Annotated in this window: 49 protein-coding genes, 1 other RNA gene, 2 pseudogenes and 1 other annotated feature (2 of these 53 cut by a window edge); of the genes and pseudogenes, 43 read left to right on the top strand and 9 right to left on the bottom strand. The window is 41.3% G+C overall.

Annotation, left to right across the window (positions count from 1 at the left end; all coding sequences use genetic code 11):
• The 10 genes and pseudogenes from ACFX4L_RS06890 to yajC form a co-directional block, all read left to right on the top strand.
• Nucleotides 1-639, top strand: a pseudogene (locus ACFX4L_RS06890) (hypothetical protein); its annotated part reaches 248 nt to the left of the window's first position; the annotation flags it as partial.
• Nucleotides 629-1576, top strand: a complete 948-nt coding sequence (locus ACFX4L_RS06885) for a phosphotransferase (protein WP_289319962.1) — start codon at nucleotides 629-631, stop codon at nucleotides 1574-1576. The pseudogene ACFX4L_RS06890 and the gene ACFX4L_RS06885, both read left to right, overlap by 11 nt.
• Before the next feature lie 101 nt (nucleotides 1577-1677).
• Nucleotides 1678-2283: a YhcN/YlaJ family sporulation lipoprotein gene (locus tag ACFX4L_RS06880; protein ID WP_377404394.1), complete on the top strand. Its 606-nt coding sequence runs from the start codon at nucleotides 1678-1680 to the stop codon at nucleotides 2281-2283.
• A gap of 110 nt (nucleotides 2284-2393) precedes the next feature.
• The gene (locus tag ACFX4L_RS06875) at nucleotides 2394-2894 is read left to right on the top strand and encodes an intercompartmental signaling factor BofC (RefSeq protein ID WP_061464232.1); all 501 of its coding nucleotides are present in this window, start codon (nucleotides 2394-2396) and stop codon (nucleotides 2892-2894) included.
• 173 nt (nucleotides 2895-3067) lie between these two features.
• Nucleotides 3068-3682 carry a Holliday junction branch migration protein RuvA gene (ruvA, locus tag ACFX4L_RS06870; RefSeq protein WP_061464231.1) on the top strand — a complete coding sequence of 205 codons (615 nt, stop codon included), beginning with the start codon at nucleotides 3068-3070 and terminating at the stop codon, nucleotides 3680-3682.
• A gap of 11 nt (nucleotides 3683-3693) precedes the next feature.
• Nucleotides 3694-4692, top strand: a complete 999-nt coding sequence (gene ruvB / locus ACFX4L_RS06865) for a Holliday junction branch migration DNA helicase RuvB (protein ID WP_089361645.1) — start codon at nucleotides 3694-3696, stop codon at nucleotides 4690-4692.
• Nucleotides 4689-4895 (top strand): DUF2905 domain-containing protein, encoded by a 207-nt coding sequence (locus ACFX4L_RS06860; protein ID WP_034308809.1) that lies wholly within the window; start codon nucleotides 4689-4691, stop codon nucleotides 4893-4895. The genes ruvB and ACFX4L_RS06860 overlap by 4 nt, the downstream gene beginning before the upstream one ends.
• A 38-nt stretch (nucleotides 4896-4933) precedes the next feature.
• The gene (gene queA, locus ACFX4L_RS06855) at nucleotides 4934-5962 is read left to right on the top strand and encodes a tRNA preQ1(34) S-adenosylmethionine ribosyltransferase-isomerase QueA (protein ID WP_377381117.1); all 1029 of its coding nucleotides are present in this window, start codon (nucleotides 4934-4936) and stop codon (nucleotides 5960-5962) included.
• 35 nt (nucleotides 5963-5997) lie between these two features.
• Nucleotides 5998-7137: a tRNA guanosine(34) transglycosylase Tgt gene (tgt, locus tag ACFX4L_RS06850; RefSeq protein WP_061464228.1), complete on the top strand. Its 1140-nt coding sequence runs from the start codon at nucleotides 5998-6000 to the stop codon at nucleotides 7135-7137.
• A 41-nt stretch (nucleotides 7138-7178) separates the two neighbouring features.
• The gene (gene yajC, locus ACFX4L_RS06845) at nucleotides 7179-7460 is read left to right on the top strand and encodes a preprotein translocase subunit YajC (RefSeq protein ID WP_289319964.1); all 282 of its coding nucleotides are present in this window, start codon (nucleotides 7179-7181) and stop codon (nucleotides 7458-7460) included.
• Between the two features lie 47 nt (nucleotides 7461-7507).
• On the opposite strand, the gene ACFX4L_RS06840 is transcribed toward yajC, so the two are convergent.
• On the bottom strand, nucleotides 7508-7879 hold the full coding sequence (locus ACFX4L_RS06840; protein ID WP_185147791.1) for a TIGR04086 family membrane protein: 372 nt from the start codon (nucleotides 7877-7879) through the stop codon (nucleotides 7508-7510).
• Nucleotides 7880-8076: 197 nt separating this feature from the next.
• Between ACFX4L_RS06840 and ACFX4L_RS06835 the strand changes: the two genes are divergently transcribed.
• The gene (locus tag ACFX4L_RS06835; protein ID WP_411730394.1) at nucleotides 8077-8736 is read left to right on the top strand and encodes a DUF421 domain-containing protein; all 660 of its coding nucleotides are present in this window, start codon (nucleotides 8077-8079) and stop codon (nucleotides 8734-8736) included.
• Between the two features lie 28 nt (nucleotides 8737-8764).
• Here ACFX4L_RS06835 and spoVB read toward each other — a convergent pair whose 3' ends face one another.
• Entirely contained in the window at nucleotides 8765-10327 is a 1563-nt protein-coding gene (gene spoVB, locus ACFX4L_RS06830; RefSeq protein WP_377381110.1) for a stage V sporulation protein B, read from the bottom strand.
• Between the two features lie 167 nt (nucleotides 10328-10494).
• On the opposite strand from spoVB, the gene ACFX4L_RS06825 reads away from it, so the two are divergent.
• The 6 genes from ACFX4L_RS06825 to dtd all read left to right on the top strand — a co-directional run bounded on the left by ACFX4L_RS06825 (nucleotide 10495) and on the right by dtd (nucleotide 19257).
• Nucleotides 10495-10800 (top strand): post-transcriptional regulator, encoded by a 306-nt coding sequence (locus ACFX4L_RS06825; RefSeq protein ID WP_061464223.1) that lies wholly within the window; start codon nucleotides 10495-10497, stop codon nucleotides 10798-10800.
• A 197-nt stretch (nucleotides 10801-10997) separates the two neighbouring features.
• Entirely contained in the window at nucleotides 10998-13259 is a 2262-nt protein-coding gene (secDF, locus tag ACFX4L_RS06820; RefSeq protein ID WP_377404391.1) for a protein translocase subunit SecDF, read from the top strand.
• 144 nt (nucleotides 13260-13403) lie between these two features.
• Nucleotides 13404-15779 (top strand): single-stranded-DNA-specific exonuclease RecJ, encoded by a 2376-nt coding sequence (gene recJ, locus ACFX4L_RS06815; RefSeq protein ID WP_377404388.1) that lies wholly within the window; start codon nucleotides 13404-13406, stop codon nucleotides 15777-15779.
• On the top strand, nucleotides 15770-16282 hold the full coding sequence (locus tag ACFX4L_RS06810; RefSeq protein ID WP_061464220.1) for an adenine phosphoribosyltransferase: 513 nt from the start codon (nucleotides 15770-15772) through the stop codon (nucleotides 16280-16282). Before recJ ends, ACFX4L_RS06810 begins: the two co-directional genes overlap by 10 nt.
• A gap of 317 nt (nucleotides 16283-16599) precedes the next feature.
• Nucleotides 16600-18798, top strand: a complete 2199-nt coding sequence (locus ACFX4L_RS06805) for a RelA/SpoT family protein (protein ID WP_061464219.1) — start codon at nucleotides 16600-16602, stop codon at nucleotides 18796-18798.
• Between the two features lie 15 nt (nucleotides 18799-18813).
• Complete coding sequence (dtd, locus tag ACFX4L_RS06800) at nucleotides 18814-19257, top strand: D-aminoacyl-tRNA deacylase (RefSeq protein ID WP_284470117.1); 444 nt, start codon at nucleotides 18814-18816, stop codon at nucleotides 19255-19257.
• 82 nt (nucleotides 19258-19339) lie between these two features.
• On the opposite strand, the gene ACFX4L_RS06795 is transcribed toward dtd, so the two are convergent.
• On the bottom strand, nucleotides 19340-21112 hold the full coding sequence (locus ACFX4L_RS06795; protein WP_377404385.1) for an N-acetylmuramoyl-L-alanine amidase family protein: 1773 nt from the start codon (nucleotides 21110-21112) through the stop codon (nucleotides 19340-19342).
• 128 nt (nucleotides 21113-21240) lie between these two features.
• Between ACFX4L_RS06795 and ACFX4L_RS06790 the strand changes: the two genes are divergently transcribed.
• The 21 genes from ACFX4L_RS06790 to ACFX4L_RS06690 all read left to right on the top strand — a co-directional run bounded on the left by ACFX4L_RS06790 (nucleotide 21241) and on the right by ACFX4L_RS06690 (nucleotide 42357).
• Nucleotides 21241-21414, top strand: coding sequence for a hypothetical protein (locus tag ACFX4L_RS06790; RefSeq protein WP_167555992.1), 174 nt, complete (start codon nucleotides 21241-21243; stop codon nucleotides 21412-21414).
• 79 nt (nucleotides 21415-21493) lie between these two features.
• Nucleotides 21494-21734, top strand: a binding site (T-box leader).
• A gap of 96 nt (nucleotides 21735-21830) precedes the next feature.
• Nucleotides 21831-23102: a histidine--tRNA ligase gene (gene hisS, locus ACFX4L_RS06785; protein WP_377404382.1), complete on the top strand. Its 1272-nt coding sequence runs from the start codon at nucleotides 21831-21833 to the stop codon at nucleotides 23100-23102.
• Between the two features lie 12 nt (nucleotides 23103-23114).
• On the top strand, nucleotides 23115-24884 hold the full coding sequence (gene aspS / locus ACFX4L_RS06780) for an aspartate--tRNA ligase (protein WP_284470120.1): 1770 nt from the start codon (nucleotides 23115-23117) through the stop codon (nucleotides 24882-24884).
• 86 nt (nucleotides 24885-24970) lie between these two features.
• Nucleotides 24971-25156, top strand: a non-coding RNA gene (gene ssrS, locus ACFX4L_RS06775) — 6S RNA.
• A gap of 57 nt (nucleotides 25157-25213) precedes the next feature.
• Complete coding sequence (locus ACFX4L_RS06770) at nucleotides 25214-25411, top strand: hypothetical protein (RefSeq protein WP_377404378.1); 198 nt, start codon at nucleotides 25214-25216, stop codon at nucleotides 25409-25411.
• A 99-nt stretch (nucleotides 25412-25510) separates the two neighbouring features.
• Nucleotides 25511-25699, top strand: coding sequence for a hypothetical protein (locus ACFX4L_RS06765; protein WP_377404375.1), 189 nt, complete (start codon nucleotides 25511-25513; stop codon nucleotides 25697-25699).
• A 77-nt stretch (nucleotides 25700-25776) separates the two neighbouring features.
• Nucleotides 25777-25944 carry a hypothetical protein gene (locus tag ACFX4L_RS06760; RefSeq protein ID WP_377404372.1) on the top strand — a complete coding sequence of 56 codons (168 nt, stop codon included), beginning with the start codon at nucleotides 25777-25779 and terminating at the stop codon, nucleotides 25942-25944.
• 192 nt (nucleotides 25945-26136) lie between these two features.
• On the top strand, nucleotides 26137-27108 hold the full coding sequence (locus ACFX4L_RS06755; RefSeq protein ID WP_317776851.1) for an NERD domain-containing protein: 972 nt from the start codon (nucleotides 26137-26139) through the stop codon (nucleotides 27106-27108).
• Nucleotides 27109-27472: 364 nt separating this feature from the next.
• Complete coding sequence (locus ACFX4L_RS06750; protein ID WP_309145491.1) at nucleotides 27473-28621, top strand: M20 family metallopeptidase; 1149 nt, start codon at nucleotides 27473-27475, stop codon at nucleotides 28619-28621.
• 111 nt (nucleotides 28622-28732) lie between these two features.
• Nucleotides 28733-29494 carry a tRNA threonylcarbamoyladenosine dehydratase gene (locus ACFX4L_RS06745; RefSeq protein ID WP_125160028.1) on the top strand — a complete coding sequence of 254 codons (762 nt, stop codon included), beginning with the start codon at nucleotides 28733-28735 and terminating at the stop codon, nucleotides 29492-29494.
• A gap of 187 nt (nucleotides 29495-29681) precedes the next feature.
• Nucleotides 29682-30869 carry an ABC transporter substrate-binding protein gene (locus ACFX4L_RS06740; protein WP_377381085.1) on the top strand — a complete coding sequence of 396 codons (1188 nt, stop codon included), beginning with the start codon at nucleotides 29682-29684 and terminating at the stop codon, nucleotides 30867-30869.
• Nucleotides 30870-30944: 75 nt separating this feature from the next.
• Nucleotides 30945-31823 (top strand): branched-chain amino acid ABC transporter permease, encoded by an 879-nt coding sequence (locus tag ACFX4L_RS06735; protein WP_125160026.1) that lies wholly within the window; start codon nucleotides 30945-30947, stop codon nucleotides 31821-31823.
• A 13-nt stretch (nucleotides 31824-31836) separates the two neighbouring features.
• Complete coding sequence (locus tag ACFX4L_RS06730) at nucleotides 31837-32808, top strand: branched-chain amino acid ABC transporter permease (RefSeq protein ID WP_377404369.1); 972 nt, start codon at nucleotides 31837-31839, stop codon at nucleotides 32806-32808.
• Nucleotides 32783-33562: an ABC transporter ATP-binding protein gene (locus ACFX4L_RS06725; RefSeq protein WP_089361629.1), complete on the top strand. Its 780-nt coding sequence runs from the start codon at nucleotides 32783-32785 to the stop codon at nucleotides 33560-33562. The genes ACFX4L_RS06730 and ACFX4L_RS06725 overlap by 26 nt, the downstream gene beginning before the upstream one ends.
• The gene (locus tag ACFX4L_RS06720) at nucleotides 33562-34269 is read left to right on the top strand and encodes an ABC transporter ATP-binding protein (RefSeq protein WP_377404366.1); all 708 of its coding nucleotides are present in this window, start codon (nucleotides 33562-33564) and stop codon (nucleotides 34267-34269) included. Before ACFX4L_RS06725 ends, ACFX4L_RS06720 begins: the two co-directional genes overlap by 1 nt.
• A gap of 556 nt (nucleotides 34270-34825) precedes the next feature.
• A complete protein-coding gene (locus ACFX4L_RS06715; RefSeq protein WP_377381078.1) occupies nucleotides 34826-36004 on the top strand; it encodes an ABC transporter substrate-binding protein in 1179 nt (392 codons plus the stop codon).
• A 166-nt stretch (nucleotides 36005-36170) separates the two neighbouring features.
• Nucleotides 36171-37049, top strand: coding sequence for a branched-chain amino acid ABC transporter permease (locus tag ACFX4L_RS06710; RefSeq protein ID WP_061464210.1), 879 nt, complete (start codon nucleotides 36171-36173; stop codon nucleotides 37047-37049).
• A 13-nt stretch (nucleotides 37050-37062) separates the two neighbouring features.
• Nucleotides 37063-38025 (top strand): branched-chain amino acid ABC transporter permease, encoded by a 963-nt coding sequence (locus ACFX4L_RS06705; protein WP_125162139.1) that lies wholly within the window; start codon nucleotides 37063-37065, stop codon nucleotides 38023-38025.
• Entirely contained in the window at nucleotides 38000-38779 is a 780-nt protein-coding gene (locus tag ACFX4L_RS06700; protein WP_125162140.1) for an ABC transporter ATP-binding protein, read from the top strand. The genes ACFX4L_RS06705 and ACFX4L_RS06700 overlap by 26 nt, the downstream gene beginning before the upstream one ends.
• Complete coding sequence (locus ACFX4L_RS06695; RefSeq protein ID WP_061464207.1) at nucleotides 38779-39486, top strand: ABC transporter ATP-binding protein; 708 nt, start codon at nucleotides 38779-38781, stop codon at nucleotides 39484-39486. Before ACFX4L_RS06700 ends, ACFX4L_RS06695 begins: the two co-directional genes overlap by 1 nt.
• Before the next feature lie 987 nt (nucleotides 39487-40473).
• Nucleotides 40474-42357 carry a S8 family serine peptidase gene (locus ACFX4L_RS06690; RefSeq protein ID WP_377404363.1) on the top strand — a complete coding sequence of 628 codons (1884 nt, stop codon included), beginning with the start codon at nucleotides 40474-40476 and terminating at the stop codon, nucleotides 42355-42357.
• A 152-nt stretch (nucleotides 42358-42509) separates the two neighbouring features.
• Here the strand turns inward: ACFX4L_RS06690 and ACFX4L_RS06685 are convergent, their stop codons facing one another.
• Nucleotides 42510-42701: a hypothetical protein gene (locus tag ACFX4L_RS06685; protein WP_061464205.1), complete on the bottom strand. Its 192-nt coding sequence runs from the start codon at nucleotides 42699-42701 to the stop codon at nucleotides 42510-42512.
• Nucleotides 42702-43203: 502 nt separating this feature from the next.
• Nucleotides 43204-44379 (bottom strand): MFS transporter, encoded by a 1176-nt coding sequence (locus ACFX4L_RS06680; RefSeq protein WP_377404360.1) that lies wholly within the window; start codon nucleotides 44377-44379, stop codon nucleotides 43204-43206.
• A gap of 678 nt (nucleotides 44380-45057) precedes the next feature.
• Between ACFX4L_RS06680 and ACFX4L_RS06675 the strand changes: the two genes are divergently transcribed.
• On the top strand, nucleotides 45058-45288 hold the full coding sequence (locus tag ACFX4L_RS06675; RefSeq protein WP_377404357.1) for a hypothetical protein: 231 nt from the start codon (nucleotides 45058-45060) through the stop codon (nucleotides 45286-45288).
• Nucleotides 45289-45650: 362 nt separating this feature from the next.
• On the opposite strand, the pseudogene ACFX4L_RS06670 reads toward ACFX4L_RS06675, so the two are convergent.
• Nucleotides 45651-46125: pseudogene (locus tag ACFX4L_RS06670) on the bottom strand (IS110 family transposase); the annotation flags it as partial.
• 354 nt (nucleotides 46126-46479) lie between these two features.
• Between ACFX4L_RS06670 and ACFX4L_RS06665 the strand changes: the two are divergent.
• Nucleotides 46480-46905, top strand: coding sequence for a VanZ family protein (locus ACFX4L_RS06665; RefSeq protein ID WP_377404354.1), 426 nt, complete (start codon nucleotides 46480-46482; stop codon nucleotides 46903-46905).
• 791 nt (nucleotides 46906-47696) lie between these two features.
• On the opposite strand, the gene ACFX4L_RS06660 is transcribed toward ACFX4L_RS06665, so the two are convergent.
• Nucleotides 47697-48533 (bottom strand): phosphodiester glycosidase family protein, encoded by an 837-nt coding sequence (locus ACFX4L_RS06660; RefSeq protein ID WP_377404351.1) that lies wholly within the window; start codon nucleotides 48531-48533, stop codon nucleotides 47697-47699.
• Nucleotides 48534-49096: 563 nt separating this feature from the next.
• Here ACFX4L_RS06660 and ACFX4L_RS06655 point away from each other — a divergent pair.
• Nucleotides 49097-50830: a CDP-glycerol glycerophosphotransferase family protein gene (locus ACFX4L_RS06655; protein ID WP_377404348.1), complete on the top strand. Its 1734-nt coding sequence runs from the start codon at nucleotides 49097-49099 to the stop codon at nucleotides 50828-50830.
• Between the two features lie 1769 nt (nucleotides 50831-52599).
• Here the strand turns inward: ACFX4L_RS06655 and ACFX4L_RS06650 are convergent.
• The gene (locus ACFX4L_RS06650; RefSeq protein ID WP_377404345.1) at nucleotides 52600-54450 is read right to left on the bottom strand and encodes a glycosyl hydrolase family 28-related protein; all 1851 of its coding nucleotides are present in this window, start codon (nucleotides 54448-54450) and stop codon (nucleotides 52600-52602) included.
• Nucleotides 54451-55676: 1226 nt separating this feature from the next.
• Complete coding sequence (locus tag ACFX4L_RS06645) at nucleotides 55677-55988, bottom strand: helix-turn-helix domain-containing protein (RefSeq protein WP_377404342.1); 312 nt, start codon at nucleotides 55986-55988, stop codon at nucleotides 55677-55679.
• 465 nt (nucleotides 55989-56453) lie between these two features.
• On the opposite strand from ACFX4L_RS06645, the gene ACFX4L_RS06640 reads away from it, so the two are divergent.
• Together ACFX4L_RS06640 and ACFX4L_RS06635 are read left to right on the top strand one after the other, a co-directional pair.
• Nucleotides 56454-57134, top strand: coding sequence for a YveK family protein (locus tag ACFX4L_RS06640; RefSeq protein WP_377404339.1), 681 nt, complete (start codon nucleotides 56454-56456; stop codon nucleotides 57132-57134).
• Between the two features lie 36 nt (nucleotides 57135-57170).
• Nucleotides 57171-57671 carry the 5' portion of a CpsD/CapB family tyrosine-protein kinase gene (locus ACFX4L_RS06635; RefSeq protein WP_377404336.1) on the top strand. Its footprint extends 177 nt past the window's final position, so the window shows 501 of its 678 coding nt (coding positions 1-501); it begins with the start codon at nucleotides 57171-57173; its stop codon lies beyond the right edge, outside the window.

The raw sequence follows: 57671 nt of genomic DNA, 5'->3' as shown, positions 1-57671 counted from the left end.
ATGATGGGAGGCCATCCAGGAGGTCAACCAGGAATGATGGGAGGCCATCCAGGAGGCCATTCAGGAATGATGGGAGGCTTCCAAGGAGGTCAACCAGGAATGATGGGAGGCCATCCAGGAGGCCAACCAGGAATGATGGGAGGCCATCCAGGAGGTCAACCAGGAATGATGGGAGGCCATCCAGGAGGCCAACCAGGAATGATGGGAGGCCATCCAGGAGGCCAACCAGGAATGATGGGAGGCCATCCAGGAGGTCAATCAGGAATGATGGGAGGCTTCCAAGGAGGCCAACCAGGAATGATGGGAGGCTTTCAAGGAGGTCAACCAGGAATGATGGGAGGCCATCCAGGAGGTCAACCAGGAATGATGGGAGGCCAACCAGGAGGCCAACCAGGAATGATGGGAGGCCAGCCGGGAAGCCAACCAGGGATGATGGGAGGTCAAGGTGGAGGTCAGCCAGGAAGTCAGCTAGAGATGATGATGCCGGGTCAATTTGGTGGTCAGCCGGGCATGATGCGGGGGCAGCCTGAAGCTATGTTGCCTGGACAAATGGGAGGACAGCCTGGCCAATTCGGTGGCGTTCGTGCTCCTGAAACATTTGGGATACCAACATATGTAGATGAAAGCGATGACTACTAATTATCAAGGAGACAGTGTTTTTAACACTCGTCTCCTCTCTTATATAAATCGTAAGCCAAAGAAAGTCCACCATCTTCAAAGCAGTGTCTATTTAATAACTTTTGAAAAGGGTCATCCAATAATCCTTAAAGGATTCAGCAGTTTTGAAAAATGGGATCGGCAAAGAGAATTGACTTCTTTATTAAAACAAAAGGGTTTCCATCAAACGTATTATATTCATCAGAATTTAATGCCCTTTCAATTCAAAGGGAAATGGTATGGCAGTATGGACTATTTTCCGCCGAGTAAGAAAAAATTCCGATTTTCCAATCATAAGGACCGTTTAGAGGGAATTCAGTTACTGGAAAGCTTCCATGATGTTTCTGAACATCTCTCCATTAACGCGCCTGTTTTTGATCAATCAAAAAAATGGAAAGAGCGTTTATCACTATTTAAAAATAACTTTTCTTATGTTCGCCAATATGTTTCCGAAGATATTATTAAAGAATGGATTAGATGGGGGGAGTGGGCATTAGAGGGTTTTGATAAAAACCAGTCTTTATGGAGTAAGGAAAAGAAAGTCATCATTCATGGTGATTGTGCCCACCATAATTTCTTGCGGAGAGAAGACGGCACTTTAACCTTAATCGATTTTGATCTAATGGCAAGTGCTCCAAGATGCATTGATTATTTACAGTATGCAAATCGAATTTCACCTCATTTGGAAGATGCGGCCACCAAGTTGTGGGAAGTGCCGCAATTGCAAAGCTATCAGTCTGACCTGGCCTTTTTATATGCTTTAACTTATCCTACGGATATTTTCCGTGAATGGAATCGTCTTAATAAAAGTTCTTCTCAGCTTCATTCGGTCTGGAAAATGACTGTGGAAGGTTTTTCGGAGCGGATTAAGATGAATGAAAAATTGGAGAAGAAGATTTCTTCCCTAAAGAGGAAATAAAACGCGCTTTTGGCCGTAACTTACAGAGTACATTCATCGTTAGACACCCATGCTAATTATGAGCGGAATATAGCTCATTCTATTGCAATGGGAGGGTTATTTTGCAGATAATAAAATGGACACTGCCACTTTATACGGTATTAGCCGCTGTCAGCTTGGTTGGATGTGCTAATAATGATACAGCGAAAAACGAAAATATAACGAATGAAACAGGGTACCATACAACTGAAAAAGATGTATTGGTACGAAACATCAATTATCGGAATATGGGGCAAGGCCTTTACGATAAAGATGATGCATACAGTACGCGGGATCGTAATTACCATGGCCATGAAAGTAAACCGCTTAGGGCCCGATCATCTTATTATAATTCTTATGAAGGCACGTTAGCCGACAAAGCTAATGGAATCGCCAATGGAGTGGACCCTGTTATCGATGCCAGAACAATCATCATGAAAGACGAAATGCTGGTTGCCTTGCTGCTTAATGACTACAGCCAAGCAAAAAATGTCAAAGAAAAAGTCAAGAATGAAATCGGACCGCTTTCAAATGGCCGGAACCTATACGTCACAACCGATCAAGGTGTCTATTATAGGTCGATGACACTTGATAACAATCTTCGTGATGGCGATACGAGGGAAATGGTCATTCTGGATGCCAATGACATGTTCGAGAATCTTAACATTCATCAAGATCACTTAAAATAATTACAGGGCTGACCCCGATTCCATGGTCAGCCCTTTTAGATTTTTTCTGGTTAAGAATCCTTATTTGGGTCAAACTACTTAAAAAGTAAACGCCTTAAGAGGTGAGAATATTGATTAATCAACTAAGGATCCAATTTTTCATGATACTTTTCATACTGCCATTTTGTTTAACCGTTTATGCCGAAGGACCTGTGCAGAAGGAAAATGAACCAATTGAAAGGAAAGTCATCCTTCAGCGTATGTATCTGGATGGCGAGTTAAGTGAGGAGAAATTGACAGAAACAATTTGGTCGATGGAAGACTTTTGGTCAAAATATCAAGGGTGGAAAGTAGTCGATCAAAATGAAGAACATATTGTCCTTAAGAAAATTGAAAATGACATATCTCCGCTTTTAAAAGCGAATGGTTACCTTGGGATGAGGGAAGATGGTACCTTATCCATTTTTATCGGAAGGCCTGAGCACGCCAAGATCATTCATACTTTTTACCAAATAGACGTTGGTAAACTTGAAGTATACAAGCAGGAGGAACTGCAAAAAGGGATACCGATCATGAATAAAGACCAATATAAACAGCTCATTAAAGAATATGAGCCATATTCGGTAAACTAGGATGGGATGACACCCATCCTCTTTGTTTTTCTCCAGCCGTAAACCCCAAATGCGATAAAACGGGATATCGTCCATTGGAAAAGTCTTTGCCGACTACTAAATAACTTTTAATGAACAACCCTTCTTTTTTATGATAAAATGAGAGGTACAGCAAAATCAGGGAGAGAATTAATTTGTATGATTATATAAAAGGCAAGGTCGATTATATTGGACCTGAATACATAGTTGTGGAAAATGGGGGAATCGGATATCAAGTGATGACGCCGAATCCTTTTATTTTTTCCGCCCAATACCAGAAAGAAATCCAAGTTTTTTTATATCATTATGTGCGCGAGGATATGGCTGCATTTTACGGATTTCAGACTCGGCAAGAAAAGGCATTATTCACAAAATTATTGAATGTTACCGGAATCGGACCGAAGGGTGCTCTAGCCATATTGGCATCAGGACAAGTTGATCAGGTGGTGCAGGCGATCGAAAGTGAAGATGAATCGTTTTTGGTGAAATTCCCGGGAGTCGGAAAGAAAACGGCACGGCAAATGATTCTGGATTTAAAAGGGAAACTTGAGAACATTATTCCGGATGCGTTTCCAAGCTTGTTTAACGAAGGCGTAACGGCTGCACTCAGTCCCAATGGTTATACGGAAGCGTTGGATGAGGCCATTCTTGCTTTGAAGGCTCTTGGTTATTCTGAAAAGGAAATCCAAAAGGTTGCTAAGAAGTTGCAGACGGAAGATATGACGACTGAGCAATACATTAAGAAAGCATTGCAAATGATGTTAAGATAAGGAGTGGCGCAATGGAGGAGAGAATATTCAATCAGGAAGCCGATCTGAACGAACTATCCTTTGAACAAAGCCTGCGGCCGCAAAACTTAAAGCAATATATTGGACAGGATAAAGTGAAAGCGAATTTGAGCGTATACATCGAAGCGGCAAGGATGAGGGAAGAAACGCTTGATCATGTACTTTTATATGGACCGCCCGGACTTGGGAAGACGACGCTAGCTGTCATCATCGCCAATGAAATGGGTGTCAATATCCGCACGACTTCCGGTCCCGCCATTGAGCGGCCGGGAGATCTGGCGGCCATTTTGAGTGCACTTGAGCCCGGTGATGTGTTATTCATTGATGAGATTCACCGTCTTCCTCGTGTTGTCGAAGAAGTGCTATACCCGGCTATGGAGGACTTCTGTCTGGATATTGTAGTCGGTAAGGGGCCGGAAGCCCGTTCGATCAGAATCGACCTGCCTCCGTTCACCCTCGTAGGGGCCACGACACGTGCAGGGTCACTATCTGCACCGCTCAGGGACCGTTTTGGCGTTTTAAGCCGTCTTGAATATTATACGGAAAACCATTTGGCTGATATCATCATCCGTACAGCAAGAATCATGGATACGGAAATGAATGATCAGGCAGCTGCAGAGCTTGCAAGAAGGTCAAGGGGCACCCCGAGAATTGCTAATCGGCTTTTACGGAGGGTCAGGGATTTCGCCCAGGTACGCGGTGATGGTACGATAACTGCCGAACTTGCCGATTATGCGCTTGAATTAATGCAGGTCGACCGTTTAGGACTCGATCATATTGACCATAAATTACTTAAAGGGATCATTGAAAAATTCCGTGGTGGGCCCGTGGGTCTGGAAACGATTGCCGCAACGATTGGCGAAGAGGCACATACGATCGAAGACGTCTATGAACCATATCTGTTACAAGTCGGTTTTCTTCAGCGGACTCCAAGAGGCCGGATGGCAACACAGCTGGTTTATGAGCATTTCGGAATGGAGATGCCTGAATGATGAATATACCAAAAATGGTAATGATACTGGGTGTGATTATATTCGTGATTGGTTTTGCGATGAAATATATCCATCTCGGCAGGCTGCCGGGAGATATTTTTCTGAAAAAGGGGAATACGACTTTTTACTTTCCTATCGTTACATCAATCATCGTCAGTGTGGTGTTGTCCGCCATTTTTTATTTGATCGGCCGTTTTAAATAATAATTACAGCTTGATAGACAGGTTAGGAAGTGGAACAGATGAAATTGGAAATGTTTGATTTTCATTTACCGGAGGAATTGATTGCACAAGTTCCTTTGGAGGATAGGGAAGCAAGTAGATTGATGGTGTTGGACAAAGAAACCGGTAAGCTCCAGCATGATGTATTCAGCCATATCACGGAATATATCAAACCGGGAGATTGCCTGGTGTTGAATGATACGAAGGTGCTGCCGGCCCGACTATACGGCAGTAAAGAAGAAACGGGTGCAAAGGTTGAAGTATTGCTGCTTAAGCAAGAGCATGATGATGTATGGGAAACGCTCGTGAAGCCAGCCAAACGGATTAAAGTAGGCTCGACAATCATTTTTGGCGATGGTAAACTAAGTGCCGTCTGTACAGGTGTACTTGAGCATGGCGGCCGAATCCTTGAGTTTAAATATGAAGGCATATTTTATGAAATACTAGAGAAGCTTGGCGAAATGCCTTTACCTCCATATATCAAGGAACAGCTCGACGATCAGGACCGTTATCAAACGGTATATGCGCGTGAACGGGGATCTGCAGCGGCACCTACGGCAGGCCTGCACTTTACCGAGGATTTGCTCGGGAAACTTAAAGGGATGGGTGTCCACATCGCTTTCATCACGCTACATGTTGGGCTTGGTACGTTCCGCCCTGTCAGTGTGGATGATATTGACAGCCACGAAATGCATTCAGAGTTTTATCAAATGACTGAAGGCACAGCCAGATTACTGAATGATGTGAAAGAAAAAGGCGGGAAAATCATCACGGTTGGCACTACGTCAACAAGGACATTAGAAACGATTGCGTCCCGTAATGATGGGGTTTTCAAGGAAGAGAATGGCTGGACGAGCATCTTCATTTATCCTGGTTATGAGTTCAAAGGGATCGATGCGATGATAACGAACTTCCATTTACCGAAATCTACTTTAATCATGCTTATTTCTGCACTTGCAGGCAGGGAGCATATCCTTCATGCCTATGAAACGGCCGTTGAAGAAAAATACAGGTTCTTTAGTTTTGGAGATGCAATGTTAATTAAGTAATAAAGAGTGAGAAGCTCTTGAAGGGAGTTATTGCGTTGACTGCAATACGATATGAGTTAATCAAAACATGTAAACAGACAGGGGCACGGCTAGGCCGGGTTCATACGCCGCATGGTTCTTTTGAAACGCCGGCATTCATGCCGGTTGGAACGATGGCTACTGTTAAAACGATGTCTCCAGAAGATTTGAAACAAATGGGGGCAGGCATCATCCTGAGCAATACGTACCACTTATGGCTCCGCCCGGGGCATGAAATCATCAAGGAAGCTGGCGGATTGCATAAGTTCATGAACTGGGATCGGGCGATTTTGACGGATTCAGGCGGCTTTCAAGTCTTCAGTTTGAGCGAATTCCGCAAAATTGAAGAAGAGGGCGTACATTTCAGGAACCATCTGAATGGTGATAAATTATTTTTATCCCCAGAAAAAGCGATGGAAATACAAAACGCGCTAGGCTCCGATATTATGATGGCATTCGATGAATGTCCGCCATTTCCGGCAACCGAAGAGTATATGAAGAAATCGGTTGAACGGACATCACGCTGGGCGGAACGCTGTTTGAATGCCCATGAGCGCCCAAATGACCAAGGGCTGTTCGGGATCGTTCAAGGCGGGGAGTTTGAAAACCTTCGTAAACAAAGTGCAAAAGACCTTGTCTCCCTTGATTTTCCGGGTTATGCTATTGGAGGACTATCCGTAGGGGAACCGAAGGATATCATGAACCGCGTTCTTGAGTTTACAAGTCCGCTGCTTCCAACTAACAAACCGCGTTACCTGATGGGGGTAGGTTCGCCGGACTCATTGATCGATGGTGCAATCCGCGGTGTCGATATGTTTGACTGTGTACTGCCGACGCGAATTGCGCGTAATGGTACGCTGATGACTAGCAATGGGCGGCTGGTTGTGAAAAATGCGAAATATGCACGCGATTTTGGTCCAATCGATGAAAATTGCGATTGCCATGTATGCAAGAATTATAGCCGGGCATATATCCGCCATTTGATTAAATGTGAAGAAACCTTCGGAATTCGTCTTACGACTTACCATAACCTTCATTTTCTGTTAAACTTAATGGAACAGGTCAGACAAGCTATTCGAGAAGATCGTCTTGGAGACTTTAGGGAAGAGTTTTTTGAGCAATATGGTTTCAACGAACCAAATGCGAGAAACTTCTAATTCCATAAATATTTTAATGAACGAAAGGAGTGAATTTACAAATGAATTTAACACAAATACTTCCGTTGATCTTAATGTTCGTATTGTTCTATTTCTTATTGATCCGTCCGCAGCAAAAACGCCAAAAGGCTACGCAAAGCATGCAAACTAGCTTGAAAAAAGGTGATAAAGTTGCTACTATCGGCGGCATGCACGGAACAATCGATTCGATCGATGAATTGAAAATCGTCATTAAATCACCAGACGGTACAAAACTGACTTTCGACCGTGCTTCAATCCGTGAAATTACGGAAAGCGCACCAAATAAAGAAGCAACATTATAAGACAAACGAAAACCGGGCCATGTGCCCGGTTTTTTTGCTGTGTTTTTTTAATTGGTGCGTGATTCGGAGCTCATGTTGACCCCAAGCACGCCACCCATCATGGCCGTAATGACAAAACAGCCGTAGTAGATCCATTGCTTGATGGTGAAGAGTGCATCGTGACCTAAATATTGAAAAAGGAACACGACCAACAGATAAAGCATTCCAGTACTTCCGCCTAAGAATAGTCCTTGCTTTTTCCCTTTGCCTCCTGATATGAATCCACCAATGAACAGCGATAAAAAGGACACGATCATGATCACGTATGTCAGGGATGATTCCGTCAGTGAAGTAAAACGAAGAAGGATGGAAACGATTAAACTTGCAATCATCGCTATGGCAAAGATGGAGCCTACGCCATAAATTACGGCGACACTCATTTTTTTAGTTTCGATGGGTATTCCTCCTTTTTAAAAGGCTGTTACGTTTTAGCCTGTTTATGTGTTAGTACAAGCATATTCCCGGTATGGAACCTTTAGACCAGGTTTACAGAAGCTTCCCATAAAATTAGAAAAGATTGTGGAGTAATTTTTCAGTTCCCAAGCCATCCTATGGAATGAAGGATGTGTTAAATGAAGTGGAAACCTATCTGGCTGTTATTTTTAGAACAACAGTGATCTATCTAGTCATCTGGTTCCTTTTTCGAATGATGGGTAAGCGGGAAGTAGGGGAACTTAGCGTTCTTGATTTAGTGGTATCCATCATGATAGGGGACATTGCCGTGCTATCCTTTGAAGATTTGGAAAAACCGTTTGTTCGACAGACTATCCCAATGTTTGTCCTCGCGGGCCTCCAAATGACATTGGCATTGATCTCATTGAAAAGTGTCAGGTTTCGCAATTTCATGGACGGTAAGCCGCAGATCATTATCAATCAGGGGAAAATAGATGAAAAGGCGATGCGTAAACAACGATATAATTTTGATGACTTATTGACCCAGCTTCGTGAACAAGGAATTAATGATTTAAATGTTGTTAAATTTGCCATCCTTGAAACTTCAGGGAAGCTCTCGGTGATTAAAAATACACAAGAAGAAAGGTCGGAAAGTGTAGAAACTCCCTACCCCCTTATAATCGACGGAGAGATTCAGGAGGCTAATCTCGATAAAATTGGCAAAAATCATTTTTGGCTCCGGTACCAGTTGAAAAAAATGGGAGAAACGAATATTAAAGAGATTTCGATTTGCGGATACATAGATGGCCAATTTTACATTGATAAGAATGAAACGAAGAAATGACCGAAGCCGTTAAATGCTTCGGTTCAATTTATTTCCAAGCAAACTTTGATAAAAAGCCGCCCACTACTGGAATCCTGATCAAATCCGCTTTTTTTATGCTGCCTGTCATGAGGAGGGAAAATGTGAACAGCAGGATCACGACCGTCACGGACAGCAAAAGCCGTCCGCCAAGAGGCAGTGAGGAGAGCGGTACTTTATAAAGATAATAACCGCCCCAGCCTGAAATTAAGGCAAGGCCCAAAGCTGACATATAGCTCCGGAAATGAAGCGTGAACGGGACGACCTTCAGCACGGTTGAAAAGTGCAGAAAAGTAACGAGCATCGAACCGACGGCTATCCCGATTGCGGCTCCCATGATCCCGAAACTTTCTTTCGACGCCAGCAGCCAAATCACACCGATTTTAAGGATGTTCCCAGCCAGACTGTTGAACATTGCGGCTTTTGCTAGATCCAGTGCTTGAAGCATGGACTGTAGCGGGTATTGGAAATAATAAAGGATAAAAAAAGGTGCCAGGAATTTAATGAAAACAGCAGCATGGGAAGAGCCATACATGACTTGTAAAATAGGTTCGGCAAAAATGAACAGAATGACGACAGCTAAACAGCCTGTGATAAAGGTGATTTTCAGGGACTGTTGAAGCCTGTGCTCAACGAGTAGAAAGTTTCCGGTCGTACGGGCTTCGCTCACTGCTGGGACAAGTGCCGTCGCCAATGATGACGTAACGAAAGAAGGAAGCATGAGTAAGGGCAGTGCGTACCCTGTCAATTCCCCGTATTGGCTGGTGGCTGCTGCCGCGGTGACACCGGCGATTTGCAAACTCTGGGCAACCACTATCGGTTCAAAAAACCACGAAACCGAACCAATCATCCTGCTTCCGGTGGTAGGAAGGGCAATCCCCATCAATTCGGTGAACGTTCCTTTTCCTGATTTGACATTCTTGATAAATCCTTTCCGGAACTTAAAATGTTTCTTTAATTTAAAGCTAGTCAATAAGTAGATGAGTGAAACAAGTTCTCCGATAATTGAAGCGAACATCGCCCCAGCTGCAGCGTATTCGATTCCATATGGCAAAAAGGCCTTCGTCAGGACGGCTATGAATGTGATTCGTGCCACCTGTTCGATGACTTGTGAGAAAGCGAAGGGCTTCATATTTTGCTTCCCTTGGAAATAACCGCGCAGTACGGATGAAATGGCGATGATCGGTACGATAGGAGCGATTGCCATGAGCGGCCATACCGTCCGATCGTCAGTGAATAGGTATTCTGAAAGAACCGGCGCGAAAAGCAGCATGGCAGGAGTGAAAATCATCGATAGAGTAAAGGTGCAGGCCAAAGAGACGACAAGGATTTTCTTGATTTTCCGTTCATCACCTTTGGCATTGGCCTCAGCAACGAATTTGGAAATGGCGATAGGCAGGCCTAACTGGGTAATGTTCACGACGAGAAATAGGGTCGGTAAAGCCATCATATATAAACCAACGCCTTCTTCGCCGATGAAGCGGGCGATGACAATGCGGTTAATGAACCCAAGAACCCTTGTAATCAGGCTTGCGATTAATAAAATCAGCGTCCCTTTTAAAAACTTGGACATTGAACTCCCTCCCTGCCTTCTCAAAAAAGCGGTTATGCTATACAATTATCTATATGCTTGTACTTGGACAAAGCATGACAAAAGTGTTTGCGTTCTTACAAATGATCCGATTTCCTTCTAAGAAAATGCGCATTCATATGAGAATCATTTTTACTGGAGGCAAAGTGATGACGAAAAAGAATCATCCCTATCAAAGGTATTATGTAAAGGTACGTCCATTTTTGAAAAGCAAGCGTGAGGAATTCCAAATGGTTGGATTGAATGCCGTAACAGAGGAAGATATATGGGGAACCTTAACCAAAAATAAATGGAAGCGTCCGCAGGAAAACATTCACATTCACGAACTCGTAGCCGACATCGTGACTTTTTCGAGCAACCAGTTCATGACCTTCCAAATGGTTGAAGCCTATAAATCACCAAACCTTTTTGAGCCGATTTCTGAAGATGAGCTGAAGGATCTTTTGAAGGAATAAAGCAAAGATATACTTAAATTGACAGCGGTTTGTATATGACTCATAATAGATATGGTTATGCCTTTTTTGGGAAAAATATGGGAAGCTAAGTCTTTTTTCTCAAGAAGCAAAAGGGATGCATTTATTATAAATAAAAAAATGTCAGTTTTATTAAAACTTCAGGAACAGGCGTATTATAGAAAGGGGCCTACTACATAATGGTAAAAAGAAGCAGGATCGTTGCGTTTTTTCTAATCGCACTTTTGATTTTCGCAGCGATGGGATCGACTTCAAAAGGAATCCTAAAGGATATCAAGCTGGGTCTTGACCTTCAGGGTGGTTTTGAAGTGTTATATCAAGTAAAACCGCTGGCTGGGGGAAAGATTACCCCGGATGTTCTGAAAGCTACAGTGAGCTCCCTTGAGAGGCGTGTCAATGTATTAGGTGTCAATGAACCTAGCATTCAAATTGAAGGGAAGGACAGGATCCGTGTTCAATTGGCCGGAGTTAAAGACCAAAATAAAGCTCGGGAAATCCTTTCGACCCAAGCCAAATTATCCTTCCGTGATTACAACGATAAGGAAATGATGACAGGTGCTGACCTGAAAGAAGGCGGCGCGAAACAAACGTTCCAAGATAATAAACCGGTTGTTGAAGTCACATTGAAAGATGTGGATAAGTTTAAAGAAATCACTCAAAAAATTTCCACGATGCAACGTCCGACAAATGTACTCGCAATCTGGTTGGATTTCGAGAAAGGAAAAGACTCCTTTAAAGATGCGGCTTCACAGGACAATATGATATCCGCTCCAGCTGTCAGTGAAGTTTTTAATACGAAGAAGGTATATATCACCGGTCAATTTACGGTGGAAGAAGCGAAAGAGCTTGCCGCCCTTCTGGATGCAGGTGCCCTGCCTGTTGATCTAAAGGAAAAGTACTCCACATCTGTAGGTGCCCAATTTGGTGCAGGTGCACTGCATGATACTGTTTTTGCGGGAATCATCGGAATTGCACTTGTTTTCATCTTCATGCTTATGTATTACCGCTTCCCTGGATTCATTGCAGTTGTTACTTTAAGCATATACCTTTTCTTGACGCTATTGGTGTTCGATTGGATGAATGCGGTCCTTACGCTGCCTGGTATTGCGGCATTGGTACTCGGGGTCGGGATGGCTGTCGATGCCAACATCATAACCTACGAGCGGATTAGAGATGAATTGAAACTTGGCCGTTCTGTAAAAGCAGCTTATAAAGAAGGTACGAAAAACTCACTTGCTACGATTACGGATGCGAACTTAACGACCTTGCTGGCTGCAGCTGTTCTATTCTATTATGGAACAAGCTCCGTTAAAGGGTTTGCGACCACATTGATCATTTCGATTTTAATGAGTTTCATTACAGCCGTTTATGGTACGCGTCTTTTCATGAGCCTTTGGGTGAATAGCGGGTTCCTTGACAAACGCACAACATGGTTTGGCGTGAAGAAGAAATACATTCACGATTTATCGGAGAAAATTAATTTAATGTCATTGCCAACACGCTTTGATAAAATCGATTTCGTCAAACATCGGAAAGTTTTTTATGGCATTTCAGTCGGTGTAACGATTATCGGGATCATTTTCCTACTCGTCTTCAGATTGAATCTAGGTATTGATTTCACGAGCGGTACCCGAATTGAGATTGCGTCCAAAGATGTTTTAACGAAACAGCAAGTCGAAACCGAAATGGTCAAGGTTGGTATTGACGAGAATGATGTCAAGGATGTCAGGCTCACTGGAAAAGAAAATAAAAATGCTGTCGTTCGGACAGTCGGTGTCCTTGATAAGCAGGAAATCGCAAAATTGAAGGACCATTTCAAGAAAGATTACGGGGCAGAACCGAATGTCAGCACCGTATCGCCGACAGTCGGAAAAGAACTCGCGAAAAATGCCATGAAAGCGTTAGCGATTGCATCACTCGGAATCGTTTTGTATGTATCGATACGATTTGAATGGCGAATGGCTGTACCTGCTGTCGTAGCGCTTATACATGACGCGTTCTTCATCATAACGATATTTAGTGTATTCCGGCTCGAAGTGGATATCACCTTCATTGCTGCGGTACTGACGATCGTCGGTTATTCGATCAATGATACGATCGTAACCTTTGACCGTATTCGTGAAAACTTACGCTTCAGTCGTAAAGTCAAAACCGTTGAAGAGCTTGAGAATATTGTAAATATCAGTATCAGGCAAACATTGACGAGATCCATTAACACCGTACTAACTGTTCTCATTACGGTTATCGCGTTGATGATCTTCGGCAGTGAAGCTATCCGAAACTTCTCAATTGCCCTGTTTATCGGTTTAATATGTGGCGTGTATTCGTCTCTATTAATCGCGTCCCAATTCTGGCTTGATTTAAAAATCAGGGAATTGAAGAAAAAAGGACCACTGAACACCGCAAAAGAAAAGAAACAAAGTCTTGAAGGACAAGTTTAATATGTGAGAGGAGGCTGGCATGATGCCAGCCTTCTTTTTGTGAGACTAGCTTTTTGAATAGGGAATTACAGCCATTTTTGAGTTTAAAATAAATTGAAACCGTTATTGTCGTTTTGTATAATAAGTAAGTTAAGGGGTGAATTCATGTTAAAACCAAAAACCCGGTGGAACTTGCGAACTGCCGATGAAAACAAAGTTGCTGTACTAGCTGAAGAGCTTCATATCACACCTTTGGTTGCAGCCCTGCTTGTGAATCGAGGCCTGGACACGATTGAAAGTGCCCGATCATTTTTATTTGTAAAAAATCAAACTTTTCATGATCCATTTTTATTGAAAGATATGGATAAAGCAGTCTATAGAATAAGAGAAGCCATTCAAAATGGAGAAAAAATACGGATTTTCGGTGATTATGACGCAGATGGCGTGACATCGACCACAGTGATGATGACGGCGCTAACGAGATTGGGGGCCGATGTGGATTTTTATATCCCGAATCGGTTTACAGAGGGCTATGGTCCGAATCCGATGGCGTTCCGCCTTGCAGCTGAGCAAGGGGTGAAGGTATTAATAACCGTCGATACCGGAATTTCTGCAGTCGATGAAGCGAAACTTGCCGGCGAGCTTGGCATGGATTATATTTTGACCGACCACCATGAGCCGGGACCGGAACTGCCTGAGGCATTGGCAATCATCCATCCTAAACTTGAGGACAGTTCCTACCCATTTGAAGATCTTGCCGGAGTAGGTGTCGCTTTTAAGCTGGCACACGCTTTGCTAGGGGAATTGCCTGAGGATTTACTTGAAATAGCGGCCATCGGCACCATTGCGGATTTAGTGCCTTTACAAGGGGAAAACCGCCTCATCGCTGCGAAAGGGATCGAGCAGTTACGATTGACTGGCCGTCCGGGGCTTGTTGCCCTAATGAAAGTGGCGAATGTTCAGCAGGAAGCATTGAATGAAGAATCAATCGGTTTTGCGATGGCACCGCGGATCAATGCTGTCGGACGACTTGGAGATGCCGACCCGGCTGTGGATTTATTGATGTCTGAAAACTTGGCAGAAGCGATGGAACTTGCCAATGAAATCAATGATATTAATAAAGAGCGTCAGGCGATGGTTGCGGCAATGGCGGAAGAAGCGATTCAAGAGGTTGAGGAAAACTTCCCGCCTGAGTCCAATGGTGTCCTTATCATCGGGAGAGAAGGCTGGAACGCAGGGGTAGTGGGTATTGTAGCCTCCAAACTGGTTGAACGCTTTTACCGCCCCACGATTGTATTAAGTTATGACCGGGAAAAGGGATATGCCAAAGGTTCAGCCCGGAGCATTGCCGGTTTCGATCTTTTTGAAAGTCTTTCCACCTGCCGTGAATTACTGCCTCATTTTGGTGGACATCCGATGGCTGCTGGAATGACATTGAAAATAGAAGATGTTCAGGAGCTTAGGGACCGCATGAACTTGATTGCGAAGGAACAGCTCAGCGAAGAGGACTTCACACCAATTACCAACTTGGATGGAGCAACCACTCTAGCGGAAGTTTCCGTTCAAACGATTCAGGAAATGAGCTTGCTGGCGCCATTTGGGGTTACGAATCCAAAGCCGAAGATTTTGATAGATTCCGTACAGCTTTCAAGTGTCCGCAAAATCGGTGCCAACCAAAATCACTTGAAAGTGCAGCTTGAAGATGGTGAAAGTCATAAACTTGATGGAGTGGGCTTCGGTCTAGGTCATTTTGTGGATGAAATAGCTCCGCACGCTGAAGTCTCGGTGATTGGAGAGCTTTCCATCAATGAGTGGAATAATATGAAAAAGCCCCAGATCTTTGTCCAGGATGTCTCTGTAAACCATTGGCAGTTATTCGATTACCGCGGTAAGGGTCAGGCAGAGAAGTGGCTTGCCGACATTCCGGCACAAAACCGGAAGATCGTCATTTTCTCGGAAGATATTTATAGTAGATATCCATTTTTACAAAACCATTCCGATCTCGTTCATATCAAGAATGGACAGGATGCAGATCAGCTCGACTGCTTCGAAGGCCATGTGGTATTTATGGACATGCCGCCGTTAAGGGAATATTTGAAACGGGTGATTGCCAATAAAAATCCATCGCGTATCTACGCTCACTTTTCCCATGAACAGGACCATTTCTTAAGTACGATGCCAACAAGGGACCATTTTAAATGGTTTTATGCCTTCCTCGCCAAAAAGGGCCCGCTCGATGTGAAAAGATATGGTGATGACCTTGCCAAGTACCGCGGGTGGTCAAGAGATACCGTGGATTTCATTTCTAAGGTGTTTTTTGAGCTTGATTTTGTTACAATAGAGAATGGGTTAATCATGCTCACAACCAATGCGAAAAAACGCGATCTCAGTGAATCTGAATCGTATATAAGAAAGAAAGAGCAATTTGAGCTTGAACAAGAGCTTGTTTATTCTTCCTATCAGCAATTATTCGATTGGTTCAATCATTATTTAGTTCATGAGGCAACAGACCTTGAGGAGGAAACAAAGCAATGGATTTAAAGCAATATGTAACAATTGTACAAGACTGGCCGAAACCGGGTATTGTCTTCAAAGATATTACAACATTAATGGATAACGGCGCAGCTTATAAATACGCAACAGACCAAATCGTCGAGTACGCTCGCGATAAAAATATCGATTTAGTGGTCGGACCAGAAGCACGCGGATTCATTATCGGATGTCCAGTCGCATACTCATTGGAAGTGGGCTTTGCACCAGTGAGAAAAGAAGGGAAACTTCCGCGTGAAACGATAAAAGTCGAATATGGTTTAGAATACGGCAAGGATGTTTTGACTATCCATAAAGATGCCATTAAACCGGGACAGCGTATCCTGATTACGGACGATTTACTTGCAACTGGCGGTACAATCGAAGCGACGATCAAATTGGTTGAACAGCTTGGCGGAATTGTTGCCGGGATTGCATTCCTTATTGAATTGACGGACTTGGATGGCAAAGATAAATTAGACGGCTATGATGTCTTGACATTAATGAGCTTTTAATAAAGAAGAGCACTCTGACCAGGGTGCTCTTTCTGTTTTACCCGGTTTAAATGGATTTTGTCGAATTTCCAGTGAAAAAATGCAGTATTCTTTATAAAATACACGTTTTACTCTTTACATCCTTGCCTTTTTTTTCGATAATAGTAATAATAAAGAGTTTTTCTGCTAATAAGTTTATTTGCACTTGCATCCGTTTTAAGCGGATTTATTTTTTTTCGCAAAAATTGTCACGTTTTGCAGAATAAAGGGAAGTGCTACCAATCATACTCAATCCGGATTATATCCGGTGGCAGTTAAAGTGGGGTTAAGGTGATTAAATGGCTAATGATCAAATATTGACTGCCGAGCAGGTTGTAGAACGGGCCAGCTTATATCTTCAGCCGGAAGAAGCTGAATTTATTCATAGAGCGTTTAAGTATGCAGAGTATTCTCACCGGGAACAATTCCGTAAATCGGGGGAGCCGTATATTATTCATCCGATTCAAGTGGCGGGCATTCTTGCTGATCTAGAAATGGACCCTGCAACTATTGCGGCAGGTTTTTTACATGATGTTGTTGAAGACACGGAGATCACTCTGAAGGATATTGAAGAGAATTTCAGTCCTGAAGTCGCCATGCTCGTAGATGGCGTGACCAAATTAGGGAAAATCAAGTATAAATCACAACAAGAGCAACAGGCGGAAAACCATCGGAAAATGTTCGTGGCGATGGCCCAGGATATTAGGGTCATCTTGATCAAGCTTGCCGACAGACTGCACAATATGCGGACATTGAAGCATCTACCGCAGGAAAAGCAGAGAAGGATATCGAACGAGACGCTGGAAATCTTCGCACCCCTTGCCCATCGTCTTGGTATCAGTACGATTAAATGGGAACTTGAAGATACTGCACTAAGGTATTTGAATCCTCAGCAGTATTACCGAATCGTCAACCTGATGAAGAAAAAGCGTGCAGAACGTGAACAGTATCTGGAAGAAGTCATTGATGAAGTGCGTAAAAACGTTGAGGAAGTCAACATTAAGGCTGACCTTTCCGGCAGACCGAAACATATTTACAGCATTTATCGCAAAATGGCTTTGCAAAATAAGCAGTTCAGTGAAATTTATGATTTGCTTGCAGTCCGGATCGTCGTCAATAGCATAAAAGATTGCTATGCCGTTTTAGGGATCATCCATACATGCTGGAAGCCGATGCCTGGCCGATTTAAAGACTATATCGCCATGCCTAAGCCAAATATGTATCAATCGCTCCATACGACGGTGATCGGCCCGAAAGGCGATCCGCTGGAAGTGCAGATCCGCACTTCCGATATGCATCGCATTGCGGAGTTCGGGGTTGCCGCGCATTGGGCTTATAAAGAAGGAAAAGATGTAGGTGAACAGCCTTCATTAGAAGAAAAATTGACTTGGTTCCGGGAAATTCTTGAATTCCAGGATGATGCGACAAATGCCGAGGAATTCATGGAATCACTTAAAATTGATCTTTTTTCTGATATGGTATTCATTTTCACGCCAAAAGGCGATGTCATCGAACTTCCATCAGGATCCAACCCGATTGATTTCGCTTACAGGATTCACTCGGAAATCGGAAATAAAACGATCGGTTCCAAAGTGAACGGGAAAATGGTACCGCTGGATTATAAATTGAAAACTGGCGACATCATTGAAATCCTGACATCTAAGCATTCATATGGTCCAAGTCAGGACTGGCTTAAACTCACTCAAACATCTCAAGCGAAAAATAAGATCCGCCAATTTTTCAAAAAGCAGCGCCGCGAAGAAAATATCGAAAAGGGCAAAGAGCTTGTTGAAAAGGAAATCAAGGAAATGGAGTTCGATCTGAAAGAAATCCTTTCTGCCGAGAACATCAAGCGTGTTGCAGATAAATTCAATTTCCTGAATGAAGAAGATATGTATGCAGCAGTCGGGTATAACGGAATAACAGCACTTCAGGTGGCTAACCGCCTTACCGAAAAGTGGCGTAAGCAGAAAATGGTCGAGCAAGAAGCGGATATTTCAGAAGCGGTAGCCGATCTGAAAACCTTCTCCAATTCATCTAAAAAACGTGACTCAGGTGTAAGGGTACCGGGGATTGATAACCTGCTTATCCGTTTATCACGCTGTTGCAACCCAGTTCCAGGGGATGAAATCGTTGGTTATATAACCAAAGGCCGTGGAGTTTCAGTCCATAGGCAAGACTGCCCGAACCTGGAAAGCGGTGATTCCGATCATCGCCTCGTACCGGTTGAATGGGAAAGTACGATTAACGAACGCAAGGAATACATCGTTGAAATTGAAATCAGCGGGTATGACCGTCGCGGCTTATTAAACGAAGTGCTGCAAGCCGTCAATGAAACCAAGACCAACATTTCAGCGGTCTCGGGTAAATCCGACAGGAATAAGGTGGCGACCATTCACATGTCGATTTATATTCATAACATTGCCCATTTACAAAAGGTCGTTGACCGTATCAAACAAATTTCAGATGTTTATTCCGTTAGACGGATAATGAACTAAGGGGTTTTTATTACCATGCGTGTAGTTTTACAACGTTCCAAAGCCGCCAAAGTCGTTGTCGCAGACCAAATAATCGGTCAAATCGACAGCGGGCTCGTTCTGTTGGTTGGTGTCACCCATGGAGATACCATCGATGACGCCGCATATTTGGCCGATAAGATTGTCAATCTCAGAATATTTGAAGATGAAAATGAAAAGATGAACCACTCACTATTGGATGTGGGAGGTTCGGTTTTATCAGTTTCGCAATTCACCCTATATGGCGATTGCCGTAAAGGCCGTCGACCGAACTTCATGGACGCCGCCCGTCCTGAAGAGGCGAATCAAATATATGAAGCATTTAACGAGGAACTCCGGAATAAAGGCGTCCATACGGAAACAGGTCAATTCGGTGCCATGATGGACGTTCAGCTTACTAATGATGGTCCCGTTACATTAATACTGGAAAGCAAAAAATAACCTGCTGCGGCAGGTTTTTTGTTTTTAGTCAATCAGTACGGACGAAATGAAAAGCCAGCTTCGATGGGAAGCTGGCTTGTCTTTATTTGAAATATCGCGCCAATCCATTATAAATGGCTGATGTGATTTTTTCTTGATACTCATTTGATGATAACGTCAATTCTTCCACTGGATTACTTAAATAACCTAGTTCTATAAGTGTAGCTACCCGTTTGTTTTCCCTGATAACATGAAAATCCCCGTATCGTGATCCGCGGTTTGGCACCTGCATGGTGGAACCGAGTGAATTGGCCAGTGTAGTGGCCAATGAACGTTGGTAGCCATGATAGTAGTATGTTGTTATCCCGCTGGTGATCTGGTCCTTGGTGCTATCATAATGGAGGCTGATGAAAGCATCCGCGTTATGGATATGTGAAGTGCCGACCCGGGAAGGGAGCGGAACATAGGTATTGCCGCTTCTGGTCAATATCACTTTGGCCCCTGCAGCCTGAAGTTTGTCACGCAGCAACTCGGCCGTCCGGATCGTCAGGTTTTTCTCAAGAGTGCCACCGACCCCTACTGTACCGCTATCTCTGCCGCCATGGCCAGGATCGATAACGATTGTTTTATCCTTTAAATATTTTTCAACCCCAGGGCGTTGGATCTGCTCGGAATTCCCTTCGACCGTCACGATCCACCCCGCAACATAAGCGGTTTTCCCGTTATTTAGTTTAATCGAATACCAATCGCCTTCCATGCCTGTTGCGGAGAATGTTTCACCTTCATTGACCTGCTTTACGATTTCCGAGTTGCCATCAGGCTCACTTCTAAAAATCGTTCCATCATGAATGATGGTAATCTTGTTTCCCTTTGCCTCAATCCTTTCTTCCTTTGGCGTTTGTTCAACATTCTCTTTTTCCAAGTACCAACTCACGACCCAGCCCTTTTTTGAACCGGAAAGCTGGATCTGCGTCATTTTTCCCTTTGTTTGTAAGACGGCGTAAGTCTCATCCTTGTTCACCGAACCGATGACCTTGCTGTTTAGAGATGCATCTTTCCGCACATTTAAACCCGTAGCGGTCACCCTTGCAGTGGCTCCTGCCGTATTGATTTTCGAATCACCTTTATCTTGGCTTATTTGTATGTAAGGTTCAGCTACCCAGCCGCGGACTCCTTGGAAATCAATTTCGGCCCACTCATTTTCAATGCGATAAACGGTCACTGACGTATTTTTATTCAGCTTTCCTAGCGTTGCGCTGCTTCTCGATGGTTCCGAACGGACATTGAGCCGGTCCACCAAAGTGACACCTGTTTTTACGGAGTGGTTCGTTGCTTCTTTTTCCTTGGTTGAGCCTTTCTTCGCTGCATCCCCGGAAGCGGCGGGAAGCTTAAGATAATCAGAAGAGACCCAGCCTTCAAGATCCGTTGTTTTGACTTTTATCCAATTTTCATTCTTTTCAATGATGTCGACAGCTGTTCCTTTATTCAAAGAGCCAACCGTTTGAAATGTTGTACCGGGACCTGTACGGACGCGGACGGAGCTGCCTGAGATCATTCCTTGTCCGGATTCCTTTTTGACCAGGTTGGTGTCCGAATCCGACGTTCTTTCCACTAGCCAATTGGCGACCCAGCCAGTTTTACCGATGCCCATCCGGATTTCGATCCAGTCGCCATCTTCCTTCAGGATTGGATAGGATTCCCCTTTTGCCAGTTTTTTTACGATAGGGAAACTGAGACCCGCGCCTTCACGGACATTGACCACTTTGGACGTCACGATAATTTCCCCTTCATCTTTTCCAAAAGCGTGATCGATGGGGAAAATTGCTGCCATAATCAGCATTAGGATCAGGCCGAATAAACCCGATTTCTTCTTCATAAGTTGTCTCTCCCTTTTAACGTCTATATGTATGTATTCTCGTTCAACAAAAATTTTCCTCTTTCCCTGTGCAAAAAACATTTTTTTTAGGAAAGAATAAAGCTTATATAACACTAGGAGGGAACCACATGAAATTCAGCGAAAAAAATCAAACGAGCTTAAGCGGGGGCAATCAAGTATTAGGTGTCGATTTTCACGATTTCATCCAGAAGGAACAAAGCTCAAACCTTGTTGAATTGGCATCCGAATACGGAGTCAATGTCAGGACGATCAAAAATTCGAAAAAACATTTTAACCAATAAAACGCGACAAAATACTGAAGCCTGCCTTGACATTTGAAGTTAACGTCCGTATGATTATAAAATATCAGACTTATTACTGCAATAACCAATGATGGAGAAGAGTAATTAAGAAACACATGGAAAGAGAGGAAATGCCGAGGCTGAAAGCATTCCACATGATGACTTAATGAAAGAACCCTCCGTAGGCTTCACTCCGAACGGATTTTTTCTTAATAGGAGATGGACGTAAAACAGGCGTTAACTGTTTTTGAGCGGGGGCACTTATTTTTTGTGCTTCAACTAGGGTGGCACCACGGGATATCCAAACTCTCGTCCCTTGTAACGGATAAGTTACAAGGGACGGGAGTTTTTTGTTTGGAAAAAATCAGTATAGCGCCGTATCAGAAAGGGCGCCTTGCTTTTAAGGAGGAAATAATATGTCTATTCAGATTCCTAGAGGTACCCAGGATTTATTGCCTGGACAAACGGAAATTTGGCAGTATATCGAAAAGACAGCGCGTGAGATTTGTCACCGTTATCAATATAAAGAAATCCGTACACCAATTTTTGAGCACACGGAATTATTTTTACGGGGTGTAGGGGATACAACCGATATCGTACAAAAAGAGATGTATTCATTTCAAGATCGCGGTGAAAGGAATTTAACCCTTCGTCCGGAAGGCACCGCATCAGTTGTACGGTCTTATATCGAGAACAAAATGTTCGGGTGGACCAATCAGCCGGTCAAGCTTTATTATATCGGGCCGATGTTCCGTTACGAACGTCCACAAGCAGGCCGCTTCCGTCAGTTCGTTCAATTCGGCATCGAGGCCTTAGGAAGTAAGGATCCCGGAATTGATGCAGAGGTTTTGTCACTTGCGATGAACCTGTACAAAGAACTTGGATTGAAAAAGCTGAAACTTGTGATCAACAGCCTTGGTGATAAGGAAAGCCGGACAGCGCATCGGAATGCATTAATCAAACATTTCGAACCTCGTATTGGCGAGTTTTGCCGTGATTGTCAAAATCGTCTGGAAAAAAACCCATTGCGTATCCTGGATTGCAAAAAAGATCACGATCACGAATTGATGAACACGGCGCCATCCATCATTGAATATTTAAATGATGAATCCCGTATTTATTTCGAAAAGGTTAAACAGCATCTTACGGACTTGGAAATCGAATTCGTCGAGGATCCGACGCTAGTGCGGGGCTTGGATTACTATAATCATACTGCTTTTGAAATCATGAGTGATGCAGAGGGCTTTGGCGCCATTACAACACTTTGCGGAGGCGGCCGATATAACGGGCTGGCTGAAGAACTTGGCGGACCGGAAACACCCGGAATCGGCTTTGCGCTTAGCATTGAACGCCTGATTGCAGCACTGCAAGCAGAAAACATCGAGCTTCCGATCAAAAAGGGTATTGACTGCTATCTTGTTTCATTAGGTGAAGCGGCCAAGGATTATACCGTCAAACTTGCCCATCAATTGCGGAATGCCGGTTTTACTGTCGAAAAAGACTATCAAGACCGTAAAGTGAAAGCTCAATTCAAATCAGCCGACCGTCTCGAAGCGAGATATGTGGCGACACTCGGTGAAGAGGAATTGGCAAATAATAAAATCAACGTGAAGTTCATGGAAACCGGTGAACAAGTCCAAATGGATCTTGCCACATTCGTTGAACAATTCAAAAAGCTACAGGCTTAAGGGGGAAATACCATGTTTGGCAGAACATACTTCAATGGTGAAGTGACAGAAGCAGCTATTGGTGAAAAAGTAACATTAAAAGGATGGGTACAAAAACGTCGGGATTTGGGCGGGGTCATCTTTATCGACCTGCGTGACAGAAGCGGAGTCGTCCAAGTCGTTTTCAATCCGGACATTTCGGCAGAAGCCTTGGCCACAGCTGAAAAGATCCGTAATGAATATGTCCTTGATATCCAAGGGACAGTCATCAAACGTGAGGAAGCCAACTTCAACCCGAATGTAACAACAGGTACGGTCGAAGTTCAAGCCGAAAACGTTACAATTTTAAATGAAGCGAAAACCCCTCCGTTCATCATTGATGAAAGAACGGATGTTTCTGAAGATATCCGCTTGAAATACCGTTATTTGGACTTGCGCCGTCCAGCGATGTTCGAAACGCTGAAAATGCGTAACCAAACAACAAAAGCAATCCGTGATTACTTGGACGGTGAAGGCTTCCTGGATATCGAAACACCTATCTTAACGAAAAGCACACCTGAAGGAGCGCGTGATTACTTAGTGCCTAGCCGTGTACACGAAGGTGAGTTCTATGCACTTCCACAGTCACCGCAAATCTTCAAGCAGCTATTGATGGTATCCGGTTTCGAACGTTATTATCAAATTGCCCGCTGTTTCCGTGATGAAGATTTACGTGCCGACAGACAGCCTGAATTCACGCAAATCGATATTGAAACAAGCTTCATGAGCCAAGAAGATATCATTAACACCGCAGAAAACATGATGGCTAAAGTGATGAAAGACGTAAAAGGGCTTGACGTAACACTGCCATTCCCTAGAATGACATACTTTGAAGCGATGGGCCGTTACGGTTCCGACAAACCGGATACACGTTTCGGAATGGAACTTAAAGATGTCTCTGAAATCGTCAAAGACAGTGATTTCAAAGTATTCACCGGAGCTATTGCAAACGGCGGACAAGTTAAAGCGATCGTCGTTAAGGACGGAAATGCAGATTATTCCCGTAAAGATATTGATGGATTGGCTGAATTTGCAGCGATTTACGGTGCAAAAGGCCTTGCATGGCTGAAAGTTGAAGAAGACGGAGTAAAAGGACCAATCGCTAAATTCTTCGCGGAAGATCAACAGCAATTAGTATCCGTATTGGAAGCTGAAGTGGGCGATCTAATCTTATTCGTTGCAGATAAGAAAGGCGTAGTCGCTGATGCACTTGGAGCACTTCGCAACAAGCTTGGTAAAGAAAGAGGCTTGATTGATCAAAGCAAATTCAACTTCCTATGGGTGACGGACTGGCCATTATTTGAATATGACGAAGAAGAAGGACGCTACTATGCAGCACACCATCCATTCACAATGCCATTCCGTGAAGACATGGACAAACTGGAATCAGACCCAGCAAGCGTCCGTGCACAAGCATATGACCTTGTCTTGAACGGCTACGAACTTGGCGGCGGATCACTGCGTATTTACGAACGCGACGTTCAGGAAAAAATGTTCAAAGTCCTTGGATTCTCTGAAGAAGAAGCAAACGCACAATTCGGCTTCCTAATGGATGCATTCGAATACGGAACGCCACCACACGGCGGAATCGCCCTTGGATTGGACCGTATGGTCATGCTGCTTGCTGGCCGCACGAACCTTCGAGACACCATCGCGTTCCCGAAAACAGCAAGCGCAAGCGACCTGCTGGTTGACGCACCAAGTGCTGTAAGTGACAAGCAATTGGCCGAACTTAGCCTAAGGCTTGCTGCACTAAAAAAATAATCAATCTGACAAAAATATGAAAAAATACCTAGATGGTTTCTCTTGAAACAGAGTTAAGCATTATGATATGATGTTTTCAACAAGTAAGAGTCCTGATGTGTTCGTTCTTTAACCTATAAGTTTTGACCGAACACTTATAGTTACCGGGAGCACTAGTTTCCTGGCCGCGTAAATGCCTCCCTCGAAGAGGACTTACAAACGCGAGGAACCGAGCACCCACCTGCGGAGAGCGGGTTCAAAACAAAGGCGTAAACGGCACAATTGGGACTCTTACACCTTACAAAGCAACTCATGTTAAATAAACATGGGTTTTTTTGTGCGTTAAAATTGTGAAGAATGGTAACTTACAAGTAAATGGGGTAAATTCACGAGTAAAAGGGGTGAATACGAGTAAAGGGTGTGAATTCACGAGTAAATGGCATGAATTCACGAGTAAATGGCATGAATTCACGAGTAAATGGTGCAAACTCACGAGTAATGGAGTGAAATTACGAGTAAAAGGCATGAATTTACGAGTAATGGCGTGAACCCGCAAGTAATGGCGTGAACTCACGAGTAATGGCATGAATTCACGAGTAAAAGGTGTGAATTCACGAGTAATGGAGTGAAATTACGAGTAAATGGGCATGAATTCACGAGTAAAAGGTGTGAATTCACGAGTAAATGGCATGAATACGAGTAAAGGGCATGAACTTACGAGTAAAAGGCTTGAATTCACGAGTAAATGGTGCAAACTCACGAGTAAAAGGGGTGAACTCACGAGTAATGGCATGAATTCACGAGTAAAAGGTGTGAACTCACGAGTAATGGAGTGAAATTACGAGTAAATGGCATGAAATTACGAGTAATGGCGTGAACCCGCAAGTAATGGCGTGAACTCACGAGTAATGGCATGAATTCACGAGTAAATGGTGTGAATACGAGTAAAGGGCATGAACTTACGAGTAAAAGGCTTGAATTCACGAGTAAATGGTGCAAACTCACGAGTAAAAGGGGTGAATTCACGAGTAAATGGGGTGGATTCACGAGTAATGGTGCAAACTCACGAGTAATGGAGTGAAATTACGAGTAAAGAGCATGATTTTACAGTAAAAAGGGGTGAATTCTCGACCGAATAAAAAAAATACATGAGTTTAGGAACAAATCTCACGAATTAAACAGAGTAAACTCAGAGTAAAATGCTGATTTTTAGTTTCCCAGCAGGAAAAAAGGTTTTAATAAAGAAGCTAAAAAAGAAGGAGTTGACGAATGAATGCTAAAACCGTGTGAAAAGCCTATGAAAATGCTCAAACTGGAGGCATTAAGCAGGAGGCTAACATCAAACCATCCAAAACAGGAACAGATAAGGAACGATTTCCGAAAAATTCGAACAGGGTTTAACGGGGAGCGGAGTATTGGAAATGAGTTGAAGGATCTTCCAAAAGAATATCGAGTATTACATGATTTGAGGTTAAGTCACGATGGGAGCCGTTATTTTCAAATGGATTTCCTTATTATCACCCGGAATTACTGTATCATCATCGAAGTGAAAAACTTTGCGGGAATGCTCTATTTTGATCGCTCTTATCCTCAATTGATTCGGACAAAAGATGGGCAGGAACAAGCTTATCTGGATCCATTAATTCAAGTGGATGTGCAAAAATCCTGCTTAATGGATTGGCTCACTCTTCATAACTTTCCCTCGCTACCGATTGAAACGCTCATTGCAAATGCAAACTCGAATACCATCATAAGGACTACCCCAGGTTTTACCCCCATTTTCAAAAAAATCACGGGAAAAGAAACTCTGATTTCCAAGATTCATACCATTGAAGAAAAGTATCCTTCTGCGCAGTTGACCCAAAGGCAGAGCAATAAACTATCGAACACATTGCTGCAAAAAAATACCCCATATGATCCGGATATACTCGAATGGTATCAAATTGATGTGAAAGATCTGCTAAATAGCGTTCAATGCCCTGATTGTTCAGCTCTTCATATGCAATATCACTGGGGCAAATGGTCATGTGGTCAATGTTCTTACGCCTCCAAGGATGCCCACATTCAAACTCTTCGTGATTATGCCCTCCTCATAGAGCCCAAAATTACGAATCAACAAGCACGGCTTTTATTACAAATAGATTCAATTGATATCATGCAACGAATGCTATCTGCTCTTGAATTGCCCTATTTGGGACAATATAAAAATAGAGTATATAGACTTGATGGATTAATTCACGAGTAAAGCGCCTAAACTCACGAGTAAACGCTCTAAATTCACGAGTAAAGAGCCCAAATTCACGAGTAAAGCGCCTAAACTCACGAGTAAACGCTCTAAATTCACGAGTAAAGAGCCCAAACTCACGAGTAAACGCCCTAAACCCAAGAGTAAAGCGCCCAAACTCACGAGTAAACGCCCCAAACCCAAGAGTAAAGCGCCCAAACTCACGAGTAAACGCCCTAAACTCATGACCAAACCCAATTTCTCTCGAGTAAGTCTCCATTATTCTCGAATACAACTTAAATATCCCCATTTAAGTAACATTCCGCAATATAGATTCGTAAATTATAGTAAGATTGAAATAATAATTAGCCAAGGATAGAAAGTAGTGAGAGCTTTGAAGGATTTATTGAATGCAAAGAGGAAGGAAATGCTTCAATTAGTGGAGCAGCTAGTGAATATAGATAGTGGTTCTCATACGAAAAAGGGCATTGATGAAATTGGTTCGATTTTAAAAACGAAATTTGAAAGCTTGGATTTTATTGTGGATACGGTTGAGCAGCAGAAGTATGGCAATCAGCTGGTCATCCAGCATCGTGACGCGCATCAGCCGCATATTGTAGTCGTCGCACATATGGATACGGTTTTTCCTGAAGGGACAGCCCAAAAACGTCCTTTTAAAGTGAAGGGAAATCGGGCTTACGGTCCTGGTGTTGCTGATATGAAGGCTAGTTTGGTTTTGCTTTTTTATGCGATCCTTTGTTTGAAACAATCGGGGCAGACAGGCTATAAGCATATCCAAATCATTCTCAATAGTGATGAAGAGATCGGGTCTCCGTCGTCCGCTTCACTTATATCGGAAAAGGCGGCTGATAAGAAGTTCGCGTTAATTCTTGAACCGGCAAGGGCGGATGGTTCACTGGTCACGGAAAGAAGGGGCTGCGGACAATTTAAGGTGGATGTAGTGGGGGTGGCCGCCCATGCAGGGATCGAACCGGAAAAGGGTCGAAGTGCAATTGAAGAATTGGCTCATAAGATCATCGCCTTACACCAATTGAATGATCCAAAGAAAGGAATCAGCGTTAATGTCGGCATGATTGAAGGAGGTTCTGCTGTCAATACCATCGCTTCCCATGCAGCCGCTTATGTGGATGTGCGGATCTCTGAAAAAAAGCAAGAAGGCATCATCCTCAAACAATTGAAAAAAATCTGCGCGGAAACCTATATTCCAGGGACGAAAACGGTATTAAGCGGGAAAATGGACCGGTCTCCCATGGAAAAGAACGAGAAAACGAACTTGCTTTTAGAGACGATCCGTCAGTCTGGGAAGGAGATTGGCATCCAAATCACGGATATGGCCACTGGTGGAGGATCGGATGCTTCTTTTACTTCTGAATTGGGTATAGCGACAGTGGATGGACTCGGGCCCATTGGAGGGGATGCACATAGTGATGAGGAGTATTTGGATATTCCCAGCCTGACAGAACGGACTCTCCTGCTGGCTACCATCCTTCAAAAATTATCGAAAATGACCTAGTACATTAATTCCGATTAGACTGCTTATATTTCGCTTGTCATAAATGATGTTTATGATATATTGTTAAATGGGAAGCTAAATAAGAACAGAATTTATTGGAGTTGAATATATATGCTGCATCAGTTTTCACGAAATGAATTAGCAATTGGCAAGGAAGGCATCGATATACTGAAAAACACGACCGTTGCTGTCCTGGGTGTGGGGGGCGTAGGTTCTTTTTCAGCTGAAGCATTGGCACGCACGGGTGTCGGCCGTATTATTCTTGTGGATAAGGACGATGTCGACATAACTAATGTAAACAGGCAGATTCATGCACTATTATCAACAGTCGGTCAACCGAAAGCGGAATTGATGAAAAATCGCATTCAAGACATCAATCCCGACTGCGAAGTGATCGCTCTTAAAATGTTCTATACAGAAGAAACGTTTGAGGAATTCTTCAGTTATGGCCTGGATTATGTCATTGATGCATCCGATACGGTCATTTATAAGATGCATGTGATGAAGGAATGCCTGAAACGGAATATCAAGGTGATTTCAAGCATGGGGGCCGCTAATAAAATGGATCCTACGCGTTTCCAAATTGCCGATATCTCCAAAACGCATACAGATCCGCTTGCAAAGGTCATTCGTACTAGATTGCGTAAAGAAGGCATCACAAAGGGAATTCCCGTCGTCTTCTCGGACGAAAGCCCGATTGTCATTCGTGAGGATGTCCGGAAAGAAGTCGGCAATGATGAGGCAAAAATCCGTAAAGCCCAAATGCCGCCATCTTCGAATGCTTTCGTACCATCTGTAGCGGGCTTAATTGCGGCAAGCTGGGTAATCAATGATATTTTAAAAGACATTGAAGTTCGCCGTGTAAATGATTGATAATAAGTTGACTGACTCTATACGGGGTCAGTTTTTTTGTCGAAAAAGCATATATTTCCTTATAATAACTTTTTTATCCATATCTTATAGACGGGGTCGAAAGAATGAGATAAAATATTTTCAGAATATTTTTTTTATTCAGATATCATTTTTACTTAAAAGAACATACAAAACAAGGGGGTTTCAAATGAAGAATAAAAAGCTGGCAGGAGTGTTTCTATCGCTTTCATTGGTTGCAGGGGCGCTCGCAGGCTGTGGTGGCGACTTGAAAACCAGCAGTTCAGGCGGGAGTTCATCCAAATCGGGTGACACAATCAAAATTGGGGCCAACCTTGAATTGTCCGGAGGTACGGCATCATTCGGCCAATCGGCCGCAGACGGTTTGAAACTGGCCATCGATGAAATTAATAAAGAGGGCATCAACGGTAAGAAACTGGAAATCGTTAAGGTTGATAACAAATCAGATGCAGCAGAAGCTACAAGCGGTTCGATTAAGTTAGTCAGTCAGGACAAGGTTGTTGCTGTAGTCGGATCAGCGACAAGCACAAATACCTTGGCACAGGTTCAGGTCGCACAGGATAATAAAGTTCCTCTACTTACACCAACTGCAACAAATCCCGACATCACCAATAAAGCTGGAAAGCTGAATGATTATGTGTTCAGAACTTGCTTTATCGATCCATTCCAAGGTACGGTTGCAGCCAATTTCGCATCCGACGAAATAGGGGCGAAGACGGCTGCGATCTATGTGGACAGCGCAAGTGATTATTCTAAAGGGTTGGCCGCAGCTTTTAAAGAAGCGTTCACTGCCAAGGGCGGTAAAATCGTTGCAGAAGAAGCTTATGTTACAAAAGATACTGATTTCCGCTCTACATTGACAAGGATCAAATCCGCAAAACCAGAGTTCGTTTTCCTTCCTGGTTATTATGAAGAAGTCGGATTGATCTTAAAGCAGGCCCGTGAGGACGGGATGGACCTTCCGTTCATGGGCGGAGACGGCTGGGATTCCCCGAAGGTCGTTGAAATTGCCGGAGCGGAGGCGTTAAAAAATACCTATATTACGAATCACTATTCCCCAGAAGATGAAGATCCAAAAATTCAGGATTTCGTTGCAGCCTTCAAAAAGGAATACAATAAAACACCGGATGCTTTTGCCGCACTTGGCTATGATACTGGGTACTACCTGGCAGATGCCATCAAAAGGTCTGGAGATGCCTCTCCCGAAAAAATCAGACAAGCGTTGGAAGAAGTCAAAGATCTTAAATTAGTTTCCGGAACGCTGAACCTTGATGAAAATCATGATCCGATCAAATCGGCGACCATTTTGGAATATGTAGATGGCAAACAAACATTCAAGACAAAAATCAATCCATAATACCTTATGTGGATAGGGGGCAGCACCCCCTATTCTATATTCACTTAAATAACGCCTTATCGGGGAGAGTGGAATATGGAACTGATTCAGCAATTGGTAAATGGCATTTCACTCGGCAGCATTTATGCATTGATTGCGCTGGGCTATACGATGGTATATGGGATCGTCAAGCTGATAAACTTCGCCCATGGCGACGTATTCATGGTTGGTTCATTTGTAGGGTTTTACGCCATTACTGTTATGGACTTATCCTTCATCCCGGCTTTATTGATTTCGATGGTCACTTGTGCCATCTTTGGCGTTTTAATTGAACGGATCGCTTATAAACCCCTTCGTAATGCAACACGGATTGCGGCCTTGATAACGGCCATCGGTGTTTCCCTTCTGATAGAAAATGGGCTGATTTACATCCGGGGCGCCCAGCCGGAAGCCTATCCAAATAATGTCCTTCCGATGGATAAACTCGATATATTCGGCGTTTCCATCAGCAGTCAATCGATATTGATCTTATCTGTATCCATCATTTTAATGATCATCCTACAATTCGTTGTCCATAAAACCAAAATCGGCAAAGCGATGCGTGCCGTTTCATTCGATTCCGAAGCGGCTAAGCTTATGGGAATCAATGTGAATCATACGATTTCAGCTACCTTCGCCATAGGCTCGGCCCTGGCAGGTGCGGCCGGTGTCATTTTTGGAATCTACTATATAAAAATCGAGCCGTTGATGGGCGTCCTTCCTGGCCTTAAAGCGTTTGTGGCCGCGGTACTTGGCGGTATCGGCATCATTCCGGGAGCGATGGTCGGCGGACTGCTGCTTGGAGTCATCGAGGCCTTGGTCAGTGCAGCCGGTTACTCTTTATGGCGCGATGGTGTGGCTTTCATCGTTCTTATCTTAATTTTGATTTTCTTGCCGCAGGGTCTATTCGGTAAAAATAAAAGAGAAAAAGTATAGGGGAGACAAAGCGATGACTACTTTAAAGAATTCAAGGGGTTTTTGGCTCTCGATCGTGCTCGCACTCATTTTTTTCGGAATCATGCAGGTCACCATTTCAAACGGTATGCTCAATCCATTTTATATCAACACACTCATGTTCATCGGCATCAATATCATGCTGGCGACGAGCCTTCATTTAATCATCGGTATAACCGGGCAGTTCTCTATCGGACATGCAGGCTTTTTAGCGGTAGGGGCCTATGCTTCGGCAGTCATGACGATGAAGCTGGAACTTCCTTTCATCATGGCTGTATTGGCTGGGGGCATCATCGCTGCCGTTGCCGGTATGGTGATCGGGATACCGAGCCTACGCCTGAAGGGGGATTACTTGGCGATCGCAACACTTGGTTTTGGGGAAATTGTCCGGATAATCCTTTTGAATATTGAATATGTAGGCGGGGCAAGCGGAATGCAGGTATCTCATCTGACCACATGGCCATGGGTATTTGCCTGTGTCATGATCACCATCATAGTCATCCGGAATTTTACCAATTCGACTCATGGACGTGCATGCATATCCGTAAGGGAAGATGAAACGGCGGCAGATTCGATGGGAATCAATACGACCTATTATAAGGTGGCGGCTTTCGTCATCGGAGCTTTTTTTGCCGGAGTTGCAGGATCGCTTTATGCCCATAATTTCTATATTATCCAGCCATCGAATTTCGGTTTCCTAAAATCCTTCGATATTCTGATTTTCGTTGTACTTGGCGGTCTGGGAAGTTTATCAGGTTCGGTTTTGGCAGCCATTTTACTGACGATCGTGACGACATTCCTTCAGGATTATCCGGAAACGAGGATGATCATATACAGTCTTGTCCTGATCTTGATGATGATTTTCCGCCCGCAGGGTTTAATGGGAACAAGGGAAATCACGGCACTGTTCACACATAAGAAAACGAATGGGGGCAAAAAGGATGGAAGCCACAATACCGTTGCTTAAAGTAGATTCGGTGGGTATCCGTTTTGGCGGGTTGAAAGCCGTGTCAGATGTGAACGTTGAATTATTTCCAGGGGAACTTGTTGGCCTTATCGGACCGAATGGAGCTGGAAAAACGACATTCTTCAACTTGTTGACGGGTGTTTATGTCCCTACAGAAGGGACGATTGCCTTGAATGGGGAAAATCTAAAAAAGCAGCCGCCTTATAAAATTACCCGGAAAGGGATTTCGAGGACCTTTCAAAATATCCGCCTCTTCAGTGAGCTATCCGTGATCGATAATGTGAAGGTGGCTTACCACTCGCTCGCCAAGCATATGATTCCAAGTTCCATATTCCGGTTGCCTGGACATTTTTCCGGAGAAAAGGAGATGGATGAAAAGGCGTTGGAATTCTTGAGGATTTTCAACCTTGACCATTTTAAGGATGAAAAGGCGAAGAATCTGCCATACGGACAGCAAAGGCGGCTGGAAATTGCACGTGCTCTCGCCGCAAACCCGAAACTGCTTTTACTGGACGAACCCGCAGCAGGGATGAATCCGCATGAAACGAAAGAATTGATGAATCTCATTGCTTTTATCCGGAAGGAATTCAACCTTACCGTATTGCTCATTGAGCATGATATGTCACTGGTCATGGGGGTATGCGAACGGATTTACGTGCTCGATCATGGACAGCTCATCGCTCACGGAAAGCCGGAAGAAATCCGCAATGATCCAAAAGTTATCGAGGCGTATCTGGGCGAGGAGGTTTCATGATGCTGAAAATAGAGGACATCAATGTTTATTACGGCAATATCCAAGCATTAAAAGGTGTTTCAATGGAGATTAACGAAGGGGAGATCGTGACTTTGATCGGAGCGAATGGAGCGGGAAAAAGCACGTTGCTCAAAACGATTTCCGGGCTGTTAAAACCAAAGCAGGGAAAAGTTCTGTTCGAAGGCGATCCGATTGGAGGAGAGGCAGCACAGTCCATCGTGAAAATGGGCATTTCCCATGTACCTGAAGGCCGCCGTGTCTTTGCCAACATGACGGTTGCCGAAAACCTCGAGCTTGGGGCCTATTTGCGAAAGGACAAGGAAGGCATTAATAAAGATATGGAAAGGGTCCATGAGTTATTTCCGAGGCTGCTGGAGAGAATCAAACAGCAGGCTGGCACGCTTTCGGGAGGGGAACAGCAGATGCTTGCAATGGGTCGGGCCCTAATGGCGAAGCCCCGTTTATTACTGCTCGATGAACCTTCGATGGGCCTTGCGCCTCTGCTGGTGAAGCAAATATTCAACATCATCCAGGAAATCAATGAGGCTGGCACCACGATCCTTTTGGTCGAGCAAAATGCCAATCTCGCTTTATCTATTGCAGATCGGGCCTATGTCGTTGAAACGGGGCGGATCGTCCTCTCGGGCAATGCCGAGGAACTCACTTCAAGTGAAGAGATTAAATTGGCTTATTTAGGAGGACACTGAACCGCCGTTTGGCGGTTTTTTTGTGGGGAATTGAAGCTTGGGAGATGGGAAATATACAAGGTAGCTTAAAAATGGACAGGAGATTCATGCATGATTTTATGCATCCAAAATAGTATTATTCAATTTTGATATAGGAATTAAGACTAAAGAGAAGTGAAAAAACTGGGTTTAATTCCCTACCAGTATACTTGTATTTTGGTAAAAATGTAATTAATAGGATGGGTAAAATGAGAGAATGAATAAAATTTTTTGAGCAATAAATGAGGATTTTACAATTTCAATATAATTAAATTATCGGTTTTTTCTGAATATATCCATTGTTTTCGCAATATTTAAAATATATAAAGATAAAAATGACAGTGTACTCCTTATGAAAAACTTACTATTTAGCGAAATATTCTCATAATTATTGTATAGACGGAATGAAAATTATGCGGTAAACTATTTTTCGAAATATTAATTTAATTTGAAAAATTTAATTTAATCAATTTTTTCTGGGGCATCTTGAATAAATATTCATGCATCAGAGCTATGATTACAAAATGGGGGGATTATTTTGAAGAAGAAAAAATTAGCAGGGGCATTCCTTTCTCTAACACTCGCTGCAGGAGTTCTAGCAGGTTGTTCCGGCTCCGGTTCATCAGATAAAACAAGCGGGGACGGTGATACGATCAAGATCGGTGTCAACCTTGAATTATCAGGCGGTGTAGCCTCATATGGTCAATCAATTGCGGAAGGCCTGGAACTTGCGACTGCAGAAATCAATAAAGAAGGCATTGACGGAAAAAAAATCAAACTAATAAAAGTCGATAATAAATCTGAAGCGTCCGAAGCGACTAGCGGAGCAATCAAGCTGACATCACAAGATAAGGTTGCGGCGATCGTGGGTGCAGCGACAAGCACGAACTCGATTGCACAAGTGCAGATTGCACAAGATAATAAAGTGCCGGTCATCTCACCTTCTGGTACAAGCCCTGAAATCACTTTCAGCAAGGATAAATTGAATGATTACATTTTCAGGACAAGCTTCATCGATCCTTTCCAAGGAACGGTTGCTGCGAATTTTGCCACTAAAGAAATCAAAGCGAAAAGTGCGGCCATCTATATTGACAGCTCAAGTGATTATTCAAAAGGATTAGCTGCAGCCTTTAAAGAACAATTCGAAAAAAATGGCGGAAAGATCGTAGCTGAGGAAGCTTACATTGCGAAGGATACGGATTTCCGTTCCACATTGACTCGTTTGAAATCGGCAAAACCTGATTTCATCTTCCTACCTGGTTACTATGAGGAAGCTGGTCTGATCGTGAAGCAGGCGCGTGAAACTGGACTTGACGTCCCATTCATGGGCGGAGACGGCTGGGACTCTCCTAAGCTAGTTGAAATTGCCGGTGCAAAAGCGCTAAATAACACGTTCATAACGAACCATTATTCTTCAGGTGACCCTGATGAGAAAATTCAGAAATTTGTGTCAGCTTTTAAAGCGAAGTACAAAGATAAATCCCCGGATGCATTTAACGCTCTAGGATATGACACAGGATACTTCCTTGCCGATGCGATCAAACGTGCCGGTTCAGCCGATTCAGAAAAAATTAAAGAAGCGCTGGAAAAAACGAAAAACCTTGAGCTTGTAACGGGTACTTTTACATTGGATAAAAAACATAATCCGATCAAATCCGCTACAATCCTTGAATTTAAAGAGGGAAAACAAGTATTCAACACAAAAATCAATCCTTAATTTCGGAGAATAACTCCAACCCTTTCGCCGGCCCTTCGTCATAAAAGAAGGTGCTGGCGAATTCTCATTTTTCAGGTATACCAGGTCACTGAACTTCCCCTTGGCGGAATGCAAAGAGTCTGGACTAATCACATTATAAAATTAGATTTTTCAAGGAGAGTCGAACATGGAATTGATACAGCAGTTAATAAACGGAGTTTCACTAGGAAGTATTTATGCCCTTATCGCTCTCGGTTATACGATGGTTTACGGGATTGTTAAATTGATAAACTTTGCACATGGTGATGTCTTCATGGTCGGCTCATTCGTTGGATTTTACTCGATAACGGTTCTGGATCTTTCATTTGTGCCAGCTCTATTAATCTCGATGACGATCTGTGCGCTCTTTGGAGTGATAATCGAGCGAATCGCATACAAGCCATTACGAAACGCTACGCGTATTGCAGCACTTATCACGGCCATCGGGGTCTCCCTCTTGATCGAATACGGATTCATCTACGTCCGCGGTGCACAGCCGGAGGCTTACCCGAATGATGTATTGCCGACGGACAAGTTCAATATTTTTGGAGTTTCCATCAATAGTCAATCGGTTTTGATTTTTGGAGTGGCTGTAGTCCTGATGATCATTCTTCAAATCATCGTTCATAAAACAAAAATAGGAAAAGCCATGCGTGCCGTTTCATTCGATGCGGATGCAGCCAAGCTGATGGGGATCAATGTTAATAACACGATTTCTGCCACCTTTGCAATCGGCTCCGCTTTAGCTGGGGCAGCGGGCGTCATTTTCGGCATTTATTATATTAAGATCGAACCGCTCATGGGTGTGCTTCCGGGGTTGAAGGCATTTGTCGCCGCCGTACTTGGAGGGATCGGGATTATACCGGGCGCCATGGTCGGAGGCTTATTACTTGGTGTCATCGAGGCTTTGGTCAGTGCCGCCGGTTACTCATTATGGCGTGATGCAGTAGCCTTCGTCGTACTGATTCTTATCTTGATTTTCATGCCACAAGGCTTATTCGGTAAAAACAAAAAAGAAAAAGTATAGGGGAGACAAAGCAATGACTACATTTAAGCGGGCAAAAGGTTTTTGGCTCTCGATTTTACTATCATTGATCTTTTTCGCCGTAGTTCAAGTGTTAATCGGCGGCGGATCGCTAAATCCTTTTTATCAAAATACGCTCATGTTCATCGGGATCAATATCATTCTGGCAGCGAGCCTTCACTTGATCATCGGGATAACAGGGCAGTTTTCCATCGGGCATGCCGGATTCCTGGCAGTCGGAGCCTATGCTTCAGCCGTTATGACCATGAAGCTTGACATGCCTTTTGTTGCAGCATTGATAGTGGGCGGTTTGGCGGCAGCGCTGGCAGGATTGATCATCGGAATCCCAAGCTTACGTTTAAAAGGTGACTACTTGGCGATTGCCACCCTCGGTTTTGGGGAAATCGTCCGGATCGTGCTTTTGAATATCGATTATGTTGGCGGGGCAAGCGGGATGCAGGTATCCCATTTGACCACTTGGCCTTGGGTATTCGCTTCCGTTATCGTTACGATCATCGTCATCAGGAACTTCACAAGTTCGACACATGGCAGAGCCTGCATATCGATCCGTGAGGACGAGACGGCTGCCGATTCGATGGGGATCAATACGACCTATTACAAAGTTGTCGCGTTTGCGATCGGTGCCTTTTTCGCCGGAATTGCTGGAGGGCTTTACGCTCATAACTTCTACATCATCCAGCCATCCAACTTCGGATTCCTGAAGTCATTCGATATCTTGATCTTAGTTGTACTTGGCGGCCTTGGAAGTCTTTCAGGAGCCGTATTGGCGGCCATCTTACTGACTGTGGTCACGACATTCCTTCAGGATTATCCTGAAACGCGAATGATCATTTATAGCCTTGTGCTAATCGTCATGATGATCTATCGTCCACAAGGTTTAATGGGGACAAAAGAAATAACATCCATGTTCAAACGTAAAGGAGGCAGCAGCCATGAAAATAAAAACACCGCTGCTTAAAGTCGATTCGGTCGGCATCCAGTTCGGGGGGCTAAAAGCCGTTTCCGATGTTAACGTCGAGCTGTACCCTGGGGAATTGGTTGGCTTGATTGGACCGAACGGAGCCGGGAAAACGACTTTTTTTAACTTACTGACAGGGGTATACGTCCCGACGGAGGGAACGATTTCTTTAAAAGGGGAGGACTTGAGAAAAAAGCCTCCATATAAAATCACACAAAAAGGCATCAGCCGGACATTCCAGAACATTCGCTTATTCAGTGAACTATCCGTGATCGATAATGTAAAGGTGGCCTATCATTCCCTTTCGAAGCATAGCATTTTAAGCTCGATCTTCCGGATGCCGATCCATTTTAAAGGCGAAAAGGAAATGGATGAAAAGGCGATTGAGTTCCTGAAGATTTTCAACCTTGATCAATATAAGGATGAAAAGGCTAAGAACCTGCCATATGGCAAACAAAGACGTTTGGAAATTGCCCGTGCACTTGCAGCCAACCCGAAATTGCTTTTGCTGGATGAACCGGCAGCGGGAATGAACCCTCAAGAGACGCACGAGCTCATGAACCTGATTGCCCTCATCCGTGAGAAATTTGATTTGACCGTATTATTGATTGAACATGATATGCCGCTCGTCATGGGTGTTTGCGAACGCATATATGTACTCGATCACGGACAACTGATCGCTCAAGGCAAGCCAGAGGAAATCCGTAACAATCCAAAAGTCATCGAGGCCTATCTGGGCGAGGAGGTTTCATAATGTTAAAAATCGAGGACATCAACGTCTATTATGGAAACATTCAAGCCTTGAAAGGAATCTCGCTTTCTATTAATGAAGGTGAAATCGTTACCCTGATCGGGGCAAACGGAGCGGGGAAAAGCACGATGCTGAAAACCATTTCCGGACTGTTAAAACCAAAACAGGGGAAAATCATGTATGAAGGGCAATCCATCGGCGGAAAGGCCGCACAATCCATCGTGAAAATGGGCATTTCCCATGTACCTGAAGGCCGGCGTGTATTTGCTAATATGACCGTTGAAGAGAACCTTCAGCTTGGTGCCTATTTACGCAAAGATAAGGCAGGCATCAAGCAGGACATGGAGAAAGTCTATGAATTATTCCCGCGTTTGCTTGAACGCCTGAAACAGCAATCCGGAACCCTTTCCGGCGGTGAACAGCAAATGCTCGCAATGGGCAGGGCACTCATGGCCAAGCCCCGGCTTTTGTTGTTGGACGAGCCATCCATGGGACTCGCCCCATTATTGGTGAAGCAAATCTTTCATATCATCGAAGAAATCAATAAAACAGGTACAACGATCCTGCTGGTTGAACAAAATGCCAACCTTGCCCTATCCATCGCGGACAGAGCCTATGTTGTCGAAACCGGCCGAATTGTCCTATCAGGCAAATCTGAGGAACTGACCGCAAGCGAAGAAATCAAGAATGCCTATTTAGGAGGACATTAAACCGCTTTATAGCGGATTCAAACTGCAGACAAACTCGAGGAAAAGCGAGTGTGCCTGCAGTTTTTTATTTCAAAAAAAGTGCCAGTTGATTTCAGAAATCCGCTCCCTTTCCGCCGACTGTCTGCCAAGCCTCCTCACCGCAAGCGGCTGTGGGGTCTTGGCTAGCCAGTAATTCGGCAGGAGTGTCGCAAATTTCTTCAATCCAATAAGGATTACAGTAAAAAAACTTTAAGAGTAATCTAGTCTTGTTTTAAAATCATGGTTTGGGATTAGAACATTCGGAACCCCCAGACTGGGAGATATATTCGAAGAAAAGCGAGTGTGCTTGCAGTTTTTTTATTTTAAAAAGTGAGTTGATTTCAGAAATCCGCTCCCTTTCCGCCGATTGTCTGCAAAGCCTTATCAAAGTAAGCGGCTGTGGGGTCTCGGCTAGCCAGTAATTCGGCAGGAGTGTCGCAAATTTCTTCAATCTAGTGTTTCATCCATATAAAAAGTAAAAAACATGAAGGATAAACAAGTCTTCTTTTATAAAAGGATTCGGGGTGAGATACTTCGGCCCCCTTTTTTAGACAAAAGTGTTTATATCTGAATGAGTTGATTGGAACGGAAGGTACGAGACTCCTGCGGGGAAAGCGAGTCCAGGGAAACCCCCACAGGCGCGAAGCGTCGAGGAGGCTCCCGGACCGCCCGCGGAAAGCGAGTGCCTGGAGTGGAAATCAAAGTACAAATTTTAAAGTAATCAATTATTATCAAGTTTGTCTATAGTCAACCGCTTTGTTTTAAAATTAGATAGAACCCATTTTTGTCGACAAACTGAGCTAGCGTTATAGCGGTTTTTTGTTTTTTAAATAAGCTATTTTAACTAGATAAAAAGGTTAGTAAAACCAAATCACTCGGTATACAATCTAGTTAGGGATAATAGTAGAATAGGTTCATGTCAAAACCTCATCCATAGCTATTCTTAATCATATTTTTTGGAGTGATTTCATGCACAAACTTATTCAGGCCATACTGCCAGTTCTACTGCTGTTTATGATTCTGCCAATCTGCGAGCCGGATGCTGCATCTGCAGAAGAAATCCCGCAATCCGATGGTGTCATCGTCAAATATAAAGAGACGAATGATGAGCCGATCAACGACTTGATAGAAAAGGTTGAGGTCCCTAAAGGGGAAACGACCGACAACGTTATCGAGGAACTTGAAGAACAGAAGAATGTGGAATATGCAGAGCCAAACTATCTTTTCAAGAAGATGGACAGTCCGAACGACCCTGCCTATAAAGACCAGTGGCATCATAAAACGCTCGGAACGAATGCAGCATGGACAAAAACCATGGGCTCAAAGGAAATGATCGTAGCCATTATTGACGATGGGATCGATCGTAACCACGCTGATTTAAAAGGGAAAATCGTCAATGCCTATGATACGGTACGCAATCGGAAGAATATCGTACCAAAAGGGGGGCATGGAACGCATATCGCTGGCATCATTGCAGGTTCTGCGAACAACGGCATTGGTGGAGCGGGTGTTGCGCCTAACGTAAAACTCATGCCGATCAACGTTTTTGATGGCGAATATGCCAATACGGCCGATATCATTGACGCCATTCATTTTGCCGTACAGCATAAGGCTAACATCATCAATATGAGCCTGGGAGATACCAGTTATTCGGAGGCGTTGAACAAGGCTGTCCAAGAAGCCTATAAAAAAGGCGTCCTGATCGTCGCAGCTGCCGGGAATGAAGGTGATATGGGCAAAAATGTACAGCGTGTGTATCCAGCTGCATTCAGCCATGTCATTTCCGTTGCCGCCACTGACTCAAGGGACAAGCGTACCAGTTATTCCAACTACCATTCAACAGTGGATATTGCAGCCCCTGGAGATGATATCCTTTCAACCTTACCGGATGGTAAATACGGCTGGATGAGCGGAACATCAATGGCCACGCCGATGGTGACGGGTGTAGCGGCACTGATTTGGTCGTATGAGCCCAAGCTCAACAAATCGGAGGTCGAATACCGCCTATATGATTCAGCCGTGGACCTCGGTGCAAAAGGGAAAGACATCTACTATGGAAACGGGCGGCTCAATGCCAAAAAAGCGCTGGAAATGAAGACGCTGACCAAACCGGCCGTGACCGCGATTTCCGATAGGGACACCAAGATGAATGGGAAAATCCCAACTGATTTCAAAACGGGGACCGTCTCCATTTATACCGATAAAAAACAACTCGCCACAGTGAAGATCAACGGCGAAAAGTCGTTTACAGCGACCATCGAAAAACAAACAGCCGGCACGACCATCTCTACTAGGGTCATCGATAAATCGGGAAATAAAAGTATACCCGTTTCATTTAAAGTGGCAGATAAAACGGCTCCCTTAAAACCGTCAGTAAATACGGTAGGAGACAATACCGTTAAAGTAGCGGGAAAAGCGGAAGCGGGATCTGCAGTCACTGTCAAAAATGGCAATACGGTCCTTGGCAAAGCAAATTCCAATAACGCTGGGAATTTCACCGTTACGATGTCAAAGAAACAAAAAGCAGGAAAAGTCCTATCCGTTACAGCAACCGATAAAGCAGGAAATACAAGCTCAGTCAAAACAGTGACCGTCGCAGACAAAACAGCACCAAGTAAACCTACGGTCAACACGGTCACGACAAAAACGACAAAAGTAACAGGCAAAGCAGAAGCCAACTCCACTGTCTCCATCAAAGCATCTGGAAAAGTGATCGGCTCTGCCACAGCAACGAATAAAGGTGCTTTCTCGGTTAAAATCCCCAAGCAAAAAGCCGGGAAAAACCTATATACCTATGCCAAAGACAAAGCGAAAAACGTAAGTGAATCAAGGAAAGTCACGGTTAAAAAGTGATATGAAAATAGGAACAGCCCCCATAATAAGTACTGGGGGCTGTACTTGTATCACTCTTGTTTTGGGTCAAAAAAAAGAAGCAATAGCGAATATTGCTTCTTTGATCATCTATTGTTTCATCTACGTTGCAATATCGTCCTACACGAAATACTTTAAATTTCACCTTCTTCAAGCCTCCTATTATATTCAATTTTACTAATTAATCCTTTTGCATTACAGGTAAGACAATCAGTATAAATATCGTAGGCACCCGTACCTGCACAAACATGGCATTTAACATGAGTTTCTGGTATATCCTTTTGCATGAATGAAAAAAGTTTTCCAATATACTGCAGAATAAGCATTCCCAAAACTCCTTTTTTTTTTTATCATACAACAAAAAAAGGCGAAACCAACATGAAATACAATATCATTACTTAAATCAAATAAAACCATTACATACTTTACATTGAATTAAAAAATCGCCTCGATAAATTCAAGGTTATTTTATTAGGTAAGAAAGGGCGAGGAGTTAACAGTCCTTAAAGATATACTTATTTAATTGTTCGTTGCCGTAAAGTTTTGTTCCAACTCTCCCTTTAAATCAAAGGCTGTTTTCACATACTTTGTTACTATTTACCAGGTAGTGAGTTGTGGTTGATTTCCCCTCCCGCAGGAGTCTCGCACTTCCGCTCCAATCAACCTTAAATAGTTTCGTTTTAAAAACAACAATCTTTACGAAAAGAGCCAAATCAAAAAAGCCGCTCAAATGGAACGGCCTAACTTTCCTTTATAAACTATCAGGAAGTTTGTCTACTGCATTTATGGACTTTGGGAAACCTGTGGGATATTTTAATACGGATATAATTATTTTTTTCTCAAAATCCATAGGTAAGCCAATATTGAAATCCCCACAGAGACTGCTGCCATTATGTAAATGCTAATATACCCAAACAGATAGCCGATTTGTCCGAAGAGGATGGCACCGCAACCAATTCCAAGATCAAAGAAGGAATAGAAAGTGGCGTTAGCCATGCCCTTTCGATTTCGAGCAGCGTGTTCAAGAGACCACGCCTGAAGAGCCGGTTGGACTGCACCGAATCCAATGCCATAAAAAATAGCTGCCATATACAGAATCATGTTACTTGGCATCCATGCTAGCAATAGCATCGCTGCTACGATAAAAAGAGTAGATGGAATAAAGACAGCTTGATGTCCTTTTTGATCATAGATTTTTCCAGCGAACATTCGTGTGAAAATAAGAGCTAAAGCGTAAAGAAAAAAGTATCCTTGAATACCTGTAATACCCTTTTCGATAGTATAAAGCGGTAAGAAGGTAGCAATCCCGCCAAAAGATACCGTAATGAAAAAAACAAGAACGGACGGAGCAACAGCGCTTTTTTCATAAATGTCAAACCTATTAGTTTTAGCGGGGGCAGAAGGAGGATCTACTTTTTTATAGGTAATTGTTGAAGCCATGATCCAAGCTGCCAGGCTTAATGCACCGCAAAATAAAAACAAATGCTGAAAGGTTAAAACATCCGCTAAGAAAAGTCCAAATGACGGACCAAAAGCCATCGCCAAATTACCCGATAAAGTGAAGTATCCCATTCCCTCCCCCCGACGCTTTGCTGGAATAAGATCGGAGGCAATCGTACCTGATGCGGTGGTCGTATATCCCCAGCCAATCCCTTGGACAATCCTCATTGCACATAGAAGGAAAATACTCATCATAAATCCAAACGAGCCTATCGCTACAGCCAAAAAGGCTAGACCGAACAGGAAAACAAAACGTCTACCTTTTGTTTCCAAGGCCTGTCCGGCAAAGGGGCGGACAATCAGAGCGGAAAATAAAAACATGCCAGCAACTAACCCAATATACCGTTCATTTCCGCCAAGCTCTTTTACAAAAAGCGGAAGGGTCGGGGAAGTCATTTGAAAGGATAAAAAAACAAAGAAGTTAGCAAAGAAAATCATCACAAAATCACGTGACCAGATTTTATTGGCAACCGGAAGGTCTTCTTTTAACAAGGGTACACCCATAATAGTTATTCTCCTTAATTGATAGTAATTATCATTCTCATTTTACTAGAGTTATAGAAAACAATCTATATAGAATAGAAATAGAAAATAAGTGAAAATAAGTGATCACATTATATCTAAGTAATATTGACTAATAGTTAGTCTGTAAAATCATAATAGAAACAAAAAATTAGGATGGAGGTCACTTTATATTCAGAAAATACAAAATTTGATTTGTAAAAATTAATAAAAATGTTATATTTATGTAAATAAATAAGAGGATAGACTTACGAGGAGGAATGGTTTTTTAGGTGATGGATATTAGCTCTATATCTTACCTAATTTATATGAAGGTGCTAAGAGGTGACAAAAAGTTAGCTATTACTAAGTCCATTGCCAATAGTGGTCTGAATCTCTTATTATCACAATGCCATTTGATCATGTTCCTGCCTCTACAGAACCCTACTGTAGAGTGTAGTTAACTTTGCATGAAACAAACGTAGTTGTAAAATCCTATCTTTACCGTGAAGTTCCAATGGAAATTAATTAACCCACTTGGTAATTATGGTAAAATTGTCTGGTGTTTGGGATAGTTGTTAAGAGTTCATATCATTAATGTGAAATTTTAATTAAGGACCTTTTATTTACCATTTATAAGGTTTATTATCAATGGGGAATGAGAGATTAAAGGAGTTAATTATGGGTAGACTTACAGAAACTTTAATGGAGACGGTAGAGGATTCTCAAAATAGCAGGAAGAAACCTATGGTTGTTAAACTAAATTCCGAACAACTTGATGAGTTTATACAAAGATTTCCAGATGATGGGGAGTTTTTTGGTTTAAGCTATCACATTCATGATGATAAGACGGTCACTTTTAACTATAATTCAGATGGTAAACTTCTAGAAGTATTGAATTTGGTTAAGTGATTTGCACTTTGGAGTATCCAGCAGAAATGCTGGATTTTTTTGAGCTTAAATAATCTTAATGAGATTTTGTTCAAAGTCGAATAATGTAGATGATAAAACAGCATCTGTGAAACGGACAGTAAATGGAGGCGGTGACAATACGACAAAAGTATCTTGTAAAGTTGAATCAGGCTCTACCGTTATTGTTAAAATGGGAGCACTGCGTTCGGCAAAGCAAAGTCCATTAGCTCAGGGAAGTAAACTGTTACGATGGCGAAATAACAAAAGGTCGGTAAAGTCAATTTCATAAATGAAACCTCCCAGGTATTCTATTTATCGCTTCGCCTTTTCCGCCACAAGTAGCAATGTCATCAGCAAGCCTTAGCCATAAGGACGCGAAGTTTTTTCAATGATTCTGAAGGGGTACGAACGAAGGAAGAGTAGCCATTCTTCACTATATCAGCTAGGGCAAGGGCATCTTTTTTATCACTTTTGGATTGCGTATTATCACGATTTTCTTTGTTTTTTTTTGACATGGTGAGGATTGACCGTGACGACATCTATGTTTTGTTTGACTAGCCACTTTGGAAGGTATATCCAATAACGAGCGGTAGGTTCCATTCCGACTATCGTGGTGTCTAAGTTTTTCAAGTGTTTTAGTTCCTTGATTCAGTTTAGTAAGCTAGTAAAACCCTCTTCGTTATTTTGAAAAGACAAAGGTTTTCCGACCACAATGACCCGATAGTTTACAGCACGGGCCACGTGTACATGTTGGGCAATATCCACACCAACAACTAGATGTTGATCCGTAATTCTCTCAATTAGTTGATTTTGTTTGTTTTGCATTTTAAAATTCATAGTAGGGCTTCCTCCTTAAGGTTTTGAGTTAGATTGGTCTCTATACTCGTATCTTACTGAGGGGCTCTATTTTTTTCAAACCTGATATTTAACGATCTACAGGAATGCTTCCACAGGGAGTCCTCTTTTTATGCCTATTGAAGTATTAAGAAACTTTGTGGTAAAGCACCCCATAAATTGATATCATATGTACTGGGGTTAAAGTTCCTCTGTTTAATCTTTGATTATGGGTGGAAATATATTGGCGCAAATACTGTTATAACTTGTTCCGCAGGAATGATTAAATTCAGATAAAACCACTCTTTTAGATTGAATAAGGTTCAAATAAGTCAGAAAATGCTTAGAGGGAAGAAAATGCGGATTTACGAAAAAAAAACCACGAATATATTTCTTGCTACATCGATTCTATTTATTTTGTATCTCACTTTATTAGATCATCCGTCATTGGGGATAGGAAGCAATGCGGGCGGTATTAATTTAAAGCCATTTGTAGCTATAAAGATGTTTCCTTTCAAGGAAATGATAATCAATACATTAGGTAATATATTATTATTTGTTCCTTTTGGATTCTGTATTGCATTTAAATTCAAAAAACAATACCGGATTTTTAAAGTTATTATAAATGGTTTTTTGTTTTCATTAACTATTGAAGTTTTTCAATTGTTTCTTTCCAGAAGATGGACAGATGTAGACGATATTATTTTAAATACTTTAGGATCATTTTTAGGGTATCTTATTTTTTTAAAAATAGATAAAGTTCATTCACAAAAGAGAAGTTAAGACCATTTTGGAACAAACTGTGGGGTAAGAAATTATTGAGAAAAAATTGACAAAATCAAAACCCAAGCCAAAATATGCTTGGGTTTTGACTTTGTAAAAGAACGGAAAAGAAGATTGGAAGAAGCAAAGATGTTAAACTAACCCAGGTTCTTTCAATATAAAAATACAAATAAGGTGCTGCTATTACGTAGCACCTCAGCTTTTTTTGAAATTTCTTTAGCCATACTATTTACAAACGATTTATTCTTTCTTTGATTGTAACCAGTCTAAATAGTCATCCCTGAAAACCCTCTTGGACCTTTTTAAACGATTTAAAGGAAAATCGGGACTTCCCCTGTATTTATCGGCAGTTCTTTCACTAATATTTTAATAATTTGCCAAATGCTCTACATTTAATAATTCTGGTAGTTGTGATATATCATTCGTTTCGTTCGTTATTATTTCTTCCCTTCTCCAATGCATACTGCTACTTTCTTAGAACACTTGGGACACGTCAGTGTATCAACTCTATCTTCCATACCAGAAAAACGGGATACTACGCCAAACAGTGTTGGACAACTTTTACATAAATATGTATATACACCTTCCACTTTCAAATTTATCATTCCTTTGACTTATCATTTTTTAAACTAACAAATGATAAGTCAAAGGAGCCGATCTGATATCTGGTAGGCTTAAGCACTTTTCACTAATAACGCTTCTATTATTATGCTATACAGAAGGTACTCCATGGTAAAAGCCCTTCTCTAACTTATTGATTGTATAAATTAAAAACTCTTTTGTAGCATATGCTACTCAGTAAAATATAATATGTCTGATATTTGTCTTTCTTTTCCATCTGAAGGGTGATTTAAAATGTTATCCAAGTAATATAAGGTAGTACTGCCTCCTCCATCTAGATTGTACGCCCACGTTACTCCCATTGATTGAAATACTTTAACTAGCTCTGCAAACGTCATGCCACTAGATTCAGACGAACGACCATCTACCGTTATAATGATATATTCATATGGTTTCCTTTGACCTATCGCCGTTCTTGGCGCACGGACTGTTGTAAACCAATCTTGGTTCTTAAAAGAAGGAACCTTTCCATTTATCAATAACTCCGGCCCAAAATCAAAGGTATGTAATGCGCCTTGTTCAAGCATGTCCTCTGACGTTCTTCTTCCATCACCAATAAAGAGTTTGCCATTTTTTCTAACTTCTAGTGGAGCAAAATTTGATCTAAATAATTTTCCATCTCGAATAACAGTACTCCTGGATTTAAACTGAATACCAGCTCCATTAACTGCAAACACAGCTTTGTTTTTTTTTGCTATTTCGGATGTTTCCTCTTTTTTACTACTAAAGCTACCGCCTGCAAATGCAGATTTTACTTGTGATACATTATTTACTTTTATGGTAGAAACCCAATATTTCAGTTTTGATTTAATAACAGGTTGGATTCGTATGTTTAAAGTATTTGAATGATATTCGTAAGAACCATTAGAATTTAAATTTAAATCATTGGCCAAATCAGAGTTTTCATGTTTGACGTATCTTTCAGTATCAGGCTGAATTTCCTTGTCTGTTGCTTTACATCCATATAATAAAAATGAAAAAAATAAGATTACAATAATCTTCCTCATAGTCGCCATAATCCCCTCGCTGCTTGTTTCTTTAGTTTGCCGAACAATTTTATCACATTATGGATACAATAGGGGGAAAGTTACCCTACGGATACTTTAGATGAACCAACATTTTATCTCGAAGGAAAAGTTTTTTAAAATAATAATTACATTGAAGTGTTTAACTATTTATAATATCATAGGTATATTGTCTTTTTTTTTAAAATATAGGGTGTGACAAAGGTACCTGTAAAATATGTCTTAGAGTTACAAGTTCCGGAAAACATGGGGGAAAAGAATTGAAACAAGAAACAGTTTATGGTCGTCTTGAAAAGGGAAATCCTGTTTTATTGGATGGCTATTGTCTTTTCAATGGCACAAAGAGTATTAGTAAAAAAAGGAAAAACAATATGAAGTATTTCGTGTATAGTCAAGAAACGAACAATACGATTACTCTCTCAGAATATGAACCAATGACAATCTTACAAACAATCACTTTAACGAAAGGATATGTTAATAAAGAGGGGAAATTAGAGGATGAAAGAATCATTTTCTTCGTAGATACAAACTGCAAGCTTTCCTTTGTGAAAACACATCAAAAAAATCTGCAAATAGACAAAATGCTAGATAAAATAGAGAAAAGCCCGTTTTTCAAAAGTTTAGTATTCCTTTTATTCTTTCGCTTCCTATTTGTTGGGGTCATGCGTATCAGAAATTATTCGTTCAAAGAAGCATATTTATCGTTCGGTTACGATAAAAGCATAAATTTTAAAGTGCATTTTCTTTTTCCAGTCAAAATAAGAGAGAAATTTGCAATGAAGACAGGGAAGATATCCATACTCATTCATACTTACTGGACTTTCGTGCCAATGAAGGAAATTTATCAACATTATGTAAACACTAGCGATATTAATACGCCTATTTTTATCAAACTCAGTCACTCTGATCATAATTATTGGTATAATTTTAAATCAGACTCTAAGCACAAATACGATAAAAATCATTATCTGTACAACACCCGTTCCTATCGTTTGGGGAAGATGAATAGTGAACTTTTTATTCGAAAGTCTATAACAGGCCAATATGTTATCGTATTGACAAGTAAAATGGCTAAAAGCATTATAATAAAAGAAAGATTTGCTTATCTGATTAGCCTCTTTTCATTAAACAAAAAAAAATACGATATCTATTTTGAAAAGTTCAGTGCAGGGGCTTCGGAATCTGCCTTTGAACTGTTTAAATATGCATTCAAGATGGGGGATTCCTGCATTTATATCTTAGAAAAAAGCCACCCCGAATACCAAAATCTTAAGCAACGTTACGGCAGAGCCCTTGTTGAGAAAAATAGTGTTCTTGCTTTCTATCACATCTTTTTAGCAAGAAGTTTTCAATCTTCCGATCTTGTGGGACATATACAACGCCGATTGTACGATAATGATTACTTAATTAAGAAAAAGGTTCTTTCAACAGATAAAAAAATAATGTTACAGCATGGACCTTGTATGGCGACCAATATATTCGAACGTGGTTACTTTAACCGTAAAGTTCCGATAGCACCAGATTACATGCTCGTAAATTCCAATTTTGAGAAAAACTTATTCCTTAATAATACAGGTTATACGGAAAAAGAACTGATGGTAACAGGGCTGCCTAATCTTGATTTATATATAAAGGAACAAAAAAGTGAAAAAAATCAAATTACATTTATGCTTACATGGCGACCATGGGATCTCACAGGAAGCATTGAAGCTGGAAGCTATTTAGACCGGTATTTCTCATTCTTAGAATTGATTCAAAAAGAGAAGTTCTACATAGATAAAAAAATTAATATTATTCTCCATCCTAAATCAAGAATCATACTTCAAGAACAGTTCCCAGATATATATGATAAATACGAAGAATCGTTTTATATAGGGGACATAAAGGATGCTCTATTAAGCAGTAAAGTTGTCATATCCGATTATTCCTCTATTACTTTTTATGCGTTTGCAGGTGGAAGTAATGTAATCTTCTATTGGGAAGACAAGGCTTTGGCAGAAGTGGAATATGGCGCGCCAAACATTCTACAGAAAGAGATTGCTTTTGGAGGCATAGTGGAAACATTCAAGGATCTGCACTCTGAAATTGTTTCCAGTTACAATAACCCGCAATCTCCTTTCCATATTGCTCAATTTTCAAAACTAATGGAGTGCACAAGTGGTCACAATACAGAAAATACCTATGACTACATTCATAACATAATTTCCGAAAATGAACATAACCATTTAGAGGAAGAGGATGCATTTACTATTACTGAAAAGCAATCTTCTGCTTCTTGATTGTTCTGAATGGAACGTCAACCTGAGACAAAGAGGGTATTATATCAAGAAGAAGGCCACCAATTGGTGGTCTTTTGAATGTGCGATAATTTACATCATACATTCAAATTAGAGAACAATACCTTTGTTATCTATCGGTAAGTATAATTGCAAAATAGTTCTTATACTAAAAGTTCCTTCACTTCAATAAGAGAATTGTTTCGGCAGTTCTTTTTCAAACAGAAGGGGCAGGGGGAATTCTTACAGATATAACCTACATTGAAAGGGTCGAAAAGTGTATTTAATGTGTAAAAGATGCGGCCACAAAAGAAATAGTTACGTATCATTCCACATCATTAGATATGAATAACGTTAAGCGGCTAAGGCAGGCTGTGAATCACGAGTTCCATCCGAGTGCAATCCTGCATTCTGACCAAGACTTCCGATACACCCAATCGCTATTTCAAAACCAAATGAAGGAACTTCGCTAACCCAATCCATGACTTGCAAGGAGAACTGTTAGGATAATGCGGCGATGGAAAGTTTTTTTTGGTCACTTTAAAGATTTAGCAGAAGAATGCTCGCTTACTCGCAGGATTACACCAATAAATTGAATACCAACACCTGCTCATACCACTTAATCGCAGCATCCAAATCAGGCACAGCCAATACTGCTTCTTTGATTACATATATCGACCTCACGAAATTCTTTAAATTTCACTCTCTTCAAGCCTCCTATTATACTCACCTTTACTTATTAATCCTTTTGCATTACAGGTAAGACAATCTTTATAAATATCGTAGGAACCTGTTCCTGCATAAACATGGCATTTTTTCTATCATACAAAGAAAAAGAGAGTAGGAAACAGGGAATACAATAACATTACTTAAGCAAATAAATCCATTACATAGTTTACATGGGGTTAAAAATTTGATGGGAATTCATGTTTAGTATTAGGATTTCATGCACGCTTAGTTACTCTTGACCTAAGCAAAATAAAAAGAGCCCTAGGGCTCTAAAATAAACTATTAAAGATCAATTTTATCCATCCAATAAAAGAAATCCATAACGGTATGCTCAAAGATGTACCAAACAAAAGTCCTTTTAAGAAATTCCCTTCATTTTCACCTACCATATTGAACACACCTCTCGGCTTGGTTTTCTTGTGATAATTATAATTGAAAGCGCTTTCTTTGTACATTAGACATTTGAAGGAATTATTTTACATTTTAATCCTTGAGATTTAGCAGACAAGTTGAATCAGTCGGCTTTCTTGGAATTTAAACAATTAATTACCAGGATTTTGATATGATGCTGGATATTCTAGCTTTTTCAAAGTACCGCTAACTTGCTGTGAAGAGCATCTACAAAGATGTTGAACATCGCATCTTTTTAGCATGATCAGCAAGAAGATCATTCGTCATAATCGTTTTTTCTCATCACCTGAATCAAACGAAAAGGGACTTCCAAATCAGGTATATATTATCCGATATTTGTAAACTTCTTCTTAGTATCCCCCCTGATAATAAAATACCCCTTTGATGGCAGGACAAAAGGTTCATGGAGAGACCATATTTTTGTTTATCTATATCTGTCTACACGAAAAAAACTTATAATTTCACCATCTTCAAATCTCCTATAATATTCAATTTTACTTATCAGTCACAATCCCCATGTACGTATAAATGTAACTCCTACTTTTTTCATAAATATAAAAATGGGCGGTTGTAAATCTGATGCGATCTTTAAATTAACAGTATCATGCTGTATGGAGTTGGAACATAGAGTGTTACGATTCAGCTTTCCATGTTAATTTTATATTATTCCTTCCTGCAATTGGGGCAGTATTAAAAGTAACAGTTAAATTAGTTTTATCTGCTGTTACATACTTTATCCCTGCTTCACCTGCATCGTTACTAGCGGCATTTACTTGGAAGAATGAAGGTGTTTCTGTTAGACCATGCGCTATAGTTTTTGTAGTTAACATACCATCACCATTATATGTCAGGGTTCCTTTTTTCGTTTCAAGCCATTTTGACCCGTTCCACCATATAGGAACTTGTAAAGAAGTATCAAAATACATAAAACCGGTACTAATACCTATTGATGGTCTATTACTTGTAGTTCCTTGAGGTGTGAGGTTTAATTTCCAATAAGCTTTAATGTGAAGAGAACGTAAAAATCCTATTTGTCCTGAGTTTTTTACAATAAAAATCGGATTAATACTGCCGTCCAAATATACATCTATTTCTGAATTACCATCATATATTTTGGGGTTATATAACATGATGTTTTTACAAGTTGAATCTGCATGCAAAAGGTAATCCGCATTTTCTGTTGTTCCGGGTTTATAACCCAATAACATAGTACCAGTATTTATATTTACATAATCACAATCAGTTAAAACTAGAGTATTATTACCTTTACCTAGTTTATTTTGAAATTGGGAATTCTCAATACTCACACTTAAACAAGATACAAATTCAGCAGTCGCAATTCCGGTAATATAATCAGTATGACCAAAAGGGTAATTTATTGAATTATGAAAAACAGAATTTTTAAGAACAATACCACTTACTTTTTTGGCATAAATAACAGGGTTTGCATACGTTTTACCGGAAGGTGGTGCAGTTCCAGATGCATGAAATCCACCTGCGTACTCACTGTCGCTGTTTTGAATTACTATGTTGTTCGGAAGATAACTTGAGGCATTTACCCCTCCTTCGATTGTTTTGGTTCCGTCAAAATAGAACCCTCCGCCGTTCCCCCATGAATTGGAATTGTTAAAATAAATATTAACAAACGTTCCTTGTGCATAGTATCCATAACCAAAGAAGTTAGATAGAAAAATGCAGTTGTTATAATATACAGGTCCCGTGCCTGCGGTTGTTGGATCGAATTGAAAGCATGCATGGTCGCCCATATTTGATATTTTTATATCTTCAAATACAGTTATACCAAATGTGCCTTTGGTGTAGATACCATAGTTTTCAGGTATAGCTACAGTAGGTGCTTCTTTTCTTTTTATTGTGAATTTTTGGTACTTCGCACTTCCCCCTTGGTATGGCCTGTTGACCAATTTATTAATCGCAATTTCAAATCCCCATTTATTATGTTCAATATAAAATATAACCCCTTCTTTTGACTGACCAAGCAAGTCAACTAAAGGAGGAACTATAATTGTGTTGCTTAGGAGGTATTTTCCATTTGGAAAATAGACCGAGAGTCTTCCGTTATCAAATGCATAATTTATAGCATCCTGTATTATTTGTGTATCATCACTAGTACCATCACCTTTCGCATTAAACGGAGGTTGACTAACATTTACACCATATTGCCTAATGTGGCTATCAATTTGCTTTGAGATATCAAAAAGGCTTCTTTCTAGCCATACAGGTAATCCTACATCGCTTCCGATTTTAGTCGATGTTTCCGCCAACTTTGTGGTAACAACTGTAGTCTCATCCTTATGGGTGGCATTCTCCTGCAGTTCTTTCAAAGCCTCATATGTTTTATTTTGAAACCAATTTAAATAATCAGCTTGTGGACTTTCCTCTCCTTGCCAACCGACTGCCTTTTTGCTATTAGGAGGCTCAACACCTTGCTTACCCCATATAGGTAGCTTTTTTGAGAATCCCACGATATATTCACCTCTTTATCATATTGAGCTTTTCTTCCTTTAATTAATAATATGCTTTGTATGCACCACCTGTTCCACTGTCATCAGTAGAGTCACACTTCATTTGAACATTTAACTTGAGTATTGAAAAAGAGTTAAAGAAAAAAATCTTGAATATTATGTCAAAGTTGTGTTTGTGTCGGTAAGGGTTTATTGCAAGCTTCAGAAAACAAATATGGAATATTTGAACCGATTACCATAACTGATTCTTATAGCAGTAATAATATAGAAAATTTTGGTTATCTTTCAATTTGAAGTGCTTTATATTAAAATTATTACCTTTTTTATCTTCAGTAGCCTTATCAATATTATGATATTTACTTTACTTCATCCCACATTTGTATAAGTAATGCTAAAGCATAATTGGAAGAAAATTTTTCTCTTCTAAAGCAGAAACATCTGGAACACCGGAATAGGGTCAATCTTAGATGAGGGAAGTTGCTATGCTTTGATAGGTTCAATGGCTGAAATTCGGTTTTCGGCTTTCTTAATGCTTCCGGTTAGCACTCAAACGGGATTATTGTCAAAATTCAAACTCATGAAAGCTTTTTTGTATTTTAGTAACACTCGTACAAAGAGGGTATACCGGTATAAAGAAATCTTTGTGTTTTCAAGGTCAAGCAGTGACATCAAAAAAGTTGAATCGGTTTTGATATGTAATGAAGACAATCCGGATGGTTATCTAGTAATAAGTAAAACAAGAGTGGAAATGGATATGTAAAGTTTCCTTATATCTTTAATTGTAAAAAAATTGATATAGTATATCAATAAAGAGGTAATTTTAACTGGAGCAGAGAGGTAAGTACAACTTATAGGAAGTAGATGAGACGCATTTATGATGAGGAGCTTGATATGTCAGGCCATAAAGTCATTATTCCAGAGAGGTATGTAAGGAATAAATTTTCAGAAATTTCTCAATTTTGGTGTCTAAATATAATACTTTGTTTTTAAAATATTTGCAGATGAAAATTCAAAAATAATTTTATATCATTTAAAGAATCGAAGATATAGATTAATACTCATTGTTTTTAGGGTGAATGCTTCTAACTGTAGCAACAAGTAGTGAATAGGGTAAAAGCAGTTAAAGAAATATAATATTCGATTTCTTTGCACAACGCATGCTAGAGAGCTTATGAATGTTAAAAGTAAAAAAGAAAAAAAGGAGATGTTATCGTAAATTCTCCTTTTTAACGAGAGGTACATTTCCGAATCTCGATAAATTGTCGCATTTCCTCTTTCGATATACCTGATCCCATAACATCCTGCATAATTTCCAGCCACTCTTCATCCATGCTCTTGTCTGGTTGTTCATATAGCAGAGCATCAACCTTTATACAAAGGATTCTGGCGATTTTTTCCAAAACTAAAATAGTAGGGTTTGTTTGAAGGTTTCTTTCCAGTGAGCTTATATAGGATTTGGCAACGCCGGATTTTGCGGAGAGTTCACTAATTGACATTTTCCTTTCTTCCCTAAGCGACTTAACCCGATAACCTATCATATAGACCACACCTAACCATATATGAAATTAAAATATATTGATTTAAACTATCATTTTAAGTTTACACAGTTTTCATTCATTTTTAATGATAACTAGGCACTAAAATACTTATCTTATTTTTATATAGTAACGGATTTTCTTTTTTTGGTAGGCATTTAGTTAGGAGAAGTTTATATCAAATATTATAAAATGGGTCAATAACTAACAAAAATAGGTTGGTGTATACTTAGAATTATTGAAACTTAAGTAAAAAATATTTTGGAAAATGGGTTATAAATATGAGTTTAATGCAATATTTAAAAATTAGAAATTTTTCCTTTATATTGCCATTTTCTTTTTTGTGAAATTACTTGGCATTTGAAAGGTGGTTTGTAAGTTTTATGTAAATTCCCTTGAAAATACATAAATATAGGTAATATTATGGTATAATACAATAGGTCATTTTTAACATATCAGGAGGATGAAATGGAAGAAACTATTAGTATTCAAGATATTTTTAAAACATTAAAGAAGCGTTGGAAGCTGATCATGCTGCTGACATTAATTGCCGCTTTGATCAGCGGATCAATTTCTTATTTCTTATTAACACCCGTTTATCAATCTTCAACACAGATCCTGGTTAATCAGAAACAATCGGAAAACCAATTGGATTCGACTCAAATCCGATCTAATATCGATATGATCAATACATACAGTGTGATCATAAAAAGTCCTGCCATTTTGGAGAAGGTCATTGAGAAGCTTGAACTAGACCAAAGCGTAGATCAACTTAGCGAGAAAATCACGATTAACAGCCAACAAAATTCGCAGGTTTTCTCATTAACGGTTCAAGATACTAATCCGGCCAAGGCAGTTGAAATTGCCAATACGGTTTCTTCAATTTTCCAAAAGGAAATCAAGGATATTATGAAAGTCGACAATGTTAGCATACTTGCGAAGGCAGAAGTAAAGGATAATCCTGCTCCTGTAAAACCTAATCCAGTATTGAATATCGCTATTGCGGTGGTAGTTGGTTTGATGGCTGGAATAGGCTTGGCATTCCTACTAGAGTATATGGATAATACGATTAGAGACGAGAAGGATATTGAGACACTCCTTGACTTGCCATTACTTGGAGCTATTCAAAAAATATCGCAACATAAATAAAGAACTTCAGTGACATTAAGAAAGGAAGTGGGATTTTTGAGAAGTAAAGATGAAAAACAAGTAAATTTAATTGCGCAGACTAATCCTAAATCGCCTATTACTGAACAATATCGATTAATTAGGACAAACATACAATTCTCTTCAGTGGATAAAGAAATCAAAACCATTGTGATTACTTCATCGGAGCCTAATGATGGCAAATCGACGACAGCTGCCAACCTAGCGATTGTGCTTGCTCAAGAAGAGAAAAAAGTATTACTTGTGGATGCAGACTTAAGGAAACCATCGATTCATTATGCTTTTAACCTTAGTAATATACATGGACTTACTAGCGTATTGACAAAGAAAATGGACTTAAGAAAAACTATCTTGAATTCAAATGTTTCAAATTTAGACATTTTAACAAGTGGGCCGATACCACCTAATCCTTCAGAGTTATTAAATTCAAAAGCGATAGAAACAGCCATTGATGAACTGAAAGAAATCTATGATTATATCATTTTTGATACACCGCCCGTTCTAGTAGTCCCTGACTCA

It is taken from the genome of Peribacillus sp. YIM B13482, from assembly GCF_042787975.1.
Lineage (GTDB): Bacteria > Bacillota > Bacilli > Bacillales > DSM-1321 > Peribacillus > Peribacillus simplex_A.
The sequence above is the reverse complement of the archived record's forward strand: the minus strand, read 5'-3'. Positions and strand labels throughout refer to the sequence as shown.

Excerpts from the sequence above, each read along its gene's own strand:
- ACFX4L_RS06660 (WP_377404351.1), bottom strand. The coding sequence starts at position 48,533 with ATGAGGAAGATTATTGTAATCTTATTTTTTTCATTTTTATTATATGGA.
- ACFX4L_RS06740 (WP_377381085.1), top strand. The coding sequence starts at position 29,682 with ATGAAGAATAAAAAGCTGGCAGGAGTGTTTCTATCGCTTTCATTGGTT.
- ACFX4L_RS06730 (WP_377404369.1), top strand. The coding sequence starts at position 31,837 with ATGACTACTTTAAAGAATTCAAGGGGTTTTTGGCTCTCGATCGTGCTC.
- secDF (WP_377404391.1), top strand. The coding sequence starts at position 10,998 with ATGGTAAAAAGAAGCAGGATCGTTGCGTTTTTTCTAATCGCACTTTTG.
- spoVB (WP_377381110.1), bottom strand. The coding sequence starts at position 10,327 with ATGTCCAAGTTTTTAAAAGGGACGCTGATTTTATTAATCGCAAGCCTG.
- ACFX4L_RS06790 (WP_167555992.1), top strand. The coding sequence starts at position 21,241 with ATGAAATTCAGCGAAAAAAATCAAACGAGCTTAAGCGGGGGCAATCAA.
- ACFX4L_RS06675 (WP_377404357.1), top strand. The coding sequence starts at position 45,058 with ATGGGTAGACTTACAGAAACTTTAATGGAGACGGTAGAGGATTCTCAA.
- hisS (WP_377404382.1), top strand. The coding sequence starts at position 21,831 with ATGTCTATTCAGATTCCTAGAGGTACCCAGGATTTATTGCCTGGACAA.
- ACFX4L_RS06720 (WP_377404366.1), top strand. The coding sequence starts at position 33,562 with ATGCTGAAAATAGAGGACATCAATGTTTATTACGGCAATATCCAAGCA.
- ACFX4L_RS06645 (WP_377404342.1), bottom strand. The coding sequence starts at position 55,988 with ATGATAGGTTATCGGGTTAAGTCGCTTAGGGAAGAAAGGAAAATGTCA.
- recJ (WP_377404388.1), top strand. The coding sequence starts at position 13,404 with ATGTTAAAACCAAAAACCCGGTGGAACTTGCGAACTGCCGATGAAAAC.
- ACFX4L_RS06795 (WP_377404385.1), bottom strand. The coding sequence starts at position 21,112 with ATGAAGAAGAAATCGGGTTTATTCGGCCTGATCCTAATGCTGATTATG.
- ACFX4L_RS06765 (WP_377404375.1), top strand. The coding sequence starts at position 25,511 with ATGAATTCACGAGTAAAAGGTGTGAATTCACGAGTAAATGGCATGAAT.
- ACFX4L_RS06810 (WP_061464220.1), top strand. The coding sequence starts at position 15,770 with ATGGATTTAAAGCAATATGTAACAATTGTACAAGACTGGCCGAAACCG.
- ACFX4L_RS06665 (WP_377404354.1), top strand. The coding sequence starts at position 46,480 with ATGCGGATTTACGAAAAAAAAACCACGAATATATTTCTTGCTACATCG.
- ACFX4L_RS06685 (WP_061464205.1), bottom strand. The coding sequence starts at position 42,701 with ATGCTTATTCTGCAGTATATTGGAAAACTTTTTTCATTCATGCAAAAG.
- ACFX4L_RS06680 (WP_377404360.1), bottom strand. The coding sequence starts at position 44,379 with ATGGGTGTACCCTTGTTAAAAGAAGACCTTCCGGTTGCCAATAAAATC.
- ACFX4L_RS06840 (WP_185147791.1), bottom strand. The coding sequence starts at position 7,879 with ATGAGTGTCGCCGTAATTTATGGCGTAGGCTCCATCTTTGCCATAGCG.
- ACFX4L_RS06745 (WP_125160028.1), top strand. The coding sequence starts at position 28,733 with ATGCTGCATCAGTTTTCACGAAATGAATTAGCAATTGGCAAGGAAGGC.
- ACFX4L_RS06640 (WP_377404339.1), top strand. The coding sequence starts at position 56,454 with ATGGAAGAAACTATTAGTATTCAAGATATTTTTAAAACATTAAAGAAG.
- ACFX4L_RS06735 (WP_125160026.1), top strand. The coding sequence starts at position 30,945 with ATGGAACTGATTCAGCAATTGGTAAATGGCATTTCACTCGGCAGCATT.
- ACFX4L_RS06700 (WP_125162140.1), top strand. The coding sequence starts at position 38,000 with ATGAAAATAAAAACACCGCTGCTTAAAGTCGATTCGGTCGGCATCCAG.
- ACFX4L_RS06725 (WP_089361629.1), top strand. The coding sequence starts at position 32,783 with ATGGAAGCCACAATACCGTTGCTTAAAGTAGATTCGGTGGGTATCCGT.
- ACFX4L_RS06755 (WP_317776851.1), top strand. The coding sequence starts at position 26,137 with ATGCTAAAACCGTGTGAAAAGCCTATGAAAATGCTCAAACTGGAGGCA.
- dtd (WP_284470117.1), top strand. The coding sequence starts at position 18,814 with ATGCGTGTAGTTTTACAACGTTCCAAAGCCGCCAAAGTCGTTGTCGCA.
- ACFX4L_RS06805 (WP_061464219.1), top strand. The coding sequence starts at position 16,600 with ATGGCTAATGATCAAATATTGACTGCCGAGCAGGTTGTAGAACGGGCC.
- ACFX4L_RS06885 (WP_289319962.1), top strand. The coding sequence starts at position 629 with ATGACTACTAATTATCAAGGAGACAGTGTTTTTAACACTCGTCTCCTC.
- aspS (WP_284470120.1), top strand. The coding sequence starts at position 23,115 with ATGTTTGGCAGAACATACTTCAATGGTGAAGTGACAGAAGCAGCTATT.
- ACFX4L_RS06860 (WP_034308809.1), top strand. The coding sequence starts at position 4,689 with ATGATGAATATACCAAAAATGGTAATGATACTGGGTGTGATTATATTC.
- ACFX4L_RS06825 (WP_061464223.1), top strand. The coding sequence starts at position 10,495 with ATGACGAAAAAGAATCATCCCTATCAAAGGTATTATGTAAAGGTACGT.
- ACFX4L_RS06690 (WP_377404363.1), top strand. The coding sequence starts at position 40,474 with ATGCACAAACTTATTCAGGCCATACTGCCAGTTCTACTGCTGTTTATG.
- ACFX4L_RS06705 (WP_125162139.1), top strand. The coding sequence starts at position 37,063 with ATGACTACATTTAAGCGGGCAAAAGGTTTTTGGCTCTCGATTTTACTA.
- ACFX4L_RS06710 (WP_061464210.1), top strand. The coding sequence starts at position 36,171 with ATGGAATTGATACAGCAGTTAATAAACGGAGTTTCACTAGGAAGTATT.
- ruvB (WP_089361645.1), top strand. The coding sequence starts at position 3,694 with ATGGAGGAGAGAATATTCAATCAGGAAGCCGATCTGAACGAACTATCC.
- ACFX4L_RS06695 (WP_061464207.1), top strand. The coding sequence starts at position 38,779 with ATGTTAAAAATCGAGGACATCAACGTCTATTATGGAAACATTCAAGCC.
- ACFX4L_RS06760 (WP_377404372.1), top strand. The coding sequence starts at position 25,777 with ATGAATTCACGAGTAAATGGTGTGAATACGAGTAAAGGGCATGAACTT.
- yajC (WP_289319964.1), top strand. The coding sequence starts at position 7,179 with ATGAATTTAACACAAATACTTCCGTTGATCTTAATGTTCGTATTGTTC.
- queA (WP_377381117.1), top strand. The coding sequence starts at position 4,934 with ATGAAATTGGAAATGTTTGATTTTCATTTACCGGAGGAATTGATTGCA.